Annotated in this window: 50 protein-coding genes, 1 tRNA gene and 1 pseudogene (1 of these 52 running past the window's edge); 33 read left to right on the top strand and 19 right to left on the bottom strand. The window is 50.3% G+C overall.

All coding sequences use genetic code 11. The features are described 5' to 3' along the window. Window positions 1-1137 carry the 5' portion of a methionine--tRNA ligase gene (gene metG / locus BZJ18_RS02305; RefSeq protein ID WP_077455184.1) on the bottom strand. Its footprint begins 900 nt before the window's first position, so the window shows 1137 of its 2037 coding nt (coding positions 1-1137); it begins with the start codon at window positions 1135-1137; its stop codon lies beyond the left edge, outside the window. A gap of 157 nt (window positions 1138-1294) precedes the next feature. Here metG and apbC point away from each other — a divergent pair, with 157 nt between their 5' ends. The 5 genes from apbC to BZJ18_RS02280 all read left to right on the top strand — a co-directional run bounded on the left by apbC (window position 1295) and on the right by BZJ18_RS02280 (window position 7242). Further along, window positions 1295-2398, top strand: coding sequence for an iron-sulfur cluster carrier protein ApbC (apbC, locus tag BZJ18_RS02300; protein WP_077455183.1), 1104 nt, complete (start codon window positions 1295-1297; stop codon window positions 2396-2398). 144 nt (window positions 2399-2542) lie between these two features. Then, on the top strand, window positions 2543-3187 hold the full coding sequence (udk, locus tag BZJ18_RS02295) for a uridine kinase (RefSeq protein ID WP_077455182.1): 645 nt from the start codon (window positions 2543-2545) through the stop codon (window positions 3185-3187). A gap of 83 nt (window positions 3188-3270) precedes the next feature. Next, a complete protein-coding gene (gene dcd / locus BZJ18_RS02290; RefSeq protein ID WP_069588830.1) occupies window positions 3271-3858 on the top strand; it encodes a dCTP deaminase in 588 nt (195 codons plus the stop codon). A gap of 122 nt (window positions 3859-3980) precedes the next feature. Further along, window positions 3981-6125, top strand: coding sequence for an AsmA family protein (locus BZJ18_RS02285; protein WP_241824901.1), 2145 nt, complete (start codon window positions 3981-3983; stop codon window positions 6123-6125). A gap of 58 nt (window positions 6126-6183) precedes the next feature. Further along, window positions 6184-7242 carry a metal-dependent hydrolase gene (locus BZJ18_RS02280; protein WP_077455180.1) on the top strand — a complete coding sequence of 353 codons (1059 nt, stop codon included), beginning with the start codon at window positions 6184-6186 and terminating at the stop codon, window positions 7240-7242. Window positions 7243-7305: 63 nt separating this feature from the next. Here BZJ18_RS02280 and cobO read toward each other — a convergent pair whose 3' ends face one another. Then, on the bottom strand, window positions 7306-7896 hold the full coding sequence (gene cobO / locus BZJ18_RS02275) for a cob(I)yrinic acid a,c-diamide adenosyltransferase (protein ID WP_077455179.1): 591 nt from the start codon (window positions 7894-7896) through the stop codon (window positions 7306-7308). 87 nt (window positions 7897-7983) lie between these two features. On the opposite strand from cobO, the gene BZJ18_RS02270 reads away from it, so the two are divergent. The 3 genes from BZJ18_RS02270 to BZJ18_RS02260 all read left to right on the top strand — a co-directional run bounded on the left by BZJ18_RS02270 (window position 7984) and on the right by BZJ18_RS02260 (window position 9607). Further along, entirely contained in the window at window positions 7984-8748 is a 765-nt protein-coding gene (locus BZJ18_RS02270) for a dienelactone hydrolase family protein (RefSeq protein WP_241824899.1), read from the top strand. 9 nt (window positions 8749-8757) lie between these two features. After that, a complete protein-coding gene (locus BZJ18_RS02265) occupies window positions 8758-9063 on the top strand; it encodes a Dabb family protein (RefSeq protein ID WP_069588837.1) in 306 nt (101 codons plus the stop codon). A 76-nt stretch (window positions 9064-9139) separates the two neighbouring features. Continuing rightward, complete coding sequence (locus BZJ18_RS02260) at window positions 9140-9607, top strand: low molecular weight protein-tyrosine-phosphatase (protein WP_096631347.1); 468 nt, start codon at window positions 9140-9142, stop codon at window positions 9605-9607. A gap of 78 nt (window positions 9608-9685) precedes the next feature. On the opposite strand, the gene BZJ18_RS02255 is transcribed toward BZJ18_RS02260, so the two are convergent. Further along, the gene (locus BZJ18_RS02255) at window positions 9686-10444 is read right to left on the bottom strand and encodes a DNA repair protein (RefSeq protein ID WP_077455177.1); all 759 of its coding nucleotides are present in this window, start codon (window positions 10442-10444) and stop codon (window positions 9686-9688) included. A gap of 387 nt (window positions 10445-10831) precedes the next feature. Between BZJ18_RS02255 and cysB the strand changes: the two genes are divergently transcribed. The 3 genes from cysB to BZJ18_RS02240 all read left to right on the top strand — a co-directional run bounded on the left by cysB (window position 10832) and on the right by BZJ18_RS02240 (window position 13962). Beyond that, window positions 10832-11806, top strand: a complete 975-nt coding sequence (gene cysB / locus BZJ18_RS02250) for an HTH-type transcriptional regulator CysB (RefSeq protein WP_077455176.1) — start codon at window positions 10832-10834, stop codon at window positions 11804-11806. Between the two features lie 88 nt (window positions 11807-11894). Further along, window positions 11895-13094 carry a methyltransferase gene (locus BZJ18_RS02245; protein ID WP_077455175.1) on the top strand — a complete coding sequence of 400 codons (1200 nt, stop codon included), beginning with the start codon at window positions 11895-11897 and terminating at the stop codon, window positions 13092-13094. A 142-nt stretch (window positions 13095-13236) separates the two neighbouring features. After that, complete coding sequence (locus tag BZJ18_RS02240; protein WP_077455174.1) at window positions 13237-13962, top strand: sulfite exporter TauE/SafE family protein; 726 nt, start codon at window positions 13237-13239, stop codon at window positions 13960-13962. A gap of 86 nt (window positions 13963-14048) precedes the next feature. Here the strand turns inward: BZJ18_RS02240 and tyrP are convergent, their stop codons facing one another. Beyond that, window positions 14049-15221 carry a tyrosine transporter TyrP gene (gene tyrP / locus BZJ18_RS02235; protein ID WP_069588848.1) on the bottom strand — a complete coding sequence of 391 codons (1173 nt, stop codon included), beginning with the start codon at window positions 15219-15221 and terminating at the stop codon, window positions 14049-14051. A 225-nt stretch (window positions 15222-15446) separates the two neighbouring features. Here tyrP and BZJ18_RS02230 point away from each other — a divergent pair, with 225 nt between their 5' ends. After that, window positions 15447-16700 carry a CinA family nicotinamide mononucleotide deamidase-related protein gene (locus BZJ18_RS02230; RefSeq protein ID WP_241824898.1) on the top strand — a complete coding sequence of 418 codons (1254 nt, stop codon included), beginning with the start codon at window positions 15447-15449 and terminating at the stop codon, window positions 16698-16700. Window positions 16701-16750: 50 nt separating this feature from the next. Here BZJ18_RS02230 and yfaE read toward each other — a convergent pair whose 3' ends face one another. The 5 genes from yfaE to ubiG form a co-directional block, all read right to left on the bottom strand. Next, window positions 16751-17038 carry a class I ribonucleotide reductase maintenance protein YfaE gene (gene yfaE / locus BZJ18_RS02225; protein WP_077455173.1) on the bottom strand — a complete coding sequence of 96 codons (288 nt, stop codon included), beginning with the start codon at window positions 17036-17038 and terminating at the stop codon, window positions 16751-16753. After that, window positions 17035-18168, bottom strand: a complete 1134-nt coding sequence (gene nrdB / locus BZJ18_RS02220) for a class Ia ribonucleoside-diphosphate reductase subunit beta (RefSeq protein WP_069588853.1) — start codon at window positions 18166-18168, stop codon at window positions 17035-17037. The genes yfaE and nrdB overlap by 4 nt, the downstream gene beginning before the upstream one ends. Before the next feature lie 55 nt (window positions 18169-18223). Next, on the bottom strand, window positions 18224-20509 hold the full coding sequence (gene nrdA / locus BZJ18_RS02215; protein ID WP_077455172.1) for a class 1a ribonucleoside-diphosphate reductase subunit alpha: 2286 nt from the start codon (window positions 20507-20509) through the stop codon (window positions 18224-18226). A gap of 397 nt (window positions 20510-20906) precedes the next feature. Further along, window positions 20907-21566: a phosphoglycolate phosphatase gene (gene gph, locus BZJ18_RS02210; protein WP_077455171.1), complete on the bottom strand. Its 660-nt coding sequence runs from the start codon at window positions 21564-21566 to the stop codon at window positions 20907-20909. A 16-nt stretch (window positions 21567-21582) separates the two neighbouring features. Then, complete coding sequence (ubiG, locus tag BZJ18_RS02205; RefSeq protein ID WP_077455170.1) at window positions 21583-22296, bottom strand: bifunctional 2-polyprenyl-6-hydroxyphenol methylase/3-demethylubiquinol 3-O-methyltransferase UbiG; 714 nt, start codon at window positions 22294-22296, stop codon at window positions 21583-21585. 685 nt (window positions 22297-22981) lie between these two features. Here ubiG and gyrA point away from each other — a divergent pair. From gyrA to pyrF, 9 genes are all read left to right on the top strand, one after another. Continuing rightward, window positions 22982-25651: a DNA topoisomerase (ATP-hydrolyzing) subunit A gene (gyrA, locus tag BZJ18_RS02200; RefSeq protein WP_077455169.1), complete on the top strand. Its 2670-nt coding sequence runs from the start codon at window positions 22982-22984 to the stop codon at window positions 25649-25651. Between the two features lie 182 nt (window positions 25652-25833). Further along, the gene (serC, locus tag BZJ18_RS02195) at window positions 25834-26916 is read left to right on the top strand and encodes a 3-phosphoserine/phosphohydroxythreonine transaminase (protein ID WP_077455168.1); all 1083 of its coding nucleotides are present in this window, start codon (window positions 25834-25836) and stop codon (window positions 26914-26916) included. A gap of 141 nt (window positions 26917-27057) precedes the next feature. Then, window positions 27058-28341 (top strand): 3-phosphoshikimate 1-carboxyvinyltransferase, encoded by a 1284-nt coding sequence (gene aroA, locus BZJ18_RS02190; protein WP_077455167.1) that lies wholly within the window; start codon window positions 27058-27060, stop codon window positions 28339-28341. Window positions 28342-28499: 158 nt separating this feature from the next. Further along, the gene (cmk, locus tag BZJ18_RS02185; protein ID WP_069588873.1) at window positions 28500-29183 is read left to right on the top strand and encodes a (d)CMP kinase; all 684 of its coding nucleotides are present in this window, start codon (window positions 28500-28502) and stop codon (window positions 29181-29183) included. 102 nt (window positions 29184-29285) lie between these two features. Beyond that, window positions 29286-30956, top strand: a complete 1671-nt coding sequence (gene rpsA, locus BZJ18_RS02180) for a 30S ribosomal protein S1 (protein ID WP_069588938.1) — start codon at window positions 29286-29288, stop codon at window positions 30954-30956. 72 nt (window positions 30957-31028) lie between these two features. Beyond that, entirely contained in the window at window positions 31029-31313 is a 285-nt protein-coding gene (gene ihfB / locus BZJ18_RS02175) for an integration host factor subunit beta (RefSeq protein WP_069588875.1), read from the top strand. A gap of 288 nt (window positions 31314-31601) precedes the next feature. Next, window positions 31602-31889 carry a LapA family protein gene (locus BZJ18_RS02170; RefSeq protein ID WP_069588877.1) on the top strand — a complete coding sequence of 96 codons (288 nt, stop codon included), beginning with the start codon at window positions 31602-31604 and terminating at the stop codon, window positions 31887-31889. A 3-nt stretch (window positions 31890-31892) separates the two neighbouring features. Next, window positions 31893-33062 carry a lipopolysaccharide assembly protein LapB gene (gene lapB, locus BZJ18_RS02165; protein WP_069588879.1) on the top strand — a complete coding sequence of 390 codons (1170 nt, stop codon included), beginning with the start codon at window positions 31893-31895 and terminating at the stop codon, window positions 33060-33062. Window positions 33063-33178: 116 nt separating this feature from the next. Further along, complete coding sequence (pyrF, locus tag BZJ18_RS02160; protein WP_069588880.1) at window positions 33179-33874, top strand: orotidine-5'-phosphate decarboxylase; 696 nt, start codon at window positions 33179-33181, stop codon at window positions 33872-33874. A gap of 74 nt (window positions 33875-33948) precedes the next feature. Here the strand turns inward: pyrF and BZJ18_RS02155 are convergent, their stop codons facing one another. From BZJ18_RS02155 to pspF, 6 genes are all read right to left on the bottom strand, one after another. Continuing rightward, window positions 33949-34764, bottom strand: coding sequence for a peptide ABC transporter ATP-binding protein (locus BZJ18_RS02155; RefSeq protein ID WP_077455166.1), 816 nt, complete (start codon window positions 34762-34764; stop codon window positions 33949-33951). Then, window positions 34748-35755, bottom strand: coding sequence for a peptide ABC transporter ATP-binding protein (locus BZJ18_RS02150; RefSeq protein ID WP_069588884.1), 1008 nt, complete (start codon window positions 35753-35755; stop codon window positions 34748-34750). Before BZJ18_RS02150 ends, BZJ18_RS02155 begins: the two co-directional genes overlap by 17 nt. After that, window positions 35755-36642 carry a putrescine export ABC transporter permease SapC gene (sapC, locus tag BZJ18_RS02145; RefSeq protein WP_077455165.1) on the bottom strand — a complete coding sequence of 296 codons (888 nt, stop codon included), beginning with the start codon at window positions 36640-36642 and terminating at the stop codon, window positions 35755-35757. The genes BZJ18_RS02150 and sapC overlap by 1 nt, the downstream gene beginning before the upstream one ends. Continuing rightward, the gene (locus BZJ18_RS02140) at window positions 36629-37591 is read right to left on the bottom strand and encodes an ABC transporter permease (RefSeq protein ID WP_069588888.1); all 963 of its coding nucleotides are present in this window, start codon (window positions 37589-37591) and stop codon (window positions 36629-36631) included. The genes sapC and BZJ18_RS02140 overlap by 14 nt, the downstream gene beginning before the upstream one ends. Next, window positions 37591-39210 (bottom strand): ABC transporter substrate-binding protein SapA, encoded by a 1620-nt coding sequence (gene sapA, locus BZJ18_RS02135; RefSeq protein ID WP_077455164.1) that lies wholly within the window; start codon window positions 39208-39210, stop codon window positions 37591-37593. Before sapA ends, BZJ18_RS02140 begins: the two co-directional genes overlap by 1 nt. Before the next feature lie 123 nt (window positions 39211-39333). Continuing rightward, window positions 39334-40347 carry a phage shock protein operon transcriptional activator gene (pspF, locus tag BZJ18_RS02130; protein WP_077455163.1) on the bottom strand — a complete coding sequence of 338 codons (1014 nt, stop codon included), beginning with the start codon at window positions 40345-40347 and terminating at the stop codon, window positions 39334-39336. Window positions 40348-40561: 214 nt separating this feature from the next. Here pspF and pspA point away from each other — a divergent pair, with 214 nt between their 5' ends. From pspA to tyrR, 6 genes are all read left to right on the top strand, one after another. Beyond that, on the top strand, window positions 40562-41227 hold the full coding sequence (gene pspA, locus BZJ18_RS02125; RefSeq protein ID WP_069588891.1) for a phage shock protein PspA: 666 nt from the start codon (window positions 40562-40564) through the stop codon (window positions 41225-41227). 20 nt (window positions 41228-41247) lie between these two features. After that, window positions 41248-41478 carry an envelope stress response membrane protein PspB gene (gene pspB, locus BZJ18_RS02120; RefSeq protein ID WP_069588893.1) on the top strand — a complete coding sequence of 77 codons (231 nt, stop codon included), beginning with the start codon at window positions 41248-41250 and terminating at the stop codon, window positions 41476-41478. Next, entirely contained in the window at window positions 41475-41867 is a 393-nt protein-coding gene (pspC, locus tag BZJ18_RS02115; protein ID WP_069588895.1) for an envelope stress response membrane protein PspC, read from the top strand. The genes pspB and pspC overlap by 4 nt, the downstream gene beginning before the upstream one ends. A 95-nt stretch (window positions 41868-41962) precedes the next feature. Continuing rightward, the gene (locus tag BZJ18_RS02110; protein ID WP_077455162.1) at window positions 41963-43354 is read left to right on the top strand and encodes a YcjX family protein; all 1392 of its coding nucleotides are present in this window, start codon (window positions 41963-41965) and stop codon (window positions 43352-43354) included. A gap of 11 nt (window positions 43355-43365) precedes the next feature. After that, window positions 43366-44388 carry a YcjF family protein gene (locus tag BZJ18_RS02105; RefSeq protein ID WP_069588899.1) on the top strand — a complete coding sequence of 341 codons (1023 nt, stop codon included), beginning with the start codon at window positions 43366-43368 and terminating at the stop codon, window positions 44386-44388. A gap of 340 nt (window positions 44389-44728) precedes the next feature. Then, complete coding sequence (gene tyrR / locus BZJ18_RS02100; protein WP_077455161.1) at window positions 44729-46270, top strand: transcriptional regulator TyrR; 1542 nt, start codon at window positions 44729-44731, stop codon at window positions 46268-46270. 15 nt (window positions 46271-46285) lie between these two features. On the opposite strand, the gene BZJ18_RS02095 is transcribed toward tyrR, so the two are convergent. Continuing rightward, window positions 46286-46756 (bottom strand): methylated-DNA--[protein]-cysteine S-methyltransferase, encoded by a 471-nt coding sequence (locus BZJ18_RS02095; RefSeq protein WP_241824897.1) that lies wholly within the window; start codon window positions 46754-46756, stop codon window positions 46286-46288. A 34-nt stretch (window positions 46757-46790) separates the two neighbouring features. Here BZJ18_RS02095 and BZJ18_RS02090 point away from each other — a divergent pair, with 34 nt between their 5' ends. Beyond that, window positions 46791-47405: a GNAT family N-acetyltransferase gene (locus BZJ18_RS02090; RefSeq protein ID WP_077455159.1), complete on the top strand. Its 615-nt coding sequence runs from the start codon at window positions 46791-46793 to the stop codon at window positions 47403-47405. Between the two features lie 56 nt (window positions 47406-47461). On the opposite strand, the gene pyk is transcribed toward BZJ18_RS02090, so the two are convergent. Together pyk and BZJ18_RS02080 are read right to left on the bottom strand one after the other, a co-directional pair. Continuing rightward, window positions 47462-48907, bottom strand: coding sequence for a pyruvate kinase (pyk, locus tag BZJ18_RS02085; RefSeq protein WP_077455158.1), 1446 nt, complete (start codon window positions 48905-48907; stop codon window positions 47462-47464). 178 nt (window positions 48908-49085) lie between these two features. Further along, a complete protein-coding gene (locus BZJ18_RS02080; protein WP_069588909.1) occupies window positions 49086-49940 on the bottom strand; it encodes a MurR/RpiR family transcriptional regulator in 855 nt (284 codons plus the stop codon). A gap of 322 nt (window positions 49941-50262) precedes the next feature. Here BZJ18_RS02080 and BZJ18_RS02075 point away from each other — a divergent pair, with 322 nt between their 5' ends. From BZJ18_RS02075 to BZJ18_RS02055, 5 genes are all read left to right on the top strand, one after another. Further along, window positions 50263-51102 carry an SDR family oxidoreductase gene (locus tag BZJ18_RS02075; RefSeq protein WP_158011241.1) on the top strand — a complete coding sequence of 280 codons (840 nt, stop codon included), beginning with the start codon at window positions 50263-50265 and terminating at the stop codon, window positions 51100-51102. A gap of 915 nt (window positions 51103-52017) precedes the next feature. Next, the gene (locus tag BZJ18_RS02070) at window positions 52018-52689 is read left to right on the top strand and encodes a TetR/AcrR family transcriptional regulator (protein ID WP_077455156.1); all 672 of its coding nucleotides are present in this window, start codon (window positions 52018-52020) and stop codon (window positions 52687-52689) included. 191 nt (window positions 52690-52880) lie between these two features. Next, window positions 52881-55181, top strand: coding sequence for an acyl-CoA dehydrogenase (locus tag BZJ18_RS02065; RefSeq protein ID WP_077455155.1), 2301 nt, complete (start codon window positions 52881-52883; stop codon window positions 55179-55181). 460 nt (window positions 55182-55641) lie between these two features. Then, window positions 55642-56844, top strand: a complete 1203-nt coding sequence (fabV, locus tag BZJ18_RS02060) for an enoyl-ACP reductase FabV (RefSeq protein ID WP_077455154.1) — start codon at window positions 55642-55644, stop codon at window positions 56842-56844. Between the two features lie 139 nt (window positions 56845-56983). After that, a tRNA-Ser gene (locus BZJ18_RS02055) sits at window positions 56984-57074 on the top strand. 194 nt (window positions 57075-57268) lie between these two features. On the opposite strand, the pseudogene BZJ18_RS02050 reads toward BZJ18_RS02055, so the two are convergent. Further along, window positions 57269-57508 (bottom strand): annotated as a pseudogene (locus BZJ18_RS02050) (tyrosine-type recombinase/integrase); the annotation flags it as partial. Window positions 57509-57671 lie beyond the last annotated feature (163 nt).

The following is a 57671-nucleotide window of genomic DNA, read 5'->3' as shown; positions in this document are numbered from 1 at the left end:
TTGGATGAAATCATCCAAGCTCAGGTCAAGGTCATCGATACGGCTGTTTAGCTTCGCGGCGTAATAGTAACGCAAACACTCAGGGTCGAGATGTTTTAGATAAGTGCTGGCTTTGATAAATGTCCCTTTCGATTTGGACATTTTCGCGCCGTTTACTGTTACATAGCCATGCACAAAGACGTTGTTTGGCTTACGGAATCCAGCGCCATCCAGCATCGCTGGCCAGAACAAGCTGTGGAAATAGACGATGTCTTTACCGATAAAGTGATAAAGCTCGGCTTCGCTATTTTCTTTCCAGTATTCGTCAAAGTCGATGTCGTTGTGCTTGTTGCAATAGTTTTTGAACGAGCCCATATAACCAATTGGGGCGTCGAGCCAAACGTAGAAGAACTTACCGGGTTGGTCTGGGATCTCAAAACCAAAATAGGGCGCATCACGCGAGATATCCCACTGTTGTAGACCGGTTTCGAACCACTCGTTCATTTTGTTGGCAATTTCGCTTTGCAGCGCACCTGATTTGGTCCAGGTATTCAGCATTTGCTCAAACTGCGGCAAATCAAAGAAAAAGTGTTCAGAGTCGCGCATCACAGGGGTGGCACCGCTGACTGCCGAGCGAGGATTAATGAGCTCCGTCGGTGCATAGGTTTCGCCACAGTTGTCACAGTTATCGCCATATTGGTCGTCGGCGTGACATTTCGGGCACTCACCTTTGACGAAACGATCCGGTAAGAACATTTCTTTTTCAGGATCGAACAGCTGTGAAATCGTACGGCTGGTGATATAGCCTTTATCGCGCAATTGGGTGTAAATGAATGACGCCAACTCGCGGTTTTCTTCGCTGTGCGTGCTGTGATAGTTGTCAAAGCTGATGTTAAAGCCATCAAAGTCGGCTTTATGCTCTTTTTGCACATCGGCGATCATGGCTTCGGGCTCCACGCCCATTTGCTGCGCTTTCAACATAATAGGCGTGCCGTGAGCATCGTCGGCACAAATAAAGTGAGTGGTATTGCCGCGCAGGCGCTGATAGCGGACCCATACATCTGCCTGAATATGCTCGAGCATGTGGCCCAAATGGATTGAGCCGTTCGCATAAGGCAGCGCACAGGTCACCAAAATTTTACGTGGGTTTGCAGCCATAATCTTGTTTGTTCGCTCTTATGATATGAATGGAATGATTGCTGAAATCTTACCTGATACGATATGCCTTGCCTAGAGCAAGGCCGTGTCATAAGGCGTTTACGCATAATTGGTTAGGGACGCGGACCCAAATAATGAATAAATTGGACGGTGAAGCATGTTTTTTGGCGGCAAAAAGAACAAATCAACGAAAAAAGCGGCATCAGTGATGAGCCAAGACGCAGCGGTGACGTTGCTCAATCAATTCTCTCATCCGGGGTTGATCGACCAATGGGCCAGCCAGCCGCATTGGGTCAAGGATCATGAAAACAGTATTGAGGTGGTGTTTCCTTTTGCCGCGGGGTCGATCATCCAAGCGCTCTCTGACTGGCTCGCCGTACAGGTACCGGAAAACGCAAGCCAGTTTTCATTGACCCAGCGCGTCGCTCCGCTGAAAGCCGGTGACAAAGCGCCGGTAAAAGGGGTGAAAAACCTGATTGTGGTCAGTTCGGCAAAAGGGGGCGTTGGTAAGTCCACCACAGCGGTGAACTTAGCGCTCGCCTTGCACGCGGAAGGGGCAAGTGTGGGGCTGTTGGATGCAGATATCTATGGACCATCTGTGCCTCTCATGCTCGGTGCACAGCATAGCGAACCGCAAACCCACGATGGCAAACTGATGGAGCCTGTGTCGCGCTATGGCATTGTCTCGAATTCGATTGGTTATCTTGTCCCGGCCGACAACGCGACAGTCTGGCGCGGTCCGATGGCGTCGAAAGCGTTCGCTCAATTAATCAATGAAACCCGCTGGCCTGACGTGGATTATTTGGTGGTAGATATGCCACCGGGGACGGGCGACATTCAATTAAGTTTGGCGCAACAGTTTCCGGTAAACGGCGCGGTGGTTGTGACGACGCCGCAAGATCTTGCACTCGCCGATGCGATAAAAGGCGTGGCGATGTTTGAGAAAGTCTCGGTCCCTGTGTTAGGGGTGGTTGAAAACATGAGTTATCACATTTGTTCTCACTGTGGGCATCATGAGGCAATTTTTGGCACGGGCGGCGCGGAAAAAATGGCGAAACAGCAAGGCACGCCAGTTTTGGCGCAGGTGCCATTGCATGTATCCATTCGTGAAGACATTGATAGCGGAAAGCCAAGTGTGGTGGCACGTCCTGAGAGTGAGCACACCCATGCGTATCGTGATATGGCGAGCACGGTGGCGAGTAAACTGTATTGGCAAGGTGAAACGCGCCCTGAACAGATAGCTATACAAACCTTGTCCTAGAGGTTGAGCACGGACCACTGTTGAGACGCGAATGCCGGCTGATGTGGCGATCAAGCAAGATTTTCGCTGGCGCCAGCCGGCTCAACTCCCTATAATCAGGCGGTTTATGTTGATTCCGCCAAGTTTCCTCTGGGTATTCATATTATGAGTGATAACAACCACCACTGCGTTATTATCGGCATCGCAGGCGCCTCTGCATCCGGTAAAAGCCTTATCGCCAGCACCATTTATAAGGAATTAAAGGAAAAAGTCGGCGATCATCAAATCGGCGTGATCACGGAAGATAGATACTACCGCGATCAAAGCCACCTCAGCATGGAAGAGCGCGTAAAAACGAATTATGACCACCCACAGGCACTGGATCACGATCTGTTGTGTGAGCATTTGGAAGCATTGGTCGCCGGTCAGTCGGTTGATGTGCCAGTTTATAGTTATTCTGAGCACACCCGAATGGCGGACACCACGACGATGACCCCGAAAAAAGTCATTATCCTCGAAGGTATTCTGCTGCTCACCGATCCTCGTCTTCGCAATTTGATCCACGCTAGCGTCTTTATGGACACCCCACTTGATATCTGTTTGCTACGCCGCATGAAACGTGATGTTGCCGAGCGTGGCCGCACCATGGATTCTGTCATGGAGCAATATCAAAAGACGGTCCGCCCTATGTTTATGCAGTTTATTGAGCCGTCAAAACAATATGCAGACATCATTGTGCCTCGCGGGGGTAAAAACCGGATTGCCATTGATGTGCTAAAAGCGCATATTGCCCGTTTGCTAAAAGCGTAAACCAACCGATAATCTAGCGAATAGCGGCACATGCGACCTTGCGTGATGCCGTGTTCTAAAACCATCTACAGTGAGGAACCCCGATGCGACTGTGCGACAGGCATATCAAAGAGCACCTCGATGATGGCCGCATCAAAATTGATCCGCGTCCGGCTGATGCATCGATTTCAGGTGTCACGGCTGATGTGACTCTAGGTAACCAATTTCGTGTCTTTAATGATCATGGCGCCCCCTACATCGACTTGTCTGGCCCAAAAGAAGAGGTCAATGCGCAACTCGAAAAGGTGATGAGTGATGAAATCGAGGTTGCTGAAGGAGAGGCATTTTATTTGCACCCCGGGCAGCTGGCTCTGGCAGTCACTCATGAATCCGTGACGTTACCCGATGATATTGTTGGCTGGCTTGATGGCCGTTCATCATTGGCGCGTTTGGGACTGATGGTGCATGTGACCGCGCATCGTATCGATCCAGGTTGGTCGGGCCGCATTGTGTTAGAGTTTTATAATAATGGCCGCTTGCCGCTTGCACTGCGCCCAGGCATGCCCATTGGCGCGCTTAGTTTTGAGCCCATGTCAGGGCCGGCAGAGCAACCCTACAATAAGCGTGATAACGCCAAATATAAGAACCAACAAGGGGCGGTCGCCTCGCGAATTAGCCAAGATAAGGCTTAACTATCAAAATGCGCCTACGGGCGCATTTTTTGATGAAATGGAACCAGATTGTCGAACTGTGGTCGATAACGCTATCAAATATAACGCGTTATTTTCGCCACGCGAACAAGGAGCATACAGTGATGGTAAAGAAAATTGCGGCGATAGTGGCTGGGTTACTGGTCATCCTTATCGGCGGTCTGGCCGCCGTTGTCGCCACCATTAACCCGAATCAATTTAAGCCGATGTTAGTTGAGCAAGTGAAGCAGCAAACTGGCTTTGATTTGGTCATTGATGGTGATATCGATTGGCAGTTTTGGCCGAGCTTGGGCTTCTCAGTGGCGGATGTGGCAGTGAAAAACCGCCCCGGGTTTGATGAGCCAAACTTGCTCGCGCTGTCTCGCGCGCAAATGTCTATTGATGTGTTGCCTTTACTGTCTCAGCAGCTCCATGTGGGTGAAATCTTACTGCAAGACCCGCGTATTTTTGTCCAAACGCTTGCCAATGGTGAAACTAACCTTACCCCACAGCAAGCCGAGTCTGAAACCACCACGGAAAGCACACCTGTGACACCGAGCAACTCAGCATCACCAGCCAAAACACCGGCTGCTGGCTGGGATATAACGCTACAAGGGTTGCGTGTCAGTAATGCCAGTGTGCTGCTCAAAGATGATCAAGCGAGTACACAGACACGTCTTGATGAGGTGAATGTAGAGATTGGCAATTTGGCACCGGCGGTGTGGACGCCGGTAAGCGTTTCGCTGGTGGGAAGCCAAAATGCAGAAACCTTCTCCCTGCAAGGCCAAGGTGATGTGAAATTGATGACGGATCCCATGCAAAGTCAGTTACGTCAGTTTGCGATGACATTATCTGCGCAATCGGGAGACGTGACACTGCGCGAAGCAAATCTTACCTTAGAAAGTTTTGCGCTGGGTGAAGCTTCAGCGCTTGGGTTTAACGCCAAGTTAAAGACCGCAGATATGGACGTGGAAACGTCGGGTAAAGCGCAAGTCACGGTTGCGTCGTCTTTGAGGCAGTTTGCGATTCAAGGGCTGGATATGTTGACTAAGGTCTCGGGTGAGGCGGTGCCTAACCAGTCAATTACGCAGCAGCTGGCAGCGGATATTGATTATGATATGGACGCGAATGTGGTCACGGTGACGGATCTTGTTGGTCGTTTAAACACCGACCAAGTGATCGTGGATGGCAAAGTGGCCGTCAAGCTCACTGATATTCCCCAAGTTCGTTTTGCGCTGAACACTAACCGCATTGATGTGGATGCATTGCTGCCCACCACGACAGAGGTGCCCCAACAAGATAAAGGCAATGCCGCTTCGGCGTCTTCATCATCGGCTGCCCCACAAGCGCAAACCACGCTAGCATTGAGTCGAGAAGAGCCTGATCTATCCGCGCTACAACAATTGGATGTAGCGGGAACCCTTGCCCTTCAAGGACTCAAAGTCGCTAACGTCGAACTCGGTCAAACTGAAGCCGAAGTGGCCATTAACCGGGGTAAAGTCACCTTATCGCGCTTTGTGACAGAGGCCTATCAAGGCGCGGTATCGGCAAGTGCGGTATTGGATGCGTCGGTCTCGCCGGCACGGTACGAGGTCAGCAAGCGGGCGCGAGGTATCGAGGTGCTACCGCTGCTTCAAGACGCTGCCGAAGTTGATCTATTAGCAGGCAAAGGAAACGTTGACGTCAATGTACAAGGTAAGGGGCTATCTCCTTATGCATTGCGTGAAGCCATCAATGGCCGTGTTGCGATCTTCTTTGAAGACGGTGCAATCAATGGGATCAATTTGGCGCAGATGCTGCGTGAAGCCAAGGCAACGCTCAAAGGTGAGAAGTCGGAATATGTTGACGAAGTCCGTAAAACCGACTTCAGTGCGCTGACCGCAAGCTTTGTGCTTGGAAATGGGATGGCGCGGACCAACGATTTATTGCTGGAAGCACCTGCGTTGCGCGTACGCAGTGAAGGGCAGACAGATTTATTGAAAGAGACGCTCGATTTTGCGGTGTATACCTCAGTGGTCGAGACCAGCAAAGGCCAAGGCGGCAAAGACATCGATGAGTTGCGGGATGTGACCATTCCCGTTGATGTTGCGGGAACATGGCAGGCGCCAAGCTACAAACTCGACATTAAAAAGCTACTGAGTAGCAATAAAGTGCTGGAAGAGAAAGCGCGTAAAGAAGCGCAACGCGGCATTAAAAAATTGCTCGGGGATAAAGCCGATGACGAGAAAGTGAAAGAGGCGGCTGACAAGCTACTCAACCTGTTTCAATGATCGCTTTATGCGGCACCAAGCTATCTAATACAAATAGGATAAAGGACAGATATCGGATATGGATTCTGTAACACAAGCTGCCTTGGGCGCGGCTGTCGCGGGTATGGTCGCAGGCCGACGCTGTAGCCCTAAGGTGCTCTTGGCTGGGGCACTGTTAGGAACCTTACCGGATCTCGACGTCGTGATTGATTATGGCGATCCGGTAGCGAATACCGTCAACCACCGGGGCTTTAGCCATTCACTGTTTGTGTTACCACCCTTGGGTGTCGCGATAGCGGCTCTGTGGTGGCGCTTGAGTGATAAAACATGGCCTTTATGGCAGCTGATGGTGCTGGTGGTCAGTGTGTTGGTTACCCATCCATTGCTTGATTCTATGACGGCGTATGGCACGCAACTCTTTTGGCCGCTGGATAAGCCGCCTGTTGCGGTCGCCAGTATCTTTATCATCGACCCCTTGTATACACTGCCACTGCTGATCGGTGTGCTTGCGGCGCTAGTTTGGAGAGCCAACGCAGCAAGGCTCTGCGTGATTGGACTGATCGCCTCGAGTCTTTATTTATTGAGCTCTGTGTATCAGCTTGAGCAAATAAAAGCGCGCGTGGCACAACAAACCCAAGGCACTGAGCTGTCAGGAAAGCCCATGTTTATTACCCCTACGCCGTTTAATACGGTGCTTTGGCGTATTGTGGTAAGAGGGGAGCAGACCTATTGGGAAGGGCTTGCCTCGCGATTGGATAAAACACCAGAGATCGATTGGATGGCGTTTGAGCAGCAAGGATGGCCACTGGCGGAGTCAGAATCATTGACCGCCTTGCGCTTTTTTGCACGGGACTTTTTACGCTATGAAAATCGTGGGGGGCAGCAAGTTGTCACAGACTTGCGATTAGGTATGGCGAACTATCGGCCGTTCCAGTTTTTGCTTGCCGAGCAAAGTGACCAAGGAGAATGGCGCCCTGTTCCCCCGCGTCAGCTAGAGCCAGGGCCGGTCTTGCCACGCACTATCCCTGCCCTCTGGCGGCGCTTACTCGGCGACCAGTCGATTGATGCTTTGTTGTGTAATCAAAAAGATTGCTACCCGAATGAGGAACAACAGGCAAAGGTCCGTTCAGCCTCCTGAGGTTGGGCAGCAGCATCAATAAAAATGGGCGTATTCGCCCATTTTTTATTGCTAAAATCAGTACTACCAGTCGATACCTTGGCACGCTTTGATCCCAGCATCAAACGCATGCTTCACGTTACGGACTTCTGAGACCGTATCGGCCATATCTACCAACTGGCGGTGGGCACCTCGGCCGGTGATAATCACTGATTGGTCGGCGGGCCTTGCCTGTAATGCGGCGACCACGCTATCTAGTTCAATATAACCGTAGGTGATCATATAGGTGATCTCATCAAGAACGACCAAGTCGTAGTTTGGATCAGCCAGCATGGCTTGGCAGTGTTGCCAGATTTGCTGCGCGGCTTCCGTATCCGCGGTTTTGTCTTGGGTATCCCATGTAAATCCGGTGCCCATTACGTGAAAGTCAACGCCATGCTGCGATAGCAGATCGCGCTCGCCACATGCCCACGTTCCCTTTATAAACTGCGCCACCCCGCATTTGAGCCCGTGGCCCGTTGCTCGTGCTACTGTACCAAAGGCAGAGGTTGATTTGCCTTTTCCATTCCCCGTCATTATCAGCAGTAATCCTTTTTCTTGCTGAGCCGCTTCTACGCGGGCATCAACCATCTCTTTGAGTTTTTGTTGGCGTTTTTTATGACCCTGTTCAGACATTTGCTTTCCAATAAACGATGAACCTGTGTCTATAGTAAAGAGACCATGCACTGAACACCACCCATACCTAGACCAACCAAGGATGAAATGATGAAACAAACAATGCGACGTCTAGCGGCAGTAACATGTCTTTTCTCACTTCCGGTATTGGCGGGAGAGCAGATCGATTATCAATGGGACAATGAGATGTTTTCCGGGTATTTAGCGACTCCTAGCTCGGTTGAAAAGGGCAGTGTGGTGATCATCCATGACTGGGATGGGCTGACTGAGTATGAGCAGCAACGAGCGGACATGTTGGCGGAAATGGGGTATCGTGTTTTTGCGCTTGATATGTTCGGTAAAGGGAACCGGCCTCAAACACTAGAGGCGAAGCGGGCGGCGACAGGCGCGCTTTATAAAGATAGAGCACGGATGCAAGCCTTAATTCAAGCGGGCATGGAAGCGGCAAAGTCGCAAGGGATTGAGGCGCCTGTGGTGGCAGGATATTGCTTTGGCGGGACAGTGACACTCGAACTTGCACGCAATCCGCAGCAGATGCCAGTCAGTGGTTATGCCAGTTTTCACGGTGGCTTGGAAACCCCAAGTGGACAGGCGTATTCACAAGATATTGCATCACTTTTTATTGCTCACGGTGGTGCGGATAAAGCTGTTCCCATGAGTGAATTTGCGCAGCTGATTAATGAACTCGAAGCTGCCAACCTTGATTACTGGTCGCAAGTGTATGCTGGGGCGCCTCATGCCTTTACTGTTTTTGGTTCGAAGCGTTATCGCGAACAAGCCGACAAACAGTCTTGGCAAGCATTTAATCAGTTCCTTTCCGAACAATTGAGCGTCGATTTGGCAAATCAATAAGGAATTAAAATGATACGTCATGTACTGGTAGTACGGTTTGTGCCCAATGCACGCGATGCGCAGATTCAGGCTGTCCGTGATGCGTTCGAGGCGATGCCCTCAACCATTGAAGGGGTGGAGTCGGTAGAGTGGGGCGAAAACAATAGCCCAGAGGGGAAAAACCAAGGCTACAGCCATGTGATTTTAATGACCTTTCGTGATGAGACGGCGCGACAAACCTACTTGCCCCATCCTGCACACGAAGCGTTAAAGGAAGTGTTTCGTCCCGTGATTGAGGATTTAATTGTGATTGATTATACGGTGGCACTAAGCTAGTCGCGCAAATAGACGGCCTGATACACTGTGAGCTCGCAGGCAAAAGGAGTAATAGTGAATGAAGGAAGCGGCAACGATACCCAGTGTGTTGGTGGTATGTTTAGGCAATATCTGTCGCTCACCGACAGCTGAAGCCGTGCTAAGAGCACGTGCTGAGGCTAGAGGACTGGCGGTTCGTATCGACTCGGCAGGGACGGCGGGATACCACCAAGGTAATCCGCCCGACCCACGTAGTCAAAAAGCGGGAGAAGCGAGAGGGTATTCCTTCGCAGGTATTCGTGCTCGACAGATCCAGCCCGATGATTTTGCAAAACACGATATGATATTGGCGGCGGATCAGAGCAACTTATCCGACTTACAAATGATGTGTCCGGACGCGCATCAATCCAAGCTCTCTTTGTTTTTAAGTTGGAGTGAGGGAGAAGAACAGGAAATCCCCGATCCCTACTACGGTGGCGCGCAGGGGTTTGAAAAAGTGTTGGATTTGCTGGAAGAAGCGTCGGATGGGGTGCTTGACCATATCAAAATGCGATTTAGCGCTTAAGCCGGAGAGACCGACGTTAAGTCAATAAAAAAGGCGCGATAAGCGCCTTTTTTGAATGTGTCATTCGTTTTAAGCCCATCACCATTTTTTCTTTGGTGCGAAGAGTTCGTCGAGTTCGCTCTTCTCTTGTTCTTGATCGGACTTGTTCTTTTCGTGACCGGTATTGAGTGTTTCTGTCACCTCAGTGTGCATTTGCTGAAGGCGTTCTTTCATTTGCGCCGAGTAATTGTCGTTTTTGGTACCCAATACATCGATCGCTTTTTTCAATAATTGTTGTGCCGTGCCCAATTGGCCTTTGCGCTTCGCTTCGTTAGCGCGCTTCACCACATTCTCAATATTGATTTTGAGCTGCATTTGCTCGAGGCGCGCATTTTCAGCCACAAAGGCTTGGGTTTGTAAACGGCCTTTTGAGTGCTCCGCTTTAATCACCGAGCGAAGGCGTTTTACCAGTTTCAGCATGGAAATAGCTTGGCGGTCGCTATCTGGAACACGAAACGATGTCGATTCTTTGTTCGAGAAACTTTGTTTAATTTGGTCAATTTGCGCTTGCGTGGCACTGATACGCTGCGGAATAGATTTATCTGAGTTATCGATCTCATGCATCGCTTTAAGTGAATCAAGGATCTTCTTGTTCAAGCAAACTAACAAAGTCCCGCTATAAGGCAGGTTGTGAGCGTTACCAATTAGCTCTTCGGTAGCGTCGATGACCGCAATGTGTTTGGCCATTTCTTGACGCTTATGCGATTCAATCTGTTTGCGCTGTTGAGCCAAAATGTTGTAGCCGACAATCAGGCCGAGCAATATGACACAAAGGCCAGCTATCAAGGCAATATTCATAATTCAGCGTCGATGTTCCTTGTAATAAACTCAACTGATTAAGATACACGATCTCTAAGGTCAGAGATAGCATGAATACAGGTGTTAACACGGTTCAGTGATCCGTCTCTAACCTGAGTTTCAACCTCACTTACGTTCGATCTCGCGTTAGTTTGTTTGAGTGTGGCCCATGTTGGTGGAATTCGCGACTCTAATTGCTTGATTCTGGGTTTTCCTCGCAGGAATATTCCATCCTTCTCACACCATAGGCACAGGATCGATTAGTGAATGTGCAATCACTAACGTTTATATAACCAAAGCCTATTAAATAATCGAATTTGGGTATATAAATGAAGAAGAGAAATCCTAAGGCGGTCACTTTTATTACGAGGCTCATGCGTCTGCACTATGAAACTACAACAGCTTAGATACATCGTTGAAGTCGTCAATCATAACTTGAATGTGTCTGCGACGGCAGAGAGTTTATATACCTCTCAGCCTGGGATCAGTAAACAAGTCAGGTTGTTAGAAGATGAGCTGGGCGTGCAGATTTTTGAGCGGAGCGGTAAGCACTTAACCAAAGTGACACCAGCAGGTGAGGCGATTGTCTCTATTTCGCAAGATATTCTCTCACGGGTTGAAAGCATTAAGGCGGTGGCAAGCGAGCACACCCACCCAGAGATGGGGAACCTAAACATTTCAACCACGCACACCCAAGCGCGCTATGCACTGCCTGAGGTGATCAAAACTTTTACTGCGCGTTTCCCGAAAGTGTCGTTGCATATGCATCAAGGCACACCCACGCAAATCTCAGACTCAGTCGCTAAAGGGACGTCGGACTTTGCGATTGCGACGGAAGCCTTTCACCTCTATGAAGATCTGGTGATGCTACCTTGTTACCACTGGAATCGCTCAATTATCGTTACCCCAGATCACCCACTGGCGCATAAAAAGCAGATCACCATCGAAGATTTAGCGGCCTATTCACTGGTGACCTATGTGTTTGGCTTTACTGGTCGCTCAGAGCTAGATGAAGCCTTTCATCGCGCTCATCTCACCCCCAAAATTGTCTTCACCGCGACCGATGCCGATGTGATAAAAACTTACGTGAAATTGGGGCTCGGAGTCGGGGTGATTGCCAGTATGGCGATGGACAGTCATACAGATACCGATTTGGTAGCGATTGATGCGAGCCATATCTTTGGTGCCAGCACCACCAAGATTGGTTTTCGTAAAGGAACCTTCTTACGAAGCTATATGTACGACTTTATCGAACGTTTCGCGCCTCATTTGACGCGCAACGTTGTTGACCAAGCCGTCGCACTGCGCTCTAACGACGAAATTGAGGCAATGTTTAAGGACATTCCACTACCGATTCGATAAAATAAGGGATTGCCATTAGGGCTGCTTCGGCAGCCCTTTTTGATCCCAGTGACGCCGCTATTTGTCGAGCAATCAAGGTGCCAGCCCGATGCCTAACTCGTTATATCTTGTTCAATTTAAGCAACTGACCGAATTGCTGGTGGAGTATCAGTGGTTATGGCGACCCATGCCGATGGCACATGCGTGTCTGCCTTGGTCATCGTGTCCTGAACTGTGTGAATGGCTTTCAACGCTCGACATTTCACAGGCCGCGCAATGGAAGGCGGCGCCGAACCAAGTGGCAGAGCAACTGGCGAACTGGTGGCCAGCGTTGGCCGCGATTCCACGCTTAACGGATGTCCCTGAGGCCAAGATGGCAGCAGTGGCTATGGATGAGCGGCTTGGCGTGGGTGTCCCCGGGCGGAAGTGGGCGCAAATTCGCGCTTACTTGAGCGCCGTCCCCACACAACCATCAACGCAACGATATCTAGAGTGGTGTGCGGGGAAAGGATATTTAGGCCGGGCTGTGGCGGCAAGTACACCCGCGCGAGTGGACAGTTTAGAGTGGCAGCAGGCGCTTTGTGAACAAGGCCAAGCTTATGCTGAACAGCACCAGTTGCCGATGCAGTTTCATCACCTGGATGCCTTTAGTGATGCGGCATTACCCGTGATTCATCGCTGCGATCATGCCTTGGCGCTGCATGCTTGTGGCGATCTGCATGTGCACCTATTGCGCCAAGCGGTTGCGGCCGATCTTAACGCGATAAGTGTATCACCGTGTTGTTATCAATTGATCACGGGTAAGACGTATCAACCTTTGTCAGATGCGGGGCAGCAAGCAGGATTGGTCCTGAGCAAAACCGATCTTAAAATCGCGGTTCAAGAAGCGGCCACCGGTGGTGAGCGTGTCCGTCGTCAGCGCTATCAAGAAGTCACGTACCGGTTAGGGTTTGATGAGTGGCAGCGTGATGCTTTTCAGTCTGACCAGTATTTACCGCTGCCGGCGATTCAAAAGTCGCAACTGAATGATGGCTTTGAGGCGTTTTGTCATTGGGGCGCGACGCAAAAAGGCTTAACCGTATCTAGCGATACCGACTTTACGCCGTATTTGGCTCGGGGAGAGACGCGATTTGTGATTCTGGAACAAATCAATGTCGTGAAGTCTGCGTTCCGCCGAGCCTTAGAACTTTGGCTAGCGCTCGATCGGGTGCTGTATCTTGAGCAACATAACTATCACGTCGATCTGGTCCAGTTTTGTGCGCCGAGCTTAACGCCACGCAATCTGCTTATTCATGCCACGCGTCGCTAAGGGCAGCGCTTCGCCAGCACGTTGCTTACGTGTTACGTAGAATTGACACGCCTGAGTAATCAATCTGTTAATGAGTGATAGTATCGCGTGCGCTTAGCCGCTAAAATTTCGCGCAAATAACTTAATATAAAGAAGCTTTACTATGGCAGATTTAAGCGTGTCATTTGCCGTGGCCGTGATCCTAGGCTTGGGCTGTTTTGTGCAAAGTTTAATTGGTTTTGGCATGGCGATTGTCGCTGCGCCGCTGCTGCTTATGATTGATCCGAAATTGGTCCCAACCACGATTTCAATGGTGGGGCTGACCCTCGCCAGTATCAATGCGTGGCAGTATCGCCACCAACTGTCTTTTCGTGATTTGAGCTGGGCGTACTTGGGGCGTGTGCCTGGCACCATGCTAGCAGGCGCCATTATGTTGGTGGTAACGACGCAAATGCTAGAAATCATCATTGGCACGGCGGTCTTACTGGCAGTGTTTGCTAGTATGGCACGTCTCAACATTGCACCGAATCGCCTCAACTTCTTTATTGCTGGGTTTACATCGGGGGTCATGGGCACCACAACCAGTATCGGTGGGCCGCCGATGGCACTGGTATTGCAGCATGCGGAAGTGAATAAGATGCGTGCCTGCTTGGCCGGCTACTTTGTGATTAGCTGTATCTTGTCATTGATTGCGCTGGGCGCGACGGACTATCTTACTTGGTGGCATGTTCAGCAAGCCGCATTCGCGGTGCCCGCGGTTTTACTCGCAACGTGGTTAGCCTACCGTGTCGCGCCGAAGGTGAAGCCTGTACTGGTTCGGCGCGCTATGTTGGTACTGTGTACGTTGGCCGGGATAAGTACCTTAGCCAGAGGGCTTTTAGGTGGGTAGAGGCACATAGCGATAGGCGTGTCATTGCCCATAAGCAACGCCCAGCCAAAGCTGGGCGTTTTGATAGTGCACGGTGAGCGGGAGGTTTACGCCATAAATTGCGCAACCACCACAGCGATACCGCCGACCATCGCCAAACTCAGGCCTAAATTACCGCCAATGACCTGATAATGGTTGTCGGTAGAGACGGTCTGGCGAGCCTTACGTACCATTAGCACAGGCAACACGACCGCAAGAATAACCAGTGCGATGGCAGCATAGCCAAGGGCAGTGATAAAGCCTTGTGGATAGAAAAGCGCAAAAACAAGCGGCGGTAAGTAAGTGATTGCCGCTGTTTGCAGTCGACCGCCGACTGTGTCCTGACGCTTAAAGCTGTCTGAAATAAAGTCAAACAACCCTAAACTCACGCCTAAGAATGACGTGGCGAGTGCCAAGTCTGCGAACAGCGAAATGCTCGAGGCAATATAGTCTTGTTGCACCACTGCCTGAATGACTTTCACAAATTGTGACAACTCACCGTTTTGTAGCAAGATTGACTGCGCCACGCTCCCCAAGCTCGCGACCTGCCAAAAAATGTACAAGGCGAGGGGTAAGGTTGAACCAATAATCATCACCTTGCGCAAGGAGGGCAAATCAATCCCCACATAACGTACAATCGAAGGGATGCTGCCATGAAAGCCAAACGAGGTGAAGATGACCGGGAGTGCGGCAACCATCAAGCCTTTCTCCACCGGCATTTCGACCAAATTAATGCTCGATACATGGGGAGTGAGTAGTGTTAGAGCCAAGATCAAGAACACCACTTTTAGCGTGAATAGCCCACGATTGATTAAATCTACCTTGCTGGTTCCTAGTGTCACCACCAATCCAAACACCAAGGTAAACAGCACCGCGCCCGCTGCGGGTGGGAGTTGAATCGAGGACCACTGTGCAAGCTTCTCATTCAACTGACTACCACCGCCCGCAATGTAAGCAGCGCAAAGCGAGTAGAAAAGAAAAAGCATCGCGAACGATGCCAGCCATTTGCCTTTATCCCCTAAAAATTGTTTTGCGAGACTGTGTAGGGTGGCGTCAGCGTCGGCGTATTGGTGCACTTCTAGCATCAACAATGCGGTGTAGGTCATCAAGGCCCACATCACCCCCATCAGCGCCATCGATGCGCCAAACCCGATTCCTGCAGAGGCAAGCGGTAACGCGAGCATGCCTGCGCCAATGGTCGTACCTGCAATGATTAGCGAACTTCCTAGTACCTTGTTCATATAATGTTTAACCAGTGTAAATAAAAAGTTAATTGTTGTGTTCGCGCAAAAGATAACGTGAATTTATGCGTATTGTGCACTGCTTATGCAGATTAAAAAACTGATGAGTGTAATGATATAGATACGACACCGTAAAATAAAGTGTACGATTGGCTTGGGCTAGTGCGTAATGGCGTGTGATGTCATAATCAATGCTCTAGGATACTAATCAAAAGGAGCGGCTAGGTGGACAATCAACAACATAAAACACCCATGCCACGTATCGCGATGCTGTCGACCGGTGAAGAAGTTTTGCTTGGCGATATCACAGATACCAATGCGGCTTGGCTGTCCCGCATGCTGTACGAAAATGGATTTGCGATGTCTCGGCGTGTCACCGTCGGGGATGAGCTCGATGAGATGGCGGTTGAGCTTGTTCGGCTATCTCAAACCGAGGATGTGGTGATTGTGAATGGTGGGTTAGGGCCAACCACCGATGATTTAACCACGGCAGCGATGGCGTCGGCGATGGGCGTAGAGCTGACACTCAATGAAACCTGGCTGGATGAATTAAAGCAGCGCTACGAGCGTCATGGCCGTCCTATGGCGCAAAGCAACCTAAAACAAGCCATGCTCCCCGATGGCGCTCGCCTCATCGATAATCCCAATGGCACTGCCTGTGGCTTTTATTGCCACTTAAATGGCTGTCACTTCTATTTTACACCTGGGGTGCCTTCAGAGTTTTTCTGCATGGTAGAGCAGCAGATTCTGCCTGAATTAAGCCACAACTATGCACCCAGTGCGCGTTCTTGTTACCGTTTGTTCACATTTGGCTTATCCGAATCGGGGATCAGCGATGCCATGGCATCTGTTTCGTTGCCTGACGATGTGACGCTGGGTTATCGCTCGAGTCTGCCGTTTATTGAAGTGAAACTCTTCATGGCTGACGATCATCCCGATAAAGTGCAGCTCATTGATGCGGTGCAATCATGCCTTGGCGATCATGTTGTCAGTTGCAACCAAGCGATGGTGCAAGCGCTGGCCGCCGATCTCAATCGTCAAGGTGCGGTATTAAAGGTGGTGGAGCAATTTACGGGCGGATGGTTAGCTAGCACGTTAAACGGTCAAGCTGCACACTTGGTCGAGCAAGGCTGGGTCATGTCAAATGCGCATGTGCCCGAACAAGCCGTTGCCAACCCGCTCGCTGCCTCATTAGCCATGGCCAGCGCGGCCATTGCACAAGGCCAGCATCAAATTGGTTTAGCATGTGGTCCTGAGCTTCATGGACAAATTTGCGTGGCGATTTCCACCCCCGAGGGAGAGTGGGGACAGCGACTAAGCTTTAAACGCCATTTCTCCCATGACAACGCCCGCTGTTATATGGCGACGGTATTGCTGGACATGTTAAGGCGTTATCTTCATGGGCAGCCGGTGATTGCCGATTACGCATCATTAGCGCGCCATGATGACATTTTTATTGATGCTGAGACGATTGCTTAAATCGGTGCCTGTTGGGCGCTAAGGTGAGAGAAGTAGTGGGCGTAGGCTCACTACTCATTAACGACTTTTGCTTTCGCTGCGGGCTGGTATTCAAATGCAATTGACACATCGGTCTGTGGCGCACTTTGGCAAGTAAGAATTTCGCCGGGACGAACAAATGCCATCGCGTCTTCTTGTTTGACCGAACCTTGTTGCAATTGACAACGGCACGCACCGCACATGCCATTGCGGCATTGATATTCGGGTTGAATACCGGCTTGCTCAAGTTGTTCAAGCAAACTTTGGTGGGTGTTGCCACCCACCTTGATACCGTTCACTTCAATCGTGATTCGGGTCATAGCTCGAAGTCACCAAAGTCTTCAACGCTCACTTCGTTATCGATTTGACCCACGAGGTATGAGCTAATTTCGGCTTCTTGCGGTGCAACCTGCACATTGTCGGAAGATAGCCACGCATTGATCCACGGAATCGGGTTTTGGGTGGCGTTATCGTATGCAGGGGCAAGGCCGACTGCCGACATACGCAAGTTGGTGATGTATTCGACGTACTGGCAAAGAATGTCTTTATTCAAGCCAATCATAGAGCCATCACGGAACAGGTATTCTGCCCAGTCTTTCTCTTGCTCAGCGGCGTCTTTGAAGAGATCAAAACACTCTTGCTCGCACTCTTTGGCAATCTCAGCCATTTCTGGATCGTCCTGCCCGCTACGCAGAATATTCAGCATGTGCTGGGTGCCTGTAAGGTGAAGCGCCTCATCACGGGCAATAAACTTGATGATTTTGGCGTTGCCTTCCATCAGTTCACGCTCCGCAAAGGCGAATGAACAAGCAAAGCTGACGTAGAAACGAATCGCTTCGAGTGCATTCACTGACATCAGGCACAGGTACAGCTTACGTTTTAACGCACGCAGGCTTAAGCTGATGGTTTTGCCATTAATAGTATGGGTGCCTTCCCCTAACTGGTGATAGTAGTTAGTGGTTTGAATGAGGTCGTCATAGTACTGCGCAATGTCGTTGGCGCGCTTCTGGATGTGCTCATTCATCACAATATCATCAAATACAATCGCCGGATCGGCAACGATATTACGGATAATGTGGGTGTATGAGCGTGAGTGGATGGTTTCTGAGAAACTCCACGTCTCAATCCAAGTTTCCAGCTCAGGAATTGACACCAGAGGAAGCAAGGCGACATTCGGGCTACGGCCTTGGATAGAATCGAGTAGCGTTTGATACTTCAAGTTACTGATGAAAATATGCTTTTCATGCTCAGGCAACTTGTTGTAATCAATGCGGTCACTTGACACGTCAACTTCTTCTGGGCGCCAAAAGAAAGAAAGCTGTTTTTCGATCAGCTTTTCAAAAATTTCATATTTTTGTTGGTCGTAACGCGCCACGTTGACCGATTGGCCAAAGAACATTGGCTCTTTCAATGGGTCGTTGTTGACTTTAGAAAACGTACTGTAAGTCATGAATCCTATTAACCTCTAGAAAAGGGCCCGCAGGGCAGGCCCTTACCCCAATTTGTTAGATCTTACATGCACCGCCGGCACAATCATCATCTGCTTGCGCAGCACTCAGATCCGATTGACCATCGCTCGCACCATCACGGGTGTTGTGATAGTACAGGGTTTTAACCCCGAGTTTATAAGCGGTGAGCAGGTCTTTGAGTAGTTGGTTCATTGGAACTTTACCACTTTGATGACGGCTCGGATCATAATTGGTGTTGGCGGAAATCGCCTGATCGACGAATTTTTGCATGATACCGACTAACTGTAAGTAGCCATCATTACTACCAATGTTCCAGAGCAGCTCGTAGTTATTCTTGTATTTATGGAATTCCGGCACGACCTGCTTGAGGATACCGTCCTTCGATGCTTTTACCGATACGTAACCACGAGGTGGCTCAATGCCATTGGTGGCATTTGAGATTTGTGATGACGTCTCTGATGGCATCAAGGCGGTCAATGTTGAGTTACGTAAGCCATGCGTTTGAATGTCTTTACGTAGCGTCTCCCAATCTAAGTGCAGAGGCTCGTCACAGATACCATCCAAATCTTTCTTGTAGGTATCAATTGGCAGAATACCTTGCGAATAGGTGGTCTCGTTAAACGCAGGGCACGCGCCTTTTTCTTTTGCAAGTTCAACAGAGGCGCGAAGCAAGTGATATTGAATGGCTTCAAAGGTACGGTGAGTCAGACCGTTTGCGCTGCCATCGGAATAACGTACACCATGTTTCGCTAGGTAGTAAGCAAAGTTGATCACACCAACACCCAAGGTACGGCGGTTCATGGTCGCTTTACGTGCTGCCGGTAGCGGGTAGTCTTGGTAATCAAGCAGGGCATCCAGCGCACGGATGGTCAGATCGGCCAACTCGCTAAGCTCGTCCAGTGACTCCAGCGCACCCAAGTTAAATGCAGAGAGGGTACACAGCGCAATTTCACCGTTTTCGTCTTCAACATTGTTGAGTGGCTTGGTCGGCAGTGCAATTTCCAAACACAGGTTAGACTGGCGAATTGGTGCCACGGACGCATCGAATGGGCTGTGCGTATTACAGTGATCCACGTTTTGGATATAGATACGACCGGTTGATGCGCGCTCTTGCATCATCAAAGAGAAAAGATCGACAGCTTTGACCGTTTCACGCTGAATAGAGGCATCCGCTTCATACTGGGTGTACAGACGCTCAAACTTCTCTTGGTCTTCGAAGAACGCATCATACAGTCCCGGTACATCAGACGGCGAGAACAAGGAGATGTTGCCACCTTTTAATAGGCGGGTGTACATCAGTTTGTTGATTTGCACGCCGTAATCCATGTGACGAACACGGTTTTCTTCCACACCACGGTTATTTTTCAATACCAGCAGGGATTCAACTTCTCGGTGCCAAATAGGGTAGAACAAGGTGGCTGCACCACCGCGCACACCGCCTTGTGAACAGCATTTAACAGCAGTTTGGAAGTATTTATAAAACGGAATACAACCCGTATGGAAAGCTTCACCTCCACGAATTGGGCTACCTAACGCGCGGATACGGCCGGCATTGATACCAATCCCCGCGCGCTGAGATACGTAGCGAACAATGGCGCTAGAGGTCGCGTTGATCGAGTCTAGGCTATCGTCGCACTCTATCAGTACACACGAGCTAAACTGGCGCGTTGGTGTGCGTACCCCAGACATAATTGGCGTGGGCAATGAGATCTTGAACTGAGAAACCGCATCATAGAAACGACGGATATAATCAAGGCGCGTTTCTTTTGGATAGGCAGCGAACAAGCACGCAGCAACCATCATATACAGGAACTGGGCGCTCTCGTAGATTTCACCGGTCACACGGTTTTGAACCAAGTACTTGCCTTCCAGCTGTTTAACGGCTGCGTATGAGAAGTTCATATCGCGCCAGTGGTCGATATAGCTGTCTAGGGTGTCGAGCTCGTCTTCGCTGTAGTCTTCGAGAATGTGGGCATCATATTTACCCTTCTCAACCATGTTTTTCACATGCTTCACGAGCGTGGGCGGCTCGAACTGTCCGTACGCTTTTTTACGTAGGTGGAACACCGCTAGGCGAGCAGCAAGGTATTGATAATCTGGGCTTTCTTCCGAAATTAGGTCCGCTGCAGCTTTGATGATCGTCTCATGAATGTCTTCAGTACGCATGCCATCGTAAAACTGGATGTGAGAGCGCATCTCGACGAGAGAAACGGAGACGTTGGTGAGGCCTTCTGCAGCCCAAGTAACAACGCGATGGATTTTATCGAGGTTTAAATTTTCTTTGCGTCCATCACGCTTAAGTACGGTTATTTCTTTGTTCATTTTGTGTGCTTTCCCAAAATTTCCTTGCCAAACTGCTATTTTCGCAAGATTTTATAAAATGCCTGATGATTTTTTGGTCGGCCTCTATGCGGACGTTGCGTCGCTCATACACTATATATAGGGGTCGGCTTGTCGATGCGTTACAAGATAGTGATATAACCGCGATATTGCAAGAGAACGACACTCTGATGAGGTGTGGATATCTTGGGGATGTTATAACGCAAGTTAGTAATCACCAACCTAGCGTTCCAAGTGCGCCAAGATTAGCGAGAATTTCAATCGTTGAAACAGTAAAAAGGCCAAGAAAAAAAATTTATTTTGATTGATCTTGGGCTCGAACAGTGATCCGTTTTAACTGATTGAAAAGGCAACAAACCCCACGGTTTGTGGGGTGTGATTAGGATCCAATAAAGGCACTGAGATGGTGTGGGGTGGCGAAAATATGATCTGCTTCCCATTTACTGATTACATCATCACCACCTGTGTATCCCCACGCGGCGACCGCGGCACCCATATTGGCCGCCCGTGCGGCTAACATGTCATTTTCAATATCTCCGACATAGAAGCAGTGCTCTGGTGCACAATTAAGCGTTTTCGCTGCCTCGAGAAGCGGCAATGGGTGAGGCTTGGCGTGCGCGTAAGTGTCAGCCCCGACAATAACCTGTGCCTGCTGCAGGCGTGGAAAAAAGGTTAACAGCTGATGGGTGAGCCCTTCAGGTTTATTGGTGACAATGCCCCACGGGATGGCCTGATGCTCTAACAGATCGAGGAGCGCTTCGATACCTTCGTACAAAGTCGTCCCCGAACAAATCGCTTGGCCGTAATGATGCAGAAAACGGGCCCGCAAGGCGATGGGATCTTGCTCTTTGGCTTTATCACCAAACCCTGCGGTCAGTAAACCGCGCGCCCCATGACTGGTATGGCGGTAGATTTGCTCTTGGCTAAGAGGTGGTAAGTTGTACTCTGCGAGCACGCGGTTCGCTGCCATGCCCATATCCGGCGCGGTATCTAGCAGCGTGCCATCGAGATCAAACAAAACCGTTGCGGGGGTGGTCATACAATGCCTCAACTCTTTAAGCGGGGTTGACAGTGTGGAGCAAATAATTCACGTCGACATTGGCGTTGGATAACTTATAGATGCCGATTAATGGGTTGTAGTGTAAGCCGGTCATACCACGCGCTTGGAGGGCAGTGGTATCGATCATCGCCATCAGTTCAGAAGGACGAATAAACTTATGATGGTCGTGAGTGCCTTTCGGAACCAGTTTGAGCAGGTGCTCGGCGCCCACGATAGCAAATAGCCACGACTTGGTATTGCGGTTGAGCGTCGAAAAGAAAACATGACCGCCAGGTTTGACCATGTTCGCACACGCTTGGATCACTGAGGCAGGTTCTGGCACGTGTTCTAGCATCTCCATGCAGGTCACCACATCGTACTGGCCGGCGTAGCTATCAGCGTGTTCTTCAGCGGTCGACTGAATGTATTGTACGTCAATACCGGATTCGAGCGCATGCAAGCGTGCAACGGTCAGTGGCTCTTTGCCCATATCTAGTCCCGTGACCTCGGCGCCTTCGCGAGCCATACTTTCGGCAAGAATGCCTCCGCCGCAGCCAACGTCTAACACCTTTTTACCAAACAGGCCGCCGGCTTTTTCTATCACGTACTGCAAGCGTAGCGGGTTGATTTGGTGGAGGGGTTTAAACTCACCTTCCAAATCCCACCAGCGTGATGCCATGTCTTCAAACTTTTGAATTTCTGCCGGGTCAACGTTAGCTACGTGGCTCATAAATACAGCTTCCTTATTGGTTTTGCTGCATTATATACCCAAATGCTGTGTCGTTGCAGCTCGGGAACGCGTGGAACAAAGGAAGTGTAATTGGTGGTATTGGGCACGCAAAAGGGCGCTGCAGGATAAGCGAGCTTAGTGGTCCCGCCAAGTGTCGGTGAGCGATAAACGCGGCTCGCCAGCCGGGCCGCGTGATAGTGGTTACAAGGTTGCAGTCATCATTGCACTGACAGCAATGATGCACGCTAACATGTATTTACCGGCAATCAAGCACATTCCGATAGCATTCACGATACGAGTCAGCATGCTGCTTACTCCTTAGTCGAACGTGTCGACAACAATCCTTTCTACGCGTCGTATGTCACGCGTTCTCACGATTTAAGTATGGGCCAAAATGGCTGAAATGACAGCAAACAGGAAGCGATAAAGGGTGAAGATGACGCTGCTATACGGTAAATAGAAAAAGTAAATAAGCGCTGAGGACGTTTCTGGGCTTTTATTTTTAATTCTTGATAGCCAGACACGGAAGTGATGGGTTTTTACCCGCATAGACGCGTTGAGAGGCTTTTCTAACGAGATCTATGATACATCTTAGCCATATTCACGTGTCTAGCGAGTGGCTTTGTGTTATCCTCCGTGGTCACGTATTTGAATACGCAAACATTATTTGAGGGATGTTGGCTCCATGAGCGATCTTGCTAAAGAGATCACGCCAGTCAATATCGAAGAGGAGCTGAAAAGCTCGTATCTCGACTATGCAATGTCTGTCATTGTTGGCCGAGCTCTTCCTGACGTGCGTGATGGCCTAAAGCCAGTACACCGCCGCGTTTTATTCGCGATGAATGTACTTGGCAACGACTGGAACAAGCCATATAAAAAATCGGCCCGTGTGGTCGGTGACGTAATCGGTAAATACCACCCACACGGTGATAGCGCGGTTTACGACACTATTGTTCGTATGGCGCAGCCTTTCTCACTGCGTTATATGTTGGTGGATGGCCAAGGTAACTTTGGCTCCATTGATGGTGACTCGGCCGCGGCGATGCGTTACACCGAAGTGCGCATGGCAAAAATTGCCCATGAGCTCCTCGCGGATCTAGACAAAGAAACAGTGGACTACGTACCTAACTATGACGGTACGGAGCAAATCCCTGATGTTTTACCGACGCGCGTGCCTAACTTGTTAGTGAATGGCGCTTCTGGTATCGCGGTGGGGATGGCAACCAACATCCCACCTCATAACATCACCGAAGTGATCAACGGCTGTCTGGCGTATATCGATAACGAAGATATCACCATCGATGAGCTGATGGAGCATATTCCGGGTCCTGATTTCCCGACCGCGGCGATGATCAACGGCCGTAAAGGCATCGAAGATGCTTATAAGACCGGTCGAGGCAAAATCTATCTACGTGCGAAGGCGGAGATCGAAGCAGATAAACATGGTAAAGAAACCATTGTTGTCAATGAGATCCCGTATCAAGTTAACAAAGCGCGCCTGATTGAAAAGATTGCTGAGCTTGTCAAAGATAAGAAAATTGAAGGCATTTCAGCGCTGCGTGACGAGTCAGATAAAGACGGGATGCGGATTGTGATCGAATGTCGCCGCGACGCGGTGGCAGAAGTCGTTCTCAACAACCTGTATGCCCAGACTCAGTTGCAAACGTCGTTTGGTATCAACATGGTGGCGCTGGATAACAACCAGCCAAAACTCTTCAACCTCAAAGGGATGTTGGAGTGTTTTGTCAATCACCGCCGTGAAGTGGTCACTCGTCGTACTGTGTATGAATTACGCAAAGCGCGTGAGCGTGCACACATCCTTGAAGGTCTAGCGGTTGCGCTGGCTAACATCGATGAAGTAATCGAGCTTATTCGTCGAGCGCCGACCCCAGCAGTTGCCAAACAAGAGCTACAAGCACAAGGCTGGAGCTTAGGTGGCGTGTCTGCCATGTTGGAAGCGGCGGGTGTTGATTCTGCGCGCCCTGAGTGGTTAGCGCCTGAGTTTGGTGCACGAGATGACGGTTCCTACTATCTGACTGAGCAACAAGCGCAAGCGATTCTGGATTTGCGTCTGCATAAGTTGACTGGGCTCGAGCACGACAAGATCCTTGATGAATACAAATCGCTGCTGGAACAAATTGCTGAATTAATGCATATCTTGGCCAGCACCGAGCGTTTGATGGAAGTGATCCGCGAAGAGCTTGAGGCGATTCGTGATAGTTATGGCGATAAGCGCCTGACCGAGATCACGGCGGCAAGCGCTGACATTGATATCGAAGATCTGATCAACGAAGAAGATGTCATCGTGACATGGTCACACGAGGGATATGTGAAATATCAAGCCTTGAGTGACTATGAAGCGCAGCGTCGCGGTGGTAAAGGTAAATCAGCCACGCGCATGAAAGATGAAGATTTCATTGAGCGTCTGTTGGTAGCGAATACGCACGACACTATCTTGTGCTTCTCGACACGTGGCCGTATGTACTGGTTGAAAGTGTATCAACTGCCACATGCGTCGCGTAACGCACGCGGTAAACCGATCGTCAACTTGCTGCCATTGGAAGACGACGAGCGGATCACCACTATTCTGCCGGTTCGTGAATATGCAGAAGACAAATACGTCTTCATGGCCACTGCGCACGGCACCGTGAAGAAAACCCCGCTGACTGACTTTAGCCGTCCACGCAGCGCGGGCATTATTGCCGTGAACCTGCGTGACGGTGATAGCCTCATTGGCGCGCAGCTGACTGATGATAACAGCGAAGTCATGCTGTTCTCGCAATTCGGTAAAGTGGTGCGCTTTGTGGCGTCTAACGAGACAGTACGGGCAATGGGCCGTACCGCGGCAGGTGTCCGCGGGATTCAGCTCGCAGAGAAAGACCAAGTCGTTTCCCTGATTGTGCCGCAGTCGGATGGTGATATCCTGACGGTGACGGAGAACGGCTTTGGTAAACGCACGGCGCTGGAAGAATATCCAACGAAGAGCCGTGCGACCAAGGGTGTGGTCTCGATTAAAGTCTCTGAGCGTAATGGTGACGTTGTCGGTGCCATCCAGGTATGCACCGGTGATGAACTGATGTTAATCACCAATGCCGGTACCCTGGTACGTACCCGCGCGGAAGAAGTCAGCCAAGTGGGCCGTAATACCCAAGGCGTACGACTGATCCGCGTCAGTGATGATGAAAAAGTGGTTGGTCTTCAGCGTATCGAAGAGCCGGATGAAGAGGAAATGGAAGCACTGGCTAACGAAGCGGCGGCAAATGCCAATGCAACCAGTGACGCACCCGCCTCTGAGACCAGCTCTGAGGACAATGATGACACACCGAGTGAGACGGATAGCGATCAAGACGCTTAAGTCCTCGTGTTGCAATCATAAAACAATAAAAGGGTGCAGTGATCTGCGCCCTTTTTTACGCGCTATATTTCCAAAGCCCATGCAAACGTGTTAAATCAGTAGCTACGCCTTTCAACGATGTATCTTCGTCAAAACGCGAGATACGTCTTGCAGATAAAAAACAGCAGGAGCCCCTCCACAACATGGACAAGGTATACAATTTTTCTGCCGGACCCGCGATGCTTCCCCGCGAGGTAATGCTAAAAGCACAAAAAGAATTCACCAATTGGAACGGTCTTGGCACCTCGGTGATGGAAATCTCTCATCGCAGTAAAGAGTTTTTAGCCATTGCTCGTCAATCAGAGCAAGATTTACGTGAACTACTGGTGATCCCAGACAATTATCACATTCTCTTTTGCCAAGGTGGCGCACGCGCTCAGTTTGCGGCGGTACCCATGAACTTACTGGGTAACAACACCATTGCTGACTATGTCGATGGCGGTTACTGGGCGACGAGTGCCGTCAAAGAGGCCAAGCGCTACTGCACTCCCAATGTGATCAATGTGACGCGCGAGCGTGATGGTAAACGCGCTATCTTGCCGGCAAACGAGTGGTTGTTAAGTGATGATGCCGCATACGTGCATTTTTGCCCCAATGAAACCATTGATGGGATTGAAATCACGGATCTGCCGGAAACCAACAAACCCATCGTGGCAGATATGTCATCGAACATTCTCTCTCGCCCGATAGATGTGTCCAAGTATGGCGTGATCTATGCGGGGGCGCAGAAGAATATCGGTCCGGCGGGGCTGACCTTGGTGATTGTGCGTGATGATTTATTACACCTTGCTAAAGATGTGTTGCCGAGTGTGTTGAACTACAAAGTCTTGGCCGAGAAAGAATCCATGTTCAATACGCCACCCACCTTTGCTTGGTACCTGGCAGCAGAAGTCTTTAAATGGCTGAAAAAGAGAGGGGGAGTTGAGGCTATTTATGCGCACAATCAGCAAAAAGCGACGCTGTTGTACGATTGCATCGATAACTCTTCTTTCTATCGCAACGATGTTCACCCAGATAATCGCTCACTGATGAATGTGCCTTTCCAACTCGCTAACAGTGAGCTGGACGACACCTTCCTCGCCGAAGCGATGGAGCATGGATTGCACGCGCTGAAAGGGCATCGAGATGTCGGAGGAATGCGCGCGTCAATCTATAATGCAATGTCCCTTGAAGGGGTTCAGGCATTAGTCGACTTCATGGTGAAGTTTGAGAAAAAATACGCCTAACGCGGTGTAAAACGGTTTGCGTCCCAGCCGCTTTTTGCGTCTGGGACGTTTTTGTTTCTACTTTGATAAAAATAATAATTGTGAGATGGCTTGTATTTTGGTTACTCTGGTTGCACAAAGCATCACGGAAATTAAACCAGAATGGAGCAACTGACACTTTCCCCGATCTCTCATATCGATGGTCACATTAACCTTCCCGGCTCAAAGAGTGTATCTAATCGCGCTTTACTGCTGGCCGCGCTAGCATCCGGTACGACGCGCTTAACCAACCTGCTCAACAGTGACGATGTGCGTCATATGCTCAATGCATTTACTGACTTAGGCGTGTCTTATCAGCTGTCTGACGATCGCACTGAGTGTGTTGTGGAAGGGTTGGGACACGCCTTTCATACCCAAGCGCCACTGGAGCTGTTTTTAGGCAATGCGGGTACGGCCATGCGTCCATTAACGGCCGCGCTGTGTTTGGGTGAAGGTGAGATCACTCTAACCGGTGAGCCGCGCATGAAAGAGCGTCCCATTAGCCACCTTGTTGAGGCACTCAATGCCATAGGGGCAGAGGTTCGCTATTTAGAGAGCGAAGGCTACCCACCATTACATATTAAAGGCACGGGTCTCGCTGGCGGCGATGTCAGTATCGATGGCAGTATTTCTAGCCAATTCTTAACCGCCCTGTTGATGGCCGCGCCGTTAGCGCGTGAAGAAACGCGGATCACCATTAAAGGCGACTTGGTATCGAAACCCTATATTGATATTACCTTGGCGATCATGGCCCAGTTTGGCGTCGAGGTACATAACGATAACTATCAGCGGTTTGTGGTTCCGGCGGGGCAACGCTATCAATCGCCAGGCCATCTGATGGTAGAAGGCGATGCGTCATCGGCTTCTTACTTCCTCGCGGCCGCGGCCATTAAAGGCGGTGCCGTGAAGGTCACCGGTATTGGTCGTCATAGTGTGCAAGGTGACATCCAATTTGCCGATGCGTTAGCGGCAATGGGCGCTGACATCGAGTGGGGTGATGATTACGTCATTGCACGAAAAGGCGAGCTTCATGGTGTGGACATGGACTTCAACCACATCCCTGACGCGGCCATGACTATTGGGGTAGCGGCGCTGTTTGCCAAAGGCCCCACGCGTATTCGTAACGTTTACAATTGGCGAGTAAAAGAAACCGATCGCTTACATGCGATGGCAACCGAGTTGAAAAAAGTGGGAGCGGTGGTCGAAGAGGGGGATGATTACTTGTACATTGAACCGCCTCAGCAGCTCACTCATGCGGCGATCGATACCTATGACGATCATCGGATGGCGATGTGTTTCTCGCTGGTGGCGTTGAGTGACACGCCAGTTACCATTAATGACCCGGGTTGTACGTCAAAGACGTTCCCAGACTACTTTGAAAAACTCGCGGCCATTAGTCAGTCTTGAATATCCCACCGCCATACGTACGGATAAACTGACGGTGGCGGTGATTTCCTCCTCGCTTTCTTCTATAATAAGCGCCGATTTATCGGCGTTGCTTCCCTTTGTATGAGGGCGCTTGGATAGCGCAACGTCGACGCACTCAACCAAATGTGGAGAGATTTATGCCGACACAGGCGCCTGTTATTACAGTAGATGGCCCAAGTGGTGCTGGAAAAGGAACCTTATGTATGCGACTGGCAGAAAAACTGCAGTGGCATTTGTTGGATTCTGGCGCGATATACCGTGTATTGGCATTGGCTGCGATTCACCATGATGTGGACACCACCTCAGAAGATGCATTAGTGCCATTGGCTGCTAACCTAGATGTACAGTTCATCGCCGAAGGTGAGCTGGTAAAAGTGATTCTGGAAGGCGAAGACGTTTCCGCGACGCTACGTACCGAACAAGTCGGGAATCAGGCGTCAAAAGTTGCCGCGTTACCACGTGTGCGTGAAGCACTGTTGCGTCGTCAACGCGCGTTTGCCGGCGAGCCGGGATTGATTGCCGATGGCCGTGATATGGGCACCGTGGTCTTTCCGCAGGCCGAAGTGAAAATATTCTTAGATGCCAGTGCACAAGAGCGTGCCCGCCGCCGTCAGCAGCAGTTGCAAGAAAAGGGGGTTAATGTTACCTTTGACCGCCTTTTAAGTGAAATTCAAGAGCGTGATGACCGTGACCGCAACCGAGCGGTGGCACCATTACGCCCCGCGCCAGATGCATTGGTGCTAGATTCAACCTCACTGTCAATTGACGAGGTGATCGAGCAAGCGCTGGCGTTTATTGAAAGCAAATTATCGGCTGCATAAGCAGTCTATAACCGTTAGCTGCAAGGATGATGGCTAACATATTTAACAACCCCATGCGGTAGGATACCCGTGGACGTTTATCAAATTGAAGATTTAAATATAATGACTGAATCTTTTGCTCAACTCTTTGAAGAGTCTCTAAAAGAAATCGAAACTCGCCCAGGTTCTATTGTTAAGGGTACTGTTGTTGCTATCGAGAACGGTTTCGTTCTGGTTGACGCAGGCCTGAAATCTGAATCTGCTATCCCAGCTGACCAATTCAAGAACGCTGCTGGCGAACTTGAAATTGAAGTTGGCGGTCAAGTAGACGTAGCCCTGGACGCAGTGGAAGACGGTTTCGGTGAAACTCAGCTTTCTCGTGAGAAAGCTAAGCGTCACGAAGCTTGGATCCAGCTAGAGAAAGCGTACGAAGAAGCTGAAACCGTGATGGGTATCATCAACGGTAAAGTGAAAGGTGGTTTCACCGTAGAACTGAACGGCATCCGTGCGTTCCTACCGGGTTCACTGGTTGACGTTCGTCCAGTACGTGACACTTCTCACCTGGAAGGCAAAGAGCTCGAGTTCAAAGTAATCAAGCTTGACCAGAAGCGCAACAACGTTGTTGTTTCTCGTCGTGCGGTTATCGAGTCAGAAAACAGCGTTGAGCGTGACGAGCTGCTAGCTTCTCTGCAAGAAGGCATGGAAGTTAAAGGTATCGTTAAGAACCTGACTGACTACGGTGCGTTCGTTGATCTGGGCGGCGTTGACGGCCTGCTTCACATCACTGACATGGCGTGGAAGCGCGTTAAGCACCCATCAGAAATCGTTAATGTTGGTGACGAAATCAACGTTAAAGTTCTGAAGTTTGACCGTGAGCGCACTCGCGTATCACTAGGCCTGAAGCAACTGGGTGAAGATCCATGGGTAGCAATTGCTAACCGTTACCCAGAAGGTCACAAGCTGACTGGTCGCGTAACCAACCTAACTGACTACGGCTGCTTCGTTGAAATCGAAGAAGGCGTTGAAGGTCTGGTACACGTGTCTGAAATGGACTGGACCAACAAAAACATCCACCCATCTAAAGTGGTTAACGTGGGTGACGAAGTTGAAGTTATGGTTCTGGACATCGACGAAGAGCGTCGTCGCATCAGCCTAGGTCTGAAACAGTGTAAAGCCAACCCATGGCAGCAATTCGCTGAAACTCAGAACAAAGGCGATCGTGTAACTGGTAAGATTAAGTCAATCACTGACTTCGGTATCTTCATCGGTCTAGACGGCGGCATCGACGGTCTGGTTCACCTGTCTGACATCTCTTGGAACGTGGCTGGCGAAGAAGCTGTTCGCGAATACAAGAAAGGTGACGAGATCTCTGCAGTGGTCCTTCAGGTTGATGCTGAGCGTGAGCGTATCTCACTGGGCATCAAGCAAATGGAAGAAGACCCATTCAACAACTATCTGGCAGCCAACAAAAAAGGTGCTATCGTTAACGGTACAGTGACTGCTGTTGACGCGAAAGGCGCAACTGTTGAGCTAGCAGAAGGTGTTGAAGGTTACCTGCGCGCTTCTGAAGCGGCTCGTGATCGTGTTGAAGACGCGACTCAAGTACTTGCTGTTGGTGACAGTGTTGAAGCGAAGTTCACCGGTGTTGACCGTAAGAACCGCGTTCTGAACCTGTCTGTACGTCTTAAAGACGAAGCTGACGAGCAAGAAGCAATGGCTAGCCTGAACAAAGCCGAAGAAGGCGCGTTCGGTAACGCTATGGCTGACGCGTTCAAAGCAGCGAAGAGCGAATAATGCACAATAAGAGGGGGAAATTTTCCCTCTCTGCATTTATACTGTTGAGAAACATACTAAAGCGGGGTGTTTATGACCAAATCTGAGTTGATTGAAAGGCTCTGTAGTCAGCAAACCCATCTATCTGCAAAGCAGGTAGAGGATGCCATCAAGGAAATCCTTGAGCACATGGCGACCACACTCGAGAGCGGTGACCGCATCGAGATCCGTGGTTTTGGTAGTTTCTCACTGCATTATCGTGCGCCTCGTGTGGGGCGTAATCCTAAAACGGGCGAAAAAGTGGAATTGGACGGTAAGTACGTTCCGCATTTTAAACCGGGTAAGGAACTTCGCGATCGCGTTAACATTTACAGTTAAGCGATGTGCGCTGAAAAAAACGGCATGCTGTAGGTGTGCCGTTTTTTTATGTCTATCGATCATAGCTTGCGTGATGAATTTCCTGCATAATCATACCTCCTGTGTAAGATCTCGTACCAGTCATCACAAGGTCAGGCGCCGGATGTTACGCCTTGATACACGCACACCTTTAATACGGTGCGCAGCTTGGCTTAACTCACAGGAACTATCACAGTGACAGATGCCTCGCATCTGGCAGGTTTATCATGATTGATGGGGCGCTAGGCCTTTCGCAATGAGGGAATACTTGTGAAAATACTCGGCATTCTGTTTCTGGTGTTATGCTTTTTGATCACCTTGGCGCTGGGAGCGCAAAACCAAGAAGTGATTAACTTTAACTATCTTATCGCGCAAGGTGAATTTAAGCTGTCAGTCATCTTGGGCATTGTCTTTGTCATTGGCTTTGGCATAGGCTGGCTGGTATGTGGAGCGCTGTACCTCAAAGCGCGCTTAACGGCGCGAGGATTGCGTAAGCAGGTAGAGAAACAACGCAAAGAACTTGATAAATTGCGTACGGACCCGCTTAAGGAACATTAATTCATGCTAGAGCTGTTGTTTCTGTTATTGCCAATAGCGGCCGGTTACGGCTGGTATATGGGTAACAGGAATGCTCGTCATCGACGGCAAGAACAGTCACATCATCTGTCTCGTCAGTATGTCACGGGACTCAATCTACTGCTGTCTGAGCAGTCGGATAAAGCAGTCGATCTCTTTATTGAACTGCTCCAAGTCGATAATGAAACGATTGATACTCACCTCGCGTTGGGCAACTTGTTTCGCTCTCGCGGCGAAGTCGACAGAGCGATCCGCATTCACCAAAACCTCATTGCACGTCCTAACCTGACCCTCGACCAACGTAATCTCGCCATGCAACAGTTGGCGAAAGACTACATGGTAGCGGGCTTTTTCGACCGCGCAGAGAAAATCTTTGTCAAATTGGTCGATGAGCCTGACTACAAAGAGTTTGCGCTACAACAGCTTTTAGCGATTTTCCAGCAAACACGTGAGTGGGAACAAGCGATAGATACCGCGGCCAAACTGGTTAAATTGGGTAAGAGCAAACTGCGCAAAGACATCGCTCATTTTCACTGTGAGTTAGCGATGCAGCAGATGGGTGAGGGGAATGAGCACAAAGCCCGACAACTGCTACGGCGCGCCCTGTCCTATGATAAAGGCTGTGTCAGAGCCAGTCTGATGCTAGCCAAGCTTGATATTCAGCACGAGGACTATAAAGGGGCGATTAAGCAGCTGGAAAACATTCTCGAGCAAGATGCTGATTTTGTCAGCGAGGCTTTACCGCTTCTCGCGCAAAGTTATCGCGCCTTGGGACGCGAAATGCAGCTTGTCCGTTTCTTAAAAGAATGTATTGAGAAAAAAGCCGGCGTCAGCGCTGAACTGATGCTTTCAGAGGTGATCAGTGCCAATGAGAACCTCGCGATGGCACAAAGCTTCCTGACCCGCCAACTAACCCGTAACCCGACCATGCGTGGTTTCCACAAGCTGATGGAATACCATGTGGAACAGGCGGAAGAGGGGCGCGCGAAAGCCAGTCTCAATACCCTCAAAGACCTTGTTGCAGAACAGATTAAAGTTAAGCCGCATTACCGTTGTCGTAAGTGTGGCTTTTCCACCCATGCGCTTTATTGGCAGTGCCCCTCATGTAAAAACTGGGGAGCGATTAAGCCAATTCGGGGCTTGGATGGGGAATAATGGCGATGCAGTGGCATCGCCGTTTTTTTATCTTGCTGTCACCGCAAATGGCTGCGACAGCTGGGGAGCACGCAGAGTGCGAGAATAACAACCTTGTGAAGGAATCAGGAGCAATAATGCAAGACCCGAAAGTCATCGTCGCCTTAGATTATGCAGACATGAATCAAGCATTGGCCTTTGTGGATAAAATTGAGCCGGGCTCGTGTCGTTTAAAAGTGGGCAAAGAAATGTTCACCTTATTTGGGCCTGCATTGGTTAAACAATTACACGCATACGGTCATGATGTCTTTCTTGACCTGAAGTTTCACGATATTCCGAACACGTGTGCGAAAGCGGTTGCGGCCGCGGCAGAGCTAGGGGTATGGATGGTGAACGTTCATGCCTCAGGCGGTGAGCGGATGATGAGTGCAGCACGTGAGGCGCTTGAGCCATATGGCGGCAACCGTCCATTGCTTATCGGCGTTACCGTATTGACCAGCATGACGGACGCGGATTTGCGCCAAAGTGGGGTACAACGCTCACCACAAGCGCAGGTACAGCACCTTGCCAAGCTGACGCAACAGTCGGGATTGGATGGTGTGGTGTGTTCAGCGCAAGAAGCCAGTTTGCTGAAAGCCCAGTGTGGCGATGCCTTTAAGTTGGTGACGCCCGGGATCCGGCCTGTGGGCAGTGCGGCTGGTGATCAGCGCCGAATTATGACCCCAGAACAAGCTGTTGCAGCGGGTTCCGACTACTTAGTGATTGGGCGTCCGATTACACAAGCCGATGACCCGGCGGCCGTCCTTGCACAAATCAATCAAAGTTTAGCGTAACATCAGGCGCAAAACTGCTTGAGATAATAAAGGCCACATGTGTGGCCTTTATCGTGACTGGATCAGCGATAAAGCTAGGTACGCGTCGACGCAGATTTACGCGAGCGTCTATCGAGGATGGGCGCAGTAAAGTGACTATCGATCAGACGCTGGGTCAATGTATGCTGAGGATTGGCGAACAAGGACTCTGTGCTACCTGACTCGACCACTTCCCCTTTTTGCATCACCATCACCTTGTCGGTGACATGCTTAATCACGCCCATATGTTGAGACACGTAAACATACGACAGTCCCATCTCTTCTTGGAGCTCGAGTAGCAAGTTGATGATCTGTGAGCGCATTGACATATCTAACCCGTTCAAGGCTTCATCGGCCACAATCACACTCGGTTGCAAGATTAACGCACGTGCCAGCGACACGCGCTGCTTTTGCCCCGTTGCGAGCATTTGCGGGTAAAAGTAGGCATGCTCGGGTAACAAACCCACTCGCAGCAGGGTTTCTTTAACGCGCTTGCCACGCTCTTGCGGCGTCATATTGGTATTTCGTCTCAGCGGTCCTTCAAGAATTTGTCCGATCTGGTTTCTTGGATTGAGCGAGGTATTGGGATCTTGAAAGATCATGCGAATGAGCTTGCAGCGGGTTTGGTAATCTTTGAACGTCAGCTCTTCACCATTGACCCGAATCTGCCCCGATGTCGGTTCGATCACGCCTGCAATCATACGTGCTAGGGTCGATTTTCCCGAGCCATTTTCCCCCACAAAAGCGATGGTTTCGCCGACTTCTAGCTGGAAAGAAACGGGCTTCACTGCATGGGTGATGCGTTTTCTTAGCCAGCCAGTGCGGTGGTAATAATCTTTGCTTAACCCGTCGACTTCAAGAAGAGCGGTCATTTTTATTCTCCATATTTAATGGGAAGTGGCAGGCAAACTTATGGTTTTTGATTTTCTGTGTATGCGGCACTTCAACACATTTACGTTGCGCATAAGGGCACCGAGGTCCCAAGCGACAACCAATCGGTAAGTGCTGTAACGGAGGAATCGAGCCCGGTAATGTTTCCAATTTACTTTTATGGGGAATATCTTGGCTGAAATCGGGCATCGCACGTAGCAAAGCATCCGTGTAGGGATGATGCGGCGTGGTAAGTATTTGCTCACGGTTGCCTGATTCAACCGATTGGCCGCAATACATCACGGTAATACGATCCGCCCACTGTGTTACTAAGGTTAAGTCGTGACTGATCAGCAAAATGGTGGTGTTAGAAAGCTGATTGGTACGACTGAGTAACCGGAAAATCTGCGATTGCGTGATAGGATCGAGGTCGTTAGTTGGCTCATCAGCGATCAACAGGCGAGGGCGGTTGGCAATCGCCATCGCAATCATCACTTTCTGGCATTCCCCATCGGTGAGCTCATATGGATAGCTGTCCATCACCCGTTTATGATCTTTGATGCCCACTTTGTGCAATAAGGCAATCGAGTGCTGTTTGCGCCAGTTTAAACGTTGCCACCAGCTACCTGAAAACGAGGCAGGCGGAATGGCCTCTTCCAGCTGATGCCCGACGACCTCAGAGGGGTCTAAACAGGTCGAGGGCTCTTGAAAGATCATCGCAATGTCTTTACCGACCACATGACGACGTTCTCGTGCTGGAAGCTCAAGTAAATCGATATTACCTAATCGTAACCGGTCGGCGCTCACATGCCAGCTATCTTTGGTGACCCCACAAATGGCTTTGGCGACCAAACTTTTTCCTGAGCCAGATTCTCCCACTAAGCCACGGATCTCTCCGTCATTGATGGTTAGGCTCATTCGGTCAACCGCTTTCACCATCCCTTGCGGGGTGTCGATTTCAATGGTCAGGTGACGAATATCTAATAACGGCATTATTCTGTTCCTGCGTTGATAGCTTGGCTGACCCCTTCACCAACAAGGTTAACAACCAAAACGCTAAACGCAATGGCCATTCCCGGGAGTGTGACTGTCCAAGGCGCGGTAAAAATGAGTTCGACCGAATCACCCAGCATCGCGCCCCATTCCGGTGCGGGTGGCTGGGCGCCGAGGCCCAAAAAGCCTAATGCTGCAATATCAAGAATGGCGACGGAAATTGCTCGGGTCATTTCAGTGCTCAGCACCACCGCCATATTCGGGAAAATGGAGTGATAGAGCAGATAAAAGTCGTTGGCACCATCAAGGCGCGCGGCAATGATGTAGTCTTTCTCTATCTCATTGTGTACGGCGGTATACACCGCACGAATAATACGAGGGATCAGAGAGAGCCAGACTGCAAGTAGCACCTGCATTTCTCCCACCCCTAAAAAAGCGACCACAATGATGGCAAGCAACAGCGAAGGAATCGAGAGGATGCTGTCGAGAATATGGTTCAAAAAGCTCGACTTTAGCCCCTTCGTCATGCCGGCTAGCACCCCAATGACCACACCGACAATACCCGCGCCAATCGCCACCATCAGCGCATAGCCAAAGGTTAAACGTGAGCCGGCGATCAGGCGAGAGAGCATATCGCGGGTCAGATCGTCTGTGCCCAAGAAGTATTCAATTTGACCCGACTGCACCCAAGACGGCGCCATCAACAGGTGACCGGTTTGATGCTGTGGGCTCCAAGGCGCTAATAAGGGAGCGAATATCGTCACCAAGATCAAGCCGACAAGGCACCAAAAACCAATCACGGCCAGCTTGTTACGACGAAATGCCGCCCACGATCGCTCGAGCTGGGTGGGAATATGCTGCTCGACATAGACATTATTTGAGGGCATACCATTCCTTCCTTACCAGAGGGTTCATAAACGCACCCACAACATCTGAAATGATATTTATCAGTAACACAAAGCCACCAATCACCAGAACGCCAGCTTGAACAGACGCGTAGTCTTTTGCGATCAGGGCATCTAATAGCCAACGACCAATTCCCGGCCAGTTAAATACCGACTCCACAATGATCACGAAGGTGACCATGGTTGATACCAATAAACCAAAATTAGGAATAATGGGTGGAATGGCGTTTTTCATGCCATGACGCAACACGATCTCGGTTTTAGACAGGCCCTTAGTCGCAGCGGCTTTGATGTAATTTTGGCTCATCACATGCGCCATCGAGTTGCGCACCATTTTGATGATTTCCGTGGTGGGCACCACCGCCAGTGTCAGCGTTGGCAAGGCGAGATGACGCATGATATCAGTGGCGACTTTGCCTTGAAGCGGTAAATCCGACAGCCATAAATCCACCAACGCAAAGCCGGTAATATGAGGGATCTCATATAAAAGATTATAGCGCCCAGACACAGGAAACCACTGTAAGTCGAGCGAAAACAGCATGATAAACAAAATAGCCAGCCAGAAGGTGGGAATTGAGAAAACCACCACAGCAAGCGAGGAGATCAGCTTATCTGTTGGCCCTTGACTGCGCAGGCCCGCTAAGGTGCCGAGCGGCACGCCAACCACAAAGCTTATCACCAATGCGGCAAGGCATAGCTCCAAGGTAGCTGGGGCGACATGCGCAAGGGTGACCATTACCGGCTCGCCGTTAGCGGCCATGCCTAAATGCCCCTCCACTAATTGGCGTAGGTAATATAACCAGCCAATCCAGTAATCAAAGCCATGCCATACTGAGTCAGGCGCCAACAGCATAATGTTGTAGCCAACCAAGGTGAGGATCACCAAGGTGATTAGGAACAGATTGAGGCGTCGTAAGGTATAAATCAGCATTAGCGCCCCCGAGATACGTCAGCAAAGCTGTCGGCGCCAAATGGCGTCATGGTTAAGCCTTTTAGGCTTGCGTCACGCACTTGATGTTGAATGCCATGCGCTAAAGGTACGACGGGCATACGACGATTTAGAATGGTTTGTGCTTCGATATACAAGGCCTTGCGCGCCTCGGTATCTTCCGTCGCAATCGCTTCATTGAGTTTTTGATCAAAGTAGCGGTTGCACCAGTTTGACATATTCCAGCCAGTAAACTTTGCATTGCATGTCAGTAGTGGACGCAAAAAGGTGTCCGGATCGCCATTGTCTGCCACCCAGCCGGTCAGCACCATGTCATGCGCATCATCGCCTTCGCGAATAGCCACACGGTTGACTGTTTTCTCCGGAATAATATTGACGCGAATACCAATCGCCCCTAAATCGGCTTGAATCAGTTCCGCCGTTTTTCGTGGGCTCGGGTTAAAAGCGGTGGGTTTCATTGGCACGGTCAAATCAATGCTAAAACCTTGGCGATAGCCCGCTTTAGCAAGGAGTGCGGCGGCCAATTTCGGGTTGTATTCGGTTTGGCTGTTGGGATCGTAAGCCCACGACATGGGCGGCAGCAAACTGGTGGCCGGTGCGCCAGTGCCGTAATACACCGAGCTGAGTAGGGCATTGCGATCAATGGCTAGATTAATCGCTTGACGGACTTCCACTTCAGACAAGGCCGGATGGCGGGTATTCAAGGAGATAAAGGCGACGTTCATGCCGGTTTGAGATGACAAATGAAAACGCTTGTCATCGACGACCACAGGCAATTGACTAGCAACCGGCGAGGCGAGCACATCGCACTCACCAGTCAGCATTTTTGCTAAGGTGCCTGTGCCACGCGTTGAGACGTCAAATACCACCTGCTCCATGGGTGCTGGGCCCTGCCAATACTGCCAATGGCGACGCAAGCGAATAAATTCGCGTGGCTGAAACTCTGCCAGTGCAAATGGGCCAGTACCGACCGGATAGGTATCTATCTTTTCTGGGGTGCCAGCAGTAAGAAGTTGATCCGCATACTCTTTCGAGAGGATCACCGAGAAGTTGGTTGCCAAAGTGGATAAAAAAGACACATCAGGGCGTGAGAGCGTAAATTGAACGCGATAAGTGTCCAAAGCTTTTACGTCTTTCAATAACCCCGAGAAGTCCATGCTATCAAACCAAGGGTACTGGCCACCGGAGACAGGATGGTAAGGGTGATTGTTGTCGATGAGACGGCGAAACGAAAAGACCACATCATCAGCATTGAGGTAGCGTGACGGCGTAAACTGCACACTGCGATGAAACGCAACGCCCCGTCGCAGAGAGAACGTGTAGGTTTTACCATCCTCGCTGACTTCCCAGCTTTTCGCCAACATGGGTTCGGGCTGATACGTCTTAGGGTTTAGACGCAAAAGGCGATCGTAAAGTTGGCTCGATAAGGTATCGGCCGTGAGGCCGCCGTCGGTCAATTGAGGGTTAAACGTGGTGGGCTGGCCCGGGCCACAAAAAACAAAGCCACGATTGTCGGCCGCACGTTGGTCCGTGGAGGCATCACAGCCTGCGAGGATCAAGCCGCTGACCCCAAGGATCAAAAATTGGATGAAAACGCGCATAAACCAAGTGAAATCAGCTATCAAAGTAAACCCCGTAATCTACCACCGAAACGGCCTTACCACCAAGCAAAGTAAGGGCAATGTCGCGTATCATTTTCCCAGTGATGTACGTATTGGCTTACATCATTGTTCGTCGTTGCCCACATTGTGTTTCCGTAACAGCCCCCTGAGTTGATGGTAGCTGAGGCCGAGTAACTGCGCGGCTTTTCTTTGATGATATTTGGCCTGTGTCATCGCCGCCATCAGCATGGCCTTTTCCATCTCGGTTTGCCACTCCCGCAAATCTACCGGTAACGCAGGGAGCGTCCCGACTTGGTTGTCGGCCGCCGCATTGGTTTGACGTGGCGAGATCATCTCGGCTCGCCAAGGTGGTGTGAACGGGTCCAGACACAGTGATTCAACCGGCGTATCGGGATCATTGTGACGATACAAGGCGCGTTCCACACTGTTTTTAAGCTCGCGTACATTGCCAGGCCAAGGGTGGGTAAGTAGCTGTGCTTGGGCTTGGGCAGAAAAACCGGCGAAGTAGCTATAGCCTAACTCGACCGCCATTTTTAGAGCGAAATGCTCGGCGAGTAATAAGATATCTTGTCGCCGCTCACGCAGTGGCGGCAGATGGACAACGTCAAACGCAAGGCGGTCTAACAGATCAGGCCGGAAGTCCCCACGCGTTGCCATCGCAGGAAGGTCTTCATTGGTCGCACAAATCAAGCGCACGTCCGCCTGCTTGGGCTGAGATCCTCCCACACGCTCATATTCGCCATACTCAATCACGCGAAGGAGCTTTTCTTGCACGCCCAAGGGGGCGGTGCCGACTTCATCTAAAAATAAGGTGCCACCTTCGGCACGCTCAAAGCGACCCGCATGACGCCCTTTGGCGCTCGTGAAGGCTCCCGCTTCGTGACCAAACAGCTCAGAATCGATCAGACCTTCACTTAATGCGGCGCAATTTAAACTGACGAGGGGCTGAGACCAGCGATGTGATAAGTAGTGCAAGCGTTGGGCAATCAGCTCCTTGCCGGTACCGCGCTCGCCAAGGATCAGCACGGGACGATTTAATGGCGCGAGCCGCGAGACGTGGTCCAACACGGCTAAAAAGCGATCGGATTCTCCGATTAAATTGTCTTGTTCACGCATGGCGATTTTTACCAAATAGTGGTTTTATTCATCATGGCGCGTTTGATGGCAGGATGCAATAAATTTTAAGTCTTTGAAATATAAATATTAAAAAGTTGGCACGTTAGTTGATTATACATTGGCTAGCACACTATGGCTGAGCGATGGTGCTCAGACGAATCAGGCACAATGAGCAGGTAATCTACTGCTTTGGTGCATCATTAAGGAGTCTATGATGGGTATTTTTTCTCGTTTCGCCGACATCGTAAATGCTAACGTGAATTCGCTGTTAGATAAGGCTGAGGATCCACAAAAAATGATCCGTCTTATTATTCAAGAGATGGAAGACACGCTGGTCGAAGTACGCACATCGTCCGCGAAAGCGCTGGCGGATAAAAAAGAAGTGGCGCGTAAGATTGAAAACGTCAATCGCCAGCTCCAAGAATGGCAAGATAAAGCCTCCTTGGCGCTGCAAAAAGATCGGGAAGATTTGGCACGAGCAGCATTAATCGAAAAACAAAAAGCGCATGATATCAAAGTCGCGCTGGAAGAAGAGTTAAGCTTGATCGAAGAAAGTGTCGATAAGCTGAGCGGTGAAATCGCTGCCCTTGAGACCAAACTGACGGATACCCGCGCGCGTCAGCAGTCACTGGCTATTCGACGTGAAACCGCCGGAAATCGCCGTGACGTGCGTCGCCACTTAGGAAGCGGCCGTGCTGATGAGGCAATGGCAAAGTTTGAACAATATGAGCGTCGTATTGACGAACTAGAAGCGGAAGCAGACAGCTATCAAATGGGCAAAGGCAAGCGACTCGAGGATGAGTTTGCCGATCTGCAAGCTCAAGATGAAATTGAAAAAGAATTGGCGGCATTAAAAGCCAAAATGAACGATAAGCAATAACAACCACGATAGGAGCGAACATGTCATCATTCTTTTTAGGCATACCACTGGCGATTTTCTTGCTATTTGTCGCCCCGTTGTGGCTGATGCTGCACTATCGTAGTAAGCGTCAAATTGGGCAAGGCTTGAGTGGACAAGATTATGAAACGCTGCAATCACTGGCGCAGCGTGCTGAAAAGCTGCAAACCCGTGTGGATAACCTCGAGCGTTTGCTCGATGCTGAAGCACCCCAATGGAGGCAACGCGCATGAGTCAAACCCTGTATCGTGACCCGGAAAATGGACGCATTGGTGGTGTGTGCGCTGGTATTGCCAATTACTTTGGCATGGAAACCTGGTTGGTGCGTATCTTGACGGTTTCTGCGTTTCTAATTGGTTTTGGCTTTTTTGTGATTGTCGCGTATATCGCTGCGATGTTGATCCTCGATAAAAAGCCGACCCAGCCTGATGAACAACCCGATGCGACACCGCAGCCTGAACACCAAGTGAAACAAAAGGCGTGGCAATCGGGAAAGCCGGCGAGCCAACTGATTGCGGATCTCGATCGCGAGTTTAGCGAGATGGAAGCAAAAGTTGGCCAGATGGAAGCTTATGTCACCTCCTCGGCATTCAATGTCGACCAAGCCTTTAAAAAGCTGTAAAGCGTTTATGACTTAACAGCTACACAGAACCTATTCACGCTGTCCCATCGGATTCCTCTCGGGACAGCGTGGTCATAAAGGAGTCAATCTAACCGATGCCATCAGTGAAAAGGCGCGTAAAGCAGTGGGTAAGCCGCGGGGCTGACCGTCATGTGCGTCTCGCCGTTACCGGTTTATCTCGCGCGGGTAAAACCGCGTTTATTACCTCACTCATTAATCAGCTGACCCATTTAGGCACCCAGCCAAACTTGCCGTTACTGCAACTGGTGCAGCAAGGGCGCGCGCTGGGCGCACGTCGTGAGCCTCACCCTCACATGCATCTTCCCGCGTTTGATTATGAAAACGCCATGCATGCCCTGCAAATGACACCGCCGACGTGGCCCTCGCCAACGCGAGATGTGAGTGAAGTGAGAGTGGCCGTGCGCTATCGCCCTCAATCTGCCGCCATGCGCGCGTTGAATGACATGGCTACCTTGTATGTCGATATTGTCGATTATCCGGGCGAATGGTTGTTGGACTTACCCTTGCTGAGCCAAAGTTACCCCCAGTGGTCGCAAAAGCAGACCAGCATGTTAACGGGGAAACGCGCGGAACTTGCCAAGGTGTGGCAAGCGAAAGGGGCTCAATTGGACCCGCTTGCGCCGGCAGATGAAAAACAATTGGCAGAGGTCGCGGCAAGCTTTACTGAGTTTTTGCATGCTTGCAAAGCGCATGGAGGCTTACATTGGGTTCAGCCGGGACGGTTCGTGTTACCCGGTGAATTAGCCGGCGCGCCGGTCGTGCAGTTCTTCCCTTGGGTGGGTGCATTAACTGACGATATCAAAGCCAAAGCGGACAAGCACACTAACTATGGCTTACTGAAGGCACGCTACGACTATTATTGTGAGCACGTAGTCGCTCAGTTCTACCGCGAGCATTTTGCTAAGATCGATCGCCAAGTGATCTTGGTCGATACGTTGCAGCCGCTCAATGTGGGGCCGGATGCCTTTCACGATATGCGTTTGGCGGTTGAGCAATTAATGCAGAGCTTTAAATATGGTAAATCTGGGTTGCTCAAACGGCTGTTCTCCCCGCGGATCGATAAAGTCTTGTTTGCGGCAACCAAAGCCGATCACGTTACGCCCGAACAACATCCGAATATGGTCAGCTTACTGCAACAAATTGTCCACCAAGCATGGCAACAAGCGGCTTTCGAAGGCATAGAGATGCGCTGCCAAAGTGTCGCATCCGTGGCGGCAACGACGCCCGGTTTCGTTGATGTCAAAGGCACCCAACACGCTGCACTGAAAGGCGAATTAGACGACGGCTCGGGGGTGACACTGTACCCGGGCGATGTACCAAACCAACTCCCCGATGCGGATTTTTGGCAACATCAAGGCTTTGATTTTCCATCATTTAGGCCACCTCATGTGCCATTAGATTCGCCGTTGCCACACATCCGCATGGACAAAGCGCTCGACTATTTGCTCGGCGATAAATTTCGATAAGAGAGGGTGAGATGACGCAATATAAACCCAAGCAGACGTTCACTCATCATGGCGATAATGATGAGGCGAGTGCTTTTCATGATGTGAAACACCGTGCTGAATTTGATGCACAGGCTGACTTTTTGCCTGAAGCCACGTCGACACTCGAATCGGACCTGGAAACGACGCTGACCCCTACGCGTAGGCGTCGCCGTGTGTGGCCTTTTTTGGTGTTACTCGGCGTACTCTTGGCGGTTGTGCAGTCCGGTGTGAGTGTGTACCAATCGTGGCAGTCGCAAGATTGGCTGAGTTTAGCGTGGCAAAGCTTGTTGGTGGCGGTGGCCGCGACTGGGCTTGCGGTGCTGGGTCGTGAATGGCGAGCCATGCGTAAGTTAGTGCAGCGCGAGCAAACCCGCCAACATGCCGAGCAATTACTGGCTTCTGAGTCGGTTGGGCAGGGAGAGACCTTTTGTCGGACGCTGGCTGAGCGCACACAGCAAACCCATACTGCAGGGTTTGCCCACTGGCAAAGCCAAATCTCGGCCACGCATAACGATGGCGAAGTGTTGGCACTGTATGAGCAAAATGTGTTAACCGACCAAGATAAAGCCGCGCGGTTATTAGTGACCAAATACGCGCAAGAAGCGGCACTTATGGTTGCGGTCAGCCCACTTGCGATTGCCGATATGTTGCTGGTGGCCTGGCGTAACTTGCACCTAATGACTCGGATTGCGCAGATTTACGGTATTCAATTGGGTGTCAAAGCACGCTTCACCTTGCTAAAAATGGTGCTAACCAATATGGCCTTGGCAGGCGCCAGTGAGGCGATGACCGATGTGGGATTTGATGTCCTGTCGGTGAACATGGCCGGTCGCGTCTCCGGACGTGTGGCGCAAGGCTTGGGGATTGGGCTGCTGACGGCCCGCTTGGGTCTTAAAACCATGACCTTAATGCGTCCGCTGCCTTGGCATGGCCAGCCCGCTCCGAGTTTGTCACAACTTCGTCGCGAGTTAGTTAAACGGCTTTTGGGTAAAGCTGAACGCTCAGCGTCGTAATGGGTCGCCCTTGGCCGCGAACTCGTCGCGACGCCAAGGGCGCGACAGACTCTCAGATCTGTTAGGTAATTCAACTTTATAATCAAAAATTTACCCAAACGGACAGTGTGCTACAAACGTGATATCAGGTGGCAAAAATCGCATCAGGGCTTGACTGTTTCCGCCAACCCGCTCAAACTCCGCTTCAGTGTCAACTTATCCTGACAGCTAATTCGGCTCCGACAGATAAACTGTTTGACCTCTTACCTAACTGACTGATGAGTGCCGTTTTTTTAACCCACTCATCCAACGATGTGACGAGCCGGTATTGGGTATCACTGTCAAGTTACAGGAATCCATTATGAGACTGAAAGTCTGTTGTGAAGACAGAATCGGGCTAACGCGCGAACTACTCGATATCTTGGTACGACGTGAAATCGACCTGCGTGGTATCGAGATCGATCAAGTCGGCATTATCTACCTCAATTGCCCTGAAATTGAATTCGAAGCCTTTAGCCAACTAATGTCTGAAATCCGTTTGATTTCAGGCGTGACCGATGTGCGTAAAATCCAGTTTCTGCCTGCCGAACGCGAGCACCGTGAACTGCGCGCTCTGCTCGAAAGTCTGACTGATCCTGTGTTCTCGATTAACCTCGATGGTTATATCGATATGGCCAATAAAGCGGCACTGGATTTGATTAGCTCAAGCGAGCATCAATTAGTGGGCGAGCACGCCAACAGTGTGTTCCCTGACTTTCAATTTTCCCACTGGTTAGAAAAAGAAGAAGCAAGCCAAAGTTGCCGTATGGTCGTGATGGCCGGGCTCGACTTTCTGATGGAAGTGATGCCGGTTCACATTAACGATGAGAGTGATCAGCCCGTGCTGGTCAGCGCCGTTGTCCAGCTCAAGCAAGTGGCAATGAACAATACGCCACAAACCGTGTTCCGTACCCCTAGCGATCACGGTTTTGAGCATTTGGTAGGCCAATCTAACAAGTTTAAACAGCTGATTAGTCAAGCGAAAAAGCTTGCCATGCTCGACGCGCCATTATTAATCCAAGGTGAAACGGGTACCGGCAAGGAGATGATCGCTCGGGCTTGTCATCGCCATTCGCTGCGTGCGGATAAGCCGTTCTTATTGGTCAACTGTGTGTCTATGCCAGATAACGCCGCCGAAACTGAATTATTTGGTATGGCGGCGGCGGAAAATGGCGGCACAGCCAAAAAAGGGATCCTTGAGCAAGCTGATGGCGGGACGGTTTTCTTGTATGAAGTGGGCGAAATGAGCCGTCATCTGCAAGTAAAACTATTGCGTTTTATGCAAGATGGCACCTTCCGTCGCGTTGGCGAAGAGCGTGAAATGCACGTTGATGTCCGCGTGATTTGCTCGACACAAAAGAATCTGCCTGAACTGGTCGCGGCGCAGCAATTCCGTGAAGACTTGTTCTATCGGCTTAATGTCTTGTCGTTGACCGTGCCTCCTTTGCGCGAGCGTACCGCGGACGTCATGCCTTTGGCTGAACTATTTATCAAACAGTTCGCCGCCGATTTAGGCCAATCTAAGCCACGAATTGATAGCGCACTGGCTGATTACCTAACCCACTATGCGTGGCCGGGTAATATTCGTCAGCTCCGCAATATTTTGCTTCATGCCATGACTCAAATTGACGCAGAAGTGATGACGATCGACGACGTTCAGTTACCAGAGATAGAAAATACCCAATTCATCAGTGAAGAGTCACTGGATGGTTCGCTGGATGAAATCATGAAGCGATATGAATCAGGGATCTTAAATAATCTCTATCGGAGTTATCCGTCGACCCGAAAACTCGCCAAACGCTTGGACGTGTCGCATACCGCGATTGCGAATAAGCTGCGTGACTACGGGATTGGCAAAAAGTAGTCAACTCGACGCGCACTAAGCGGGCCCCTCTAGGTGCTCGCCTTGCTCAAGTGCCAATAAGGCGTGCTTGAGCTCAGCGCCATAACGGTAATCACCCACTTGGTGGTGCTCGTTAAGGACACGATGGCAAGGGATGATGATGGGAATCGGATTCATGTTGCAGGCCATCGATACAGCACTGAGCATATGTGGCTCGCCCAGTGCAGCGGCTAATTCTCGGTAGGTGCAGGTATCACCGTAGGGGATCTGCTGTATTTGCTGCCACAAACGACATTGAAACGGGCTGCCTTCCGGGCACAAGGGCAGTGAAAATTCAGTCCGTTGCCCTGAGAGGTACTCGAACAGCTGCGTTTTGTAGCGGTGGAGTGCTCTTGGGTCATGTTGCCACTCACGGCTGGGCTCAAAGGGGTGATACACCGACAAGGTCAGCTGTCTTAGTCCGTATTCGTCCGCTAATAAGCTGATTTGCCCTAGCGGTGTTGTCATGCAGTCAAAAAACATAATCGTTCGGAACCACAGAATGTCTGATCCCAGTATAAGTCGTTTCCCGCGTATCATTGTCGATGATTTACGGATTGATGCGATCTGTCACGAAGACGTGACGCGTATTGTTCAATACTTCCAACGTAATCGCACTTTCTTGACCCCGTGGGAGCCGACACGCACCGATGGTTTTTACACCGATCAGGGCTGGAAACGCCGCGTATTGCAATTGATGGAGTTGCAAAAACACCAGCTGGCTTATTACTTTTTAATCGCGAAGCCAGCTTCACCGCAGGTGCTAGGTGTGATCTCTTACACCAGCATGATGCAGTATCCGTCTTACTCATGCACTGTGGGTTACTCATTAGATGAGCTCGCTCAAGGGCAGGGAATTATGCGGCGCGCGTTATCAGCCACCAACCAATGGCTGTTTGATAACGTGAATATGCATCGCGTCTGCGCCTCTTATATGCCGAAAAATGAAAAAAGCGCCAAGGTGTTAGAAGCGGTTGGGTTTGAGCGCGAAGGGCGTGCGCGCGATTATTTGCTGATTAACGGACACTGGGAAGATCATATCTTAATGGCCCACATTAATCCGCGTTGGCAGCCACCTCGTCCTGAGAGCACGCAAAACGCGACCTCTCTTGGCTAACGGTTGGTGACGAAAAAGGGCGCCGCAGCGCCCTTGGTCATGGCTGATAGCCTCAATTATTTCACGGTCAGGACACGCATCGTGTTGGTTGAGCCGATCACTTCCATTTGGTCACCTTGGGTCATAATGACCTGATCCCCTTCATCCAAGAAGCCACCTTCTTTGAGGGTTTGCAGCGCGCGCTCGGCGACTTGCAGGCCGGCTCCGCTATCACTATCAAAGTACACCGGTGTGACCCCCCGATACAGCGCGGCACGGTTGAGTGTGTGCTCGTGACGTGAGAGCGCGAAGATAGGTATACCTGACGAAATACGCGACATCATCAAGGCGGTTCGGCCCGACTCGGTCAACGAGACCATGGCTTTCACCCCTTTCATATGGTTCGCCGCATACATGGTCGCCATCGAAACCGTTTCTTCTTGGCTATCAAATTGACGATCCAGACGGTGATTCGACACATTGACGGACGGCATTTTTTCCGCCCCCATACAGACTTCGGCCATGGAGCGAACGGTTTCTACGGGGTATTGCCCCGCCGCGGTTTCCGCAGAAAGCATGACGGCATCTGTTCCGTCGAGGACGGCGTTCGCCACATCCATCACTTCCGCACGCGTTGGCATTGGCGCCGAAATCATCGACTCCATCATCTGAGTTGCTGTGATCACCAAACGGTTCATGCTACGGGCGCGGCGAATCAATTGCTTTTGGACCCCTACCAATTCAGGGTCGCCAATTTCAACGCCTAAATCGCCACGAGCCACCATCACCACATCTGATGCTTCGATGATGTCATCAATGCTGGCTTCGCTTGCCACGGTTTCAGCACGCTCAACTTTGGCGACCAATCGCGCCTCAAGACCTGCGTCGCGGGCCAAGGTACGCGCGTAATTCATATCTTGACCGTTGCGCGGGAATGAAATTGCTAAGTAATCCACGCCAATTTTGGCGGCAGTATGAATGTCTTGTTTATCTTTTTCAGTCAATGCCGGCGCCGATAGACCGCCCCCTTTTTTATTGATGCCCTTGTTGTTCGACAGCTTGCCACCGACCGTCACTTCGGTATGCACTTTCGCGCCGTCTACCGCCAACACTTTGAGTTGAACTCGGCCATCATCAAGCAACAGGATGTCGCCATTGGTCACATCCTGAGGGAGCGCTTTGTAGTCGAGGCCGACTGCATCTTGATCACCCATACCCGGTGATAAGTCACCGTCTAGGGTGAATTTATCACCAACGGCCAGTTGGATTGCTCCGTCCTTAAAGGTCGATACACGGATTTTCGGCCCTTGTAGGTCGCCTAAAATACCGACATGACGACCTAATTTGGCCGCAATGGCTCGTACCTGTTCGGCACGCTTAATATGATCTTCTGCACTGCCGTGAGAAAAGTTGAGGCGAACCACGTTTGCGCCTGCCTTAATCACTGCTTTTAACACATCATCTTTATCAGTGGCAGGGCCGAGTGTTGTAACTATCTTGGTTCTTCTCAGTTTTGCAGACATATTTAACTCCTGTTTTCATTGGGCTACGCCCAGACCGCGCATAGACCTGGATAGTGAGGTGCAACAGCAAAAACATCATGAAGCTCAACGTGCAACCAAGCACATTGCATCCAGTGTAGCGCAGGGAAAGCGTCGATCGTGTGACACAAAAAAGGAGTGCCGTGGGCACTCCTGCGTATTAAGTCAACGACTCTTTGTGAAAGCGTGAATCGCGAATCGCGTCTTTCACACGTTTCAAGTTTTCTCTAAACCCGGGACCGCGGCGAAGTGTGAAGCCAGTCGCTAGCACATCAATGACGGTCATTTGCACGACGCGACTCGCCATGGGCATATAGACGTCGGTATCTTCCGGGACATCAAGCTGAATGGTGTGTGAACACACTTTATCCAGCGGTGAGTCACGCTGGGTAATGCCGATAACCGTTGCGCCGTTTTCACGCGCTAAGTTTGCCACATCGACCAAGCTTTTGGTGCGGCCAGTGTGCGAGATCACTACCACGACGTCCCCATCGTTACAGTTAATACAGCTCATACGCTGCATTACGATGTCGTTGAAGCAAACAATGGGGATGTTAAAGCGGAAAAATTTGTTTTGTGCGTCATGTGCAACCGACGCCGAAGCACCGAGGCCAAAAAAGGCGATCTTTTTGGCTTGGGTCAGTAAATCCACCGCGCGATTAATTTGGTGAGTATCGATACTGTTTTTCGCGACATCCAAGCAGGCCATGGTGGATTCAAAAATTTTAGCGGTATAAGCGTCAGCACCATCGTTTTCTTCTACGTTACGATTGACGTAAGGTGTCCCGTTCGCGAGGCTTTGTGCAAGGTGCAATTTAAAATCAGGAAAACCCTTGGTGTCGAGTCGGCGACAGAAGCGGTTCACGGTTGGCTCACTCACATCCGCCATCTTAGCCAGTGTGGCAATGCTAGAGTGGATCGCTGTTTGTGGTGAGGCAACAATCACCTCAGCAACTTTTCTTTCAGATTTGCTGAAGTTTTCGAGATTTTTTTGTATTTTTTCCAGAGTATTCATTCGAGTTACCGCTTAAGTTCGTGACCAGAATGTAAAACTATCGTGACGTTATCCACGATCCAAATTCGATGTTAACTACTTATATCAACACGGTTTTTGACTACCGTTTCGTGGCATTGAGTCTATCTTCTCGCGCCTGCTAATGACATTATTATGACCATTCGAGCATGAAAACTTTGTTGCCATTCACGCTTTTGGTTATTTCCTTTCAGGATCACGGAATATATTTACAGCGTGAAATAAATAATAGACCAAAATAGGCGAAATAACGGCGCTGTTATCCATTACATTGAAAAATAATTACGTAACAAAAGGAGTGACTGTGACGGGTTTTAAAATAGGTATTTGTGGCTGTGGTTGGTTAGGCACGTCTTTGGCCAAACAGTTACTGGCTGCGGGCCATCATGTTGTAGGGACAAAGCGTGATGCGGCTGATGCACGGGCGCTCAGCGAGACGCTTGGGTGCGACGTGGTGCCGTTTGATGTGATGAAACCCGATTACACCTCCGCGCCATCCTTACTTGGCTGCGATATCGTCGTAATCAACATTGCTGCCGGACGGCGGAATGCAGACTTCAATGCCTATCAAGCGGCCATGACCGCATTTATCGACACATTGTTTGCCGCCGGGGTTAAGCATGTCCTCTTTATTAGCACCACCTCTGTGTATGGTGATTTGAAAGGGCAGGTGACAGAACACTCGATGCCTGCACCACAGACTGCATCTGGACAAGCTCACCACGCGATTGAAGCGCACCTTCGTGCTCATTACGGTAATACCTCGACGGTGCTGCGTTTGGCTGGATTGATTGGTGGAGACCGTCATCCGTCGAAAACATTGGCAGGGCGGAGCGACTTGGCGGGTGCCAATGAGCCAGTCAATTTAGTGCACCGAGCGGATGTAATTAGCACCATTGCCGCAATTGTTCATCAGCAACAATGGGGACAAACCTTTCATTTGTGTGCAGAGCTTCATCCTCCTAAAGCGACGTATTATTCGTGGGCCGCACGGGAAATGGGCCTAACGCCGCCGCAATTTACCGTCAGTGCGGGGGATGGTAAATGGATTGATGCTTCAGAAACGCTAAAGGCCCTTGGCTTGACGTTGCGATATGGCTCGCCCTACCAAATGATTGCCAATGGTGCTGTTAGCCCTGATTAAACACGGTGAGCGAAGATAAGTGAGCCCAAGATAAATAAGCCCAAGATAAATAAGCAAAGCTCAAAAGCGGTTAGTGCCGCTAAAAAAAGAAAAGCCCACACAAGGTGGGCAAAAAATAAAGGTAGAGACAAACAAACTCTAAAGTGAGTAGAAAAAGCAGCAGCAGGTCGGAAAGAAAGAGAAATCATGCGCCCTCAATCGCTGAGGGAGATAAGGCATTTCTTACCGATGCACCCATTAGGACTGGGCGAAATTGAAGAAGTTCCTTAGGTTGAGAAAAAGTGGCAATTATTTATTAATACGCGATTAATTCGTGATTTTTCTCACAAAAATTGTGCATTAGAGGAGGTGAATGGCAATATTTCTTTCGTCTCGTCACCGACTTAGCGTGGCGAGTTAGCATGTTGATGCGGCGCTGATTGAGTGCACGCACATAAAAAAGCCCACAAGCAACGAGCGAGTGGGCGTAGAAGAAAAGTCTTCTAGAAAAAGCAGTGGCACAGAGTGTGACCGCCATTAATGCGAAAGGGTTCCCAATTTTGCACAAAAAATCGCCTTTTTCTCCTCGTTGCATATTGACGTTGCTCTTTTGCCCCCGACATTCAGTGTCATAGCGGGGATTGGCGGCAGAAATCACCGTCCTATTTTTTACCAACCACCATACGCTATCGATTCGTTGCCCTTGTGCTACTCGGTGTCGAGTAACTCCTCTCGCCACGGTAAGTCGCCCAAATACATGACCGAGTGTCGCTTGGAACAGTGCCTACCTCGCGTCTTGCTCATAACACCGTTGAACCTACCGCGCTCGATATTCAGGAATGTGATGTTACTCATGTGATGATGGTGTGTTTCTATCTTGTTAAACCTGACATTGCGTTATAAAGTTAAACAAGCGTTTAATACAGGTGAATGAAAATGGCAGGACGAGGCGAAACCAAAGCAAAAATTCTGGATGCCGCGGAGCAACTCTTCGCCGAGCATGGGTTTAAGGAAACCTCACTTCGAACGATTACCGGCAAAGCGGGCGTTAACCTCGCGTCGGTGAACTACCATTTTGGGGATAAAAAATCACTGGTTCGGGCGGTATTAAGCCGTTATCTCGAGGCGTTTATGCCCGCGCTCGGAGAGCAACTGCAAGCGCTGCTCAGTGAGCCCCATTGCACGATGGAGCAAGTGTTTGCCTGTGCAAAACAACCAGTGCTTGCTCTTGATAAGTATCGCCCACATGGCGCCGCGACATTTATGCAGCTGATTGGACGTGGGTACAGCGATGTACAAGGGCACCTGCGTTGGTTTATCACCACCCGCTATGAGCATGTGCTCTCATTGTTTAACCAAGCGGTACGCAAAGCCAATCCAGATCTCACGTCAGAAGCGGTTTTCTGGCACTTACATTTCACCTTGGGCGCGGCGATTTTCACCATGGCGTCGAGTGAGGCATTGCGCGACATCGCCGAAAACGATTTTGGACGCACGTTAGATTCAGAAGCGATCGTTGACCGACTTATTCCGTATCTAGCTGCAGGGATGAACGCCAAACCAAGACAAGCGTCGCAAGATAACATCGTGGCATTTGCCGCAGAGTAACGCACGATTACCTTTGGGCTGATGGCGAAAAATAAGCGCAAGGGACAGTCAAAGAGCGATGGGATTTAAGCCGTGCATCGCGCTGTTGTAACAACCCGTAAGCGGCACCCTAAGTGCCAAGTGAAAACCCGTTCTGGTCGCACAATAACACCAAAAAGAGTGCAACCATGATCAACAAAAGGACCTGAATCATGAGCTCTCAAACGTCAATGCGTCGATCACTGATTAGTGATAAAGCGTTTTCTTTCTTCAAAAAGGTACTGCCGCCGCTATCAGCGACCGAGCGTGAGGCGATGGAAGCCGGTAGCGTATGGTGGGACGGCGAGTTGTTCTCCGGCTCGCCAGATTGGCAAACCCTACACCAGTACGGCAAGCCATCGCTAACCGCAGACGAGCAAGCCTTTATCGACAACCAGCTGGAAACGCTGCTGGCGATGCTCGACGACTTTAAAATCGTTCAAGAGCAAAAAGATCTGCCGGAAGAAGTGTGGGAATACCTCAAAAAAGAGCGCTTCTTTTCACTGATCATCCCCAAAGAATACGGCGGCCTCGCGTTCTCGGCGCTTGCCAACTCGACCATTGTATCGCGCATTGCCACTCGTAGTTTAAGTGCCGCAGTGACCGTGATGGTGCCAAACTCTTTGGGGCCGGGTGAACTACTGACTCACTATGGCACCCAAGAACAGCGTGATTATTGGTTGCCTCGCTTAGCGGATGGCCGTGAAGTGCCCTGTTTTGGCCTGACAGGCCCAGAAGCCGGTTCGGATGCGGGAAGCATTCCTGACCGTGGTGTGGTGTGCATGGGCGAATACGAGGGCAAAGAAGTGCTGGGTATTCGCTTAAGCTGGAACAAGCGTTACATTACTCTCGCGCCGGTGGCCACTGTGGTTGGTCTGGCATTTAAACTGGACGACCCTGACGGCATGCTCGGCGAGAAAAAAGAGCTTGGGATCACCTGTGCGCTGGTGCCTGCAGATCATCCCGGCGTTGAAATTGGCGATCGCCATAACCCGCTCAACATGGCGTTTATGAACGGTACTACCAAGGGCGAAGATGTCTTTATCCCTATAGATTGGGTGATTGGGGGCAAAGATTATGTCGGCCGCGGCTGGCGGATGCTGGTGGAATGCTTATCAGCAGGGCGCGGCATCTCCTTACCGGCGTTGGGTACGGCAGTGGGCCATTTGGCTAGCCGAACCACGGGTGCATACAGCTATGTGCGTAAACAGTTCGGGATGCATATTGGTCGTTTTGAAGGGGTCGCCGAAGCGTTAGGACGGATGGGCGGATTGACCTATTTGCTCGAATCGACCCGCACGTTGACCACCACGGCGCTCGACAAAGGTGAGAAGCCAGCGATTATCACCGCGATCTCGAAATACCACATGACAGAGCTGGCGCGCACCATCTTAAACGATGCCATGGATATCCATGCTGGGCGTGCAATCCAATTGGGGCCACTTAACTATATTGGCCATCACTACTTTGGGATTCCGGTCGCGATCACGGTAGAAGGGGCCAACATTTTGACCCGTAACCTGATGATCTTTGGCCAAGGGGCGACCCGTTGTCACCCATATGTACTCAAAGAAATGGAAGCGGCGGCGAACCCTGACCAAGAAGCTGGTGCGCAAGCGTTCGATAAGCTGCTGTTTAAGCACATCGGTCACGCGAGTAAAAACAGTGTGTTGGGCTTGGTTAACGCGCTAACCGGCTCCCTGACCAATCGCGCGCCAGTGAGTGGCGAAACGGCGAAATACTACCGTCATCTGACACGAATGAGCCGAGCATTGGCCGTGACCACCGATGTTGCCATGTTGGCCCTCGGCGGTGAGCTGAAACGCCGTGAAATGCTCTCAGCCCGTTTGGGTGATGTGTTAAGTCATCTTTATATGGCTTCTGCAGTACTGAAGCGCTTTGAAGATGAAGGACGTCCGCGTGCTGATTTGCCAATGGTGCACTATGCGCTGCAATACTGTTTAGCTCAGTGTGCGAAAGCCTTTGATGGCGCATTTAACAACTTCCCACGTAACGGTGTGGGTCGCAGCTTACGTGTACTTCTCTTCCCGTTGGGCATGCACTACAAAATGCCATCGGATAAATTGCTTAACCAAATTGCAGAGCAGCTGATGACACCGAGCGCGGATCGCGATCGCTGGACACACATTTGCTATGTGGGTGACAAGCCTGAAGATCCTGTTGCCGTGATGGAGCGTGCCTTTGTAGCAATGTGGGAATCACGCGATACCGACAAGGCGTTGATCAAAGCCGCCAAAGCGAAGCAAATCGACGGGAAAGCCAGCTTGGCTGATCGCTCACAGCAGGCCGTGGATAAAAACATCATTACCGCGCAAGCACGAGAGAAACTGCTTGAGGCTGATGCGCTACGTGCATATGCGGTTCAAGTTGATGATTTTAAAGCGGAATGGTTTGCATCTAGCCAGCTAGAAGGTGGTGCGATTAAAAAGCCGAACCCAAACAAAGCGGCTTAACTGCAAAGAGAACCGCACCATGACGACAAAAAGCGCTTGCTTCGGCAGGCGCTTTTTTATGAGACAGCGGCTTACTATGACTGCACCAACCAGCGTGATTAATGTCACATAAATGATGCAAGTCTGCTCTTTTTTACTTATTATGTTCCTTTGCAGTGTCGTGATGGCAAGACGCCAACATCGATCAAGCGTATCGAACTAAAGAGGTAAGTCACTGTGAGTAAAATCCATCAACCACGAGATACAGACGCTAGCTCAACCCCAACACGCCCAAAATTTGGCTTAACCGGTAACATTGCGTTTAACTGGGGCCAACACATCTTCTCGAATGCGTGGGAGCAAAGTGGCAATCTGCAACACCTCCAACCACTGGATATTTTCGTCATTTTTCCGCAAAAGGGGATGCATAGGTCGGCGTTAGTAATTATCCTTAGCCTCAATTTTGTGAGGGACGTTGAATATGATCATCAAACCTAAAATTCGCGGATTTATCTGTACGACCACCCATCCGATCGGCTGTGAAGCCAATGTAAAAGAACAAATTGACTACACCAAAGCGCAAGGCCCGATTGCCAATGCGCCTAAGCGTGTCTTGGTGGTAGGGGCATCCAGCGGTTATGGCTTGTCCTCACGCATTGCGGCTGCCTTCGGTGGCGGTGCGGCAACCATTGGTGTGTTCTTTGAAAAACCAGGTACCGAGAAAAAGCCTGGCACAGCTGGCTGGTACAACTCTGCCGCATTCGACAAGTTTGCCAAGCAAGAAGGCCTGTATTCGAAAAGCCTGAACGGCGATGCGTTCTCGCATGAAGCTAAGCAAAAAACCATTGATTTGATCAAACAAGATTTGGGGCAAATCGATATGGTTGTCTATTCTCTGGCCTCGCCAGTGCGTAAGCTACCTGACAGCGGCGAGCTGGTGCGCTCATCACTCAAACCAATCGGTGAGACCTATACCTCAACCGCCGTTGACACCAACAAAGATGAAATCATCGAAGCCAGTGTCGAGCCGGCTACCGAGCAAGAAATTCAAGATACCGTCACCGTTATGGGCGGTGAAGACTGGGAGCTTTGGATTAACGCACTGAACGACGCTGGTGTATTGGCCGAAGGCTGCAAAACCGTCGCGTACAGCTATATCGGTACCGAGCTCACTTGGCCTATCTACTGGGAAGGTGCGCTGGGTAAAGCGAAAATGGACCTCGATCGCGCCGCAAAAGCACTGAACAATACGCTCTCGGCAAAAGGCGGTAGTGCCAACGTCGCCGTATTGAAAAGCGTGGTCACCCAAGCTAGCTCGGCTATTCCAGTTATGCCGCTATATATCGCCATGGTATTCAAAAAAATGCGTCAAGAGGGCGTCCATGAAGGTTGCATGGAGCAAATCCATCGCATGTTCACCCAACGCCTCTATAAAGACGATAACAGCGCCCCAGAGGTAGACAGCGAAAACCGTCTGCGTTTAGATGACTGGGAACTGCGTGACGATATTCAGCAGCACTGCCGTGACTTGTGGCCACAAATCACCACTGATAACCTCAGTGAGCTGACTGACTACAAAGAATACAAAGCTGAATTCCTAAAACTGTTTGGTTTTGGTGTTGAAGGCGTAGACTACGAGGCAGACATCAGCCCTGTGGTTGAATTTGATGTCGAAAACATCTAAAACGGTTTAAAAAACACACCAAAGAGGCCAGCCTAACACTGGCCTCTTTTTTATTGGCTGAAAGCTGACCAAACGCACCGCGAATGTTAGTTTTTTACTTTACAAGCCAACGGGAAACCCATATTATACGCCGCGTTCCGGAGGGATGGCTGAGCGGTTGAAAGCACCGGTCTTGAAAACCGGCAAGGGTTAATAGCCCTTCTAGGGTTCAAATCCCTATCCCTCCGCCACATACCGAAAAGCCGCTGAGAAATCAGCGGCTTTTTTCGTTTTCTGCCCCGCAATCATGCAAATCCTGACATTGCCAACATTTTAGACGCCTCTGTCTAAACACCTTTCTCATGCTCTGGTAGTCTACGTCCCTTAAATATCTCCCGCACATGGTCTTTTGGATGCCGCCAACCGAAGGGCGGTAGCGTGGACGTTAAAGCAAATCCATTGGGCTTGTCGTACCTGCAAATTGCTGACCGATCACATGGGTATAAATCTGCGTAGTGGAGAGGTCGGTATGGCCCAATAAGGTTTGAATGGTACGAATATCGTAACCCGCCAACAGCATCTGTGTGGCAAAGCTATGGCGAAACGTATGACAGGTAACGTGCTTATGAGTGATACCGGCCAGGGAAAACGCCAGGGAAAACGCATGAAGATCCGCGGCATGCCTGGGCTAGCGATTTAATGACTTAATTGTCAATTAAGGATGAAAATCGTGCGTTGAACCATGTTTATTAATTAAAATGAGTGAAAATAAAGGATCAATTTGTTGATCATTTTCAGTGCGATTTAATGGTCTCCTAACGTTTAGGAGATTAAAAATGACAGAAGAT

This window comes from Salinivibrio sp. IB872, assembly GCF_001995345.1.
GTDB classification, from domain to species: Bacteria; Pseudomonadota; Gammaproteobacteria; order Enterobacterales; family Vibrionaceae; genus Salinivibrio; species Salinivibrio proteolyticus.
This window is presented reverse-complemented; position numbering and strand designations above follow the sequence as displayed.

Excerpts from the sequence above, each read along its gene's own strand:
- BZJ18_RS02265 (WP_069588837.1), top strand. The coding sequence starts at position 8,758 with ATGATACGTCATGTACTGGTAGTACGGTTTGTGCCCAATGCACGCGAT.
- pyrF (WP_069588880.1), top strand. The coding sequence starts at position 33,179 with ATGCAAGACCCGAAAGTCATCGTCGCCTTAGATTATGCAGACATGAAT.
- sapA (WP_077455164.1), bottom strand. The coding sequence starts at position 39,210 with ATGCGCGTTTTCATCCAATTTTTGATCCTTGGGGTCAGCGGCTTGATC.
- tyrP (WP_069588848.1), bottom strand. The coding sequence starts at position 15,221 with ATGAACAAGGTACTAGGAAGTTCGCTAATCATTGCAGGTACGACCATT.
- BZJ18_RS02240 (WP_077455174.1), top strand. The coding sequence starts at position 13,237 with ATGGCAGATTTAAGCGTGTCATTTGCCGTGGCCGTGATCCTAGGCTTG.
- BZJ18_RS02255 (WP_077455177.1), bottom strand. The coding sequence starts at position 10,444 with ATGAATATTGCCTTGATAGCTGGCCTTTGTGTCATATTGCTCGGCCTG.
- gph (WP_077455171.1), bottom strand. The coding sequence starts at position 21,566 with ATGACCACCCCCGCAACGGTTTTGTTTGATCTCGATGGCACGCTGCTA.
- rpsA (WP_069588938.1), top strand. The coding sequence starts at position 29,286 with ATGACTGAATCTTTTGCTCAACTCTTTGAAGAGTCTCTAAAAGAAATC.
- BZJ18_RS02065 (WP_077455155.1), top strand. The coding sequence starts at position 52,881 with ATGAGCTCTCAAACGTCAATGCGTCGATCACTGATTAGTGATAAAGCG.
- ihfB (WP_069588875.1), top strand. The coding sequence starts at position 31,029 with ATGACCAAATCTGAGTTGATTGAAAGGCTCTGTAGTCAGCAAACCCAT.
- BZJ18_RS02285 (WP_241824901.1), top strand. The coding sequence starts at position 3,981 with ATGGTAAAGAAAATTGCGGCGATAGTGGCTGGGTTACTGGTCATCCTT.
- BZJ18_RS02110 (WP_077455162.1), top strand. The coding sequence starts at position 41,963 with ATGCCATCAGTGAAAAGGCGCGTAAAGCAGTGGGTAAGCCGCGGGGCT.
- BZJ18_RS02140 (WP_069588888.1), bottom strand. The coding sequence starts at position 37,591 with ATGCTGATTTATACCTTACGACGCCTCAATCTGTTCCTAATCACCTTG.
- BZJ18_RS02280 (WP_077455180.1), top strand. The coding sequence starts at position 6,184 with ATGGATTCTGTAACACAAGCTGCCTTGGGCGCGGCTGTCGCGGGTATG.
- BZJ18_RS02270 (WP_241824899.1), top strand. The coding sequence starts at position 7,984 with ATGATGAAACAAACAATGCGACGTCTAGCGGCAGTAACATGTCTTTTC.
- fabV (WP_077455154.1), top strand. The coding sequence starts at position 55,642 with ATGATCATCAAACCTAAAATTCGCGGATTTATCTGTACGACCACCCAT.
- tyrR (WP_077455161.1), top strand. The coding sequence starts at position 44,729 with ATGAGACTGAAAGTCTGTTGTGAAGACAGAATCGGGCTAACGCGCGAA.
- udk (WP_077455182.1), top strand. The coding sequence starts at position 2,543 with ATGAGTGATAACAACCACCACTGCGTTATTATCGGCATCGCAGGCGCC.
- dcd (WP_069588830.1), top strand. The coding sequence starts at position 3,271 with ATGCGACTGTGCGACAGGCATATCAAAGAGCACCTCGATGATGGCCGC.
- BZJ18_RS02155 (WP_077455166.1), bottom strand. The coding sequence starts at position 34,764 with ATGACCGCTCTTCTTGAAGTCGACGGGTTAAGCAAAGATTATTACCAC.
- ubiG (WP_077455170.1), bottom strand. The coding sequence starts at position 22,296 with ATGAGCCACGTAGCTAACGTTGACCCGGCAGAAATTCAAAAGTTTGAA.
- BZJ18_RS02090 (WP_077455159.1), top strand. The coding sequence starts at position 46,791 with ATGTCTGATCCCAGTATAAGTCGTTTCCCGCGTATCATTGTCGATGAT.
- pspC (WP_069588895.1), top strand. The coding sequence starts at position 41,475 with ATGAGTCAAACCCTGTATCGTGACCCGGAAAATGGACGCATTGGTGGT.
- BZJ18_RS02095 (WP_241824897.1), bottom strand. The coding sequence starts at position 46,756 with ATGACAACACCGCTAGGGCAAATCAGCTTATTAGCGGACGAATACGGA.
- cmk (WP_069588873.1), top strand. The coding sequence starts at position 28,500 with ATGCCGACACAGGCGCCTGTTATTACAGTAGATGGCCCAAGTGGTGCT.
- yfaE (WP_077455173.1), bottom strand. The coding sequence starts at position 17,038 with ATGACCCGAATCACGATTGAAGTGAACGGTATCAAGGTGGGTGGCAAC.
- nrdB (WP_069588853.1), bottom strand. The coding sequence starts at position 18,168 with ATGACTTACAGTACGTTTTCTAAAGTCAACAACGACCCATTGAAAGAG.
- BZJ18_RS02070 (WP_077455156.1), top strand. The coding sequence starts at position 52,018 with ATGGCAGGACGAGGCGAAACCAAAGCAAAAATTCTGGATGCCGCGGAG.
- nrdA (WP_077455172.1), bottom strand. The coding sequence starts at position 20,509 with ATGAACAAAGAAATAACCGTACTTAAGCGTGATGGACGCAAAGAAAAT.
- BZJ18_RS02245 (WP_077455175.1), top strand. The coding sequence starts at position 11,895 with ATGCCTAACTCGTTATATCTTGTTCAATTTAAGCAACTGACCGAATTG.
- serC (WP_077455168.1), top strand. The coding sequence starts at position 25,834 with ATGGACAAGGTATACAATTTTTCTGCCGGACCCGCGATGCTTCCCCGC.
- cobO (WP_077455179.1), bottom strand. The coding sequence starts at position 7,896 with ATGTCTGAACAGGGTCATAAAAAACGCCAACAAAAACTCAAAGAGATG.
- sapC (WP_077455165.1), bottom strand. The coding sequence starts at position 36,642 with ATGCCCTCAAATAATGTCTATGTCGAGCAGCATATTCCCACCCAGCTC.
- apbC (WP_077455183.1), top strand. The coding sequence starts at position 1,295 with ATGTTTTTTGGCGGCAAAAAGAACAAATCAACGAAAAAAGCGGCATCA.
- BZJ18_RS02150 (WP_069588884.1), bottom strand. The coding sequence starts at position 35,755 with ATGCCGTTATTAGATATTCGTCACCTGACCATTGAAATCGACACCCCG.
- pspA (WP_069588891.1), top strand. The coding sequence starts at position 40,562 with ATGGGTATTTTTTCTCGTTTCGCCGACATCGTAAATGCTAACGTGAAT.
- lapB (WP_069588879.1), top strand. The coding sequence starts at position 31,893 with ATGCTAGAGCTGTTGTTTCTGTTATTGCCAATAGCGGCCGGTTACGGC.
- cysB (WP_077455176.1), top strand. The coding sequence starts at position 10,832 with ATGAAACTACAACAGCTTAGATACATCGTTGAAGTCGTCAATCATAAC.
- pspF (WP_077455163.1), bottom strand. The coding sequence starts at position 40,347 with ATGCGTGAACAAGACAATTTAATCGGAGAATCCGATCGCTTTTTAGCC.
- pyk (WP_077455158.1), bottom strand. The coding sequence starts at position 48,907 with ATGTCTGCAAAACTGAGAAGAACCAAGATAGTTACAACACTCGGCCCT.
- BZJ18_RS02105 (WP_069588899.1), top strand. The coding sequence starts at position 43,366 with ATGACGCAATATAAACCCAAGCAGACGTTCACTCATCATGGCGATAAT.
- gyrA (WP_077455169.1), top strand. The coding sequence starts at position 22,982 with ATGAGCGATCTTGCTAAAGAGATCACGCCAGTCAATATCGAAGAGGAG.
- pspB (WP_069588893.1), top strand. The coding sequence starts at position 41,248 with ATGTCATCATTCTTTTTAGGCATACCACTGGCGATTTTCTTGCTATTT.
- aroA (WP_077455167.1), top strand. The coding sequence starts at position 27,058 with ATGGAGCAACTGACACTTTCCCCGATCTCTCATATCGATGGTCACATT.
- BZJ18_RS02080 (WP_069588909.1), bottom strand. The coding sequence starts at position 49,940 with ATGAATACTCTGGAAAAAATACAAAAAAATCTCGAAAACTTCAGCAAA.